We start from the raw sequence: 57671 nt of genomic DNA, 5'->3' as shown, positions 1-57671 counted from the left end.
TCCTCCGGCCAGCGGCTACTGATCGACGCCCGGCTGGCCGGCGTCGCGGTGGCGGTGATCGCCGCCTGGCGCCGGGCCCCGTTCCTGCTGATCCTGGTGCTGGCCGCCGTGACCACCGCACTGGTCCGCTGGTGGATCCCGGGCAGCTGATCGGTACCTCAGCTGGTGAGCAGGAACCGGTACAGCACCCGGGTCCCGAAGGTCAGGGCATCCACCGGCACCCGCTCGTCGACCCCGTGGAACAGGGCGGCGAAGTCCAGGTCCGCCGGCAGCTTGAGCGGCGAGAATCCGTACCCCTTGATCCCCAGCCGGGCGAAGGCCTTGTTGTCGGTACCGCCGCTGAGCATGTACGGCACCGGGTGCGCGTGCGGGTCCTCGGCCACCAGCGCTGCGGACATCGCGTCGACAAGAGCGCCCTCGAACGGGAACTCCAGCGGCGGCTGCCACACCCAGTCGATCTCGATGTCCGGGCCGACGATCTCCGCGACCTGCTGCCGGAAGGTGTCCTCCGAGCCCGGCAGCACCCGGCAGTCGACGGTCGCCTCGGCGGTGGACGGGATCACGTTCGCCTTGTAACCGGCCTTGAGCATCGTCGGGTTGGCGGTGTTGCGCAGGGTGGCGTTGACGATCCGGGAGATGTTGCCCAGCTTGGCGATGTGCCCCTCGAGGTCGTCCTCCGGGAACTCCATCCCGGTGAGCCCGGCGACCTTGTCCAGGAACGACCGCACGGTCGCGGTCATCGTCAGCGGGAAGTCGTAGGAGCCCAGCCGGGTCACCGCGGCGGCGATCTTCGTCACCGCGTTGTCGTCGTTGGTGAACGAGCCGTGGCCGGCCCGGCCGGTGGCCCGCAGCGTCGCCCAGGCCACCCCCTTCTCGGCCGCGGCCACCAGGTAGGCCCGGCGCAGGTCGTCGATCGCCACCGAGAAGCCGCCGACCTCCGACACCGCCTCGGTGGCGTCCGCGAAGAGCTCCGGGTGCTCGGTGACCAGCCACTGCGAACCCCAGGCGCCGCCGGCCTCCTCGTCGGACATGAACGCCCAGATGATGTCCCGCGGCGGCACCGTGCCCTCGGCCTTCAGCTGCCGGGCGACCGCGACCATCATCGCGACCATGTCCTTCATGTCGACGGCACCGCGGCCCCAGACGAAGCCGTCCTGCACCGCACCGGAGAACGGGTGGACCGTCCATTCCGAGGGATCGGCCGGCACCACGTCGACGTGGCCGTGCACCAGCAGCGCGCCCCGGGACGGATCCGATCCCTTGAGCCGGGCGAACACATTGCCGCGACCCGGGACGGCCTCGAGGTAGGTGGTCTCGTAGCCCACCTCCTCCAGCTTCTGCTGGATGTACCGGGCGGCCTGGGCCTCGCCGTCGCCGATGGTGTCCGGGTCACCGGTGTTGACCGACTCGAAGCGGATCAGCTCGCTGCAGAGCGTCACCACCTCGCTCTCGGCCTGGCTGGGACCCTGGACGGCGGAGGACGACTGGTCGGACATGGCGTCTTTCCTACCACCCGCGGGTCCGTCCGCCGGCCTTCCGTTCGGTGGTCGGTAGCACCGGCCCGGACCGGGTAAGCTGAGCCGTCGCAGCGCCAGGACGGGCTGCGGACCCGGGTCCGGGTGGCGGAATGGCAGACGCGCTAGCTTGAGGTGCTAGTGCCCGCAAGGGCGTGGGGGTTCAAGTCCCCCCTCGGACACTCTGGTTGAGACAGACGGCGTAACCCCTGCCAGCGGAAACGCTGCGCAGGGGCTTTGTCGTTCTGGCCTGTGATCATCCGCCACCCGGATCACCCTCCGTGGACCAATCGACCGAGCGCAGGCGCCGCCTCGCGCTCCATGGTCGGCAGGGCGTGAGAGTAGGTGTCCAGCGAGATACTGAGGGTCTGGTGCCCGAGTCGCTCCCGCACGATCTTCGGGTGCAGCCCGGCGGCGAGCCGCAGGGACTGCGCTGGTGTGCCGCAGTGAGCGTAGGTAAGTCGGCGGCAGGGCCGCTGTCCGTCGGTGGCACAGCGGTATCCCAGGTGAGCTTGTGATCTCGGGTGAATCGATAATCAGGCCGTAGCCCGGATCGTCCTGTAGAGCAGGCAGGGCTGAGCCAGCTGATGCGCGGGTGCTTCTTAGCGATGCGGCATATCCCAGGGCGCTTGGGTGCCATGCTCACATCGGGCCTTCTAGGGCTTGCTGATCACGGGTGGAGGTGACAGGTGGCCGCTCTGCGGCTGCTGTTTACGCGGCTGATTGTGCCGGTCGCTTCTCGTTGAGTAGTTGCCGGGGGGTGCGGCCGGCCATGTAGGCGCCGTTGTTCGGGCGGTGGTGGTTGTAGTCGGTGATCGCGGCGGCCAGGCCGGTCTGCAGATCGGCGATTCGGTCGATGCGGGCGCGGTGGAAGAACGGCCGGTAGAACTCGTGCAGCAGGGTGCCCTGGAACCGCTCGCAGACCGCGTTGTGGTTCGGGCTGCGCGGCGGGATCCGGTGATGCAGGATGCCGAGATCACCGAGGTGGCTTGTGAAGTCGCGTCCGACGAACTCCGGCCCGTTGTCGGTAAGGACCCCGGTGACCGGGACACCGAGCCGGCCGAACTCGGCCCGGACGTGATCCAGGAACCGGGCCGCGCCGGCGGCGGTCTTGTCCCCGACGATCAACGACACGATCGCCCATCGGGTCGCCACGTCGACCGCGGTGAACTGCCAGATCGTGCCCACGCCTTTGAGCTTGCCGACGTAGAAGGTGTCCATCGACACGTTCTGCCCGGCTACCGACGCGGCCTGGCAGAACCCGAACGGCCCCGCCATCGCGGCGTCGGTGAGCTGGCCGGTGTCGGCGGCGGTGAGCGAGGCCAACGCGGCCAGCCGCTGCGCACGGCGGCCCAGCTGGTGTCGCACCAACACCTTCTGCACCCCCGACGCGGACCGGTGAACATCATGCTTGGCCAAGTGGCGCAACAACTGTCGCGCACCAAGCGTCGGGTGGGCGACCGCGACGGCCAGGATCGCCGACACCTCCTGCGCGCTCATCGCGGTGGGCATCGCCGGTGGCCGGCGCCGCTTGGGCACCAGCGCCGCCGACCCGTACCGGGCCGCGGCCTTGACCCACCGGTAGTAGGCCGTGCGGGACACCCCGGCCGCCCGGCAGGCCGCCGACACACCCACCTTCGCGGCCTGGGAGATGACGTGCGCACGCCGATGCGCGATGATCTGATCTGGGGTCACGGGTGGTCTCCTTCTGGTCACCGAAGCAACCGAAGGCTCCCACCCGTGACCCCACCCAACTCAGCGAGGTGTCACCTCGACCCGTGATCAGCAAGTTCTAGGGACGTCGTCCCGAGACTGTTCGGCGAAGAATCTGGCGTCCTCCCGGACGCCAGATGACTACCACAGGTCGGTCCTCAACGTTCCAGCGGCTGGTGCTCTTCGAGGTACTGCTGCACGCTCTCACGCAGGTAGAAGCCACTCGGGCCAACGTCAGATTCCGGCCAGTAGGCATCGCTGGCCACGGCCTGTCCGGAGTGGACAAGCTCTGCGATCATTTCGGTGGGAACGGGATCGTTCGGGTGAGCCAGCAGGTGAGCCCTGGTGGCCGACGAGAGATCCTTCAGCCACAGGAACAGCTCGATGGAGTCCTTCGTGGCGTGCCAGTACTCGCCGTCCTCCTCGACCTGCGACGTGCCGGTAAACGCGTACGCCTGGCTGTCCAGTTCGAAGGTCTCACCGGGCGCCGGCGCGGCAGCTTCGAACGAGCGGTCCATCAGTAGGCCCTCCGACGTGCCTCGGTGCGGGCCGTCCACGAGCATGATCCGAATCGTCATAGAACAACCATCGCACGCCGTGTCACGTGGCTGGCAGCACGATGCTTCTCTTGCTGGACCAGAGGAGCAGCGGCTGGAGGATGGCTTGGAAGGCGCGGCCCGGGCAGATCAATCTTTCCCATAGTCTGTCGCCGACCAGGAAGGCATCCAGTTCGGTCAGCAGAACCCGATCGTAGGAGTCCACAGCGGGCGTGCGTCGGTAGGTTCTGTCTTCAGAAGCCTAGGACTGCTGATCACGGGTCGAGGTGTCGCCTCGACCCGTGATCAGCAAGGTCTAGAGGAGGGGGCGCTGAACATGCTCATCGGGTCGATGTCTCACCGTCTCGGGATCCTGGCTGAGCGGCTCAGTGCATCGCCCATGCGCACGGAATCGCAACCAACGACCTGTTCAGCGATGGAACCCACTGCACTGGCAGCGATCAGCGCAGTAGTGGCCGGCATCGAGTCCCTCGGACGCAGCGGACCGCTCTGTCCACCAAGTCGTTCTCGAACTTTCACGACGCTGCCATCAGACAGACAGCTTGCCAAGCAGACCGTCAAGGGGACTCATGACGATCCAGTGCGCACTGGACCCTAGAGATGTCACCACGGACCTCCCGATGCGGTTGAATGGTCTGATGACCGAGCTAACTCCAGATGCCCTCATGAAGGTGGTGTCGGACCGGTATCTACAGTCGGGCGACTTCAACGGACTCCACCTGCACACAAATGTCCAGACCTCCGTGGTGGACGTTGCGAAGGGCCTGGTGGCCGACGGCAAACTCCAAGTGATGGTGGCGGAAGTCGACTATCCGAACCCACACATCCGGCCGTGGCCCTCACGGCGGACGATCGAGTCACAGCTCGAGTCACTCGATGAGTTGGCGAAGCCTGGCTATGGCGTGGTGCTGTACCCGACTCCGCTCGCCATGAGGGGTGTGCGTGTTCCGGCGCGCTTGAAGGGGAGTCCGTTCGGCGCGGCGATGGCGAAGGGTCGGGGCAGTCTAGAGCTCGCCTATTTCAGTTTCGATGTACTTGAGCCCTATCGAAACGACCCGCGTTACCACTTTCGCTACTGGGACTTCGGTGTTGACATGAGTATCGGCGACGCGGCCTACATAGACGAAGCCGAGCCCGAGCGCGATAAGGTTTCATTGAGTCATGTTGGGTTCGCCTACGACCTTTCGGGCTACGATCGCGGCGATAGAATGACGCCGATTATCCGCCGAGTCGCAGCATTCTACGGTGATCTCGCCAAACTCACGCCTGAGCACCAGCAACGCTGGCAGTCGTATCAGGTGAACGACACGGACCTAGAGCCGCACCCTGCATGGTGGATGACCCAAATGGGCCACTGGGCGGATGGCATTGGGCCGTTCGACCACCTCTTCGTCGAGCTTGAAAACCTCAACTCTCTTTGGACGGGAGCCTTTGGCGTATCACTCTTCAATCTCACCGATCGACCACAGGAATTCGGATGGATTCTCCGTCCGTCGCAGCGTGAATGGGATGAATTCATCGTACAGCTCGACAAGATTCTATCAGACAACATTCGCCATGACGGCCTGGACGCAGCGGGAGTACCCCGCAAGGACAAAAATGATCAGAGCCTAGGCACACTCACGCGCCTCGCTGTCTTCCTCGAGGGCAGAGGCATTGCCCCGGCGGTGGCGAAGGACATACTGCAACCGCTGCGTGAAGTACGCCAGGCCCGGCAGAAGCCTGCCCATACGTTGCGCACGAACATCACGGATAGAACGTTTGTGCATCGCCAGATTGCGCTTCTCGAGGACCTTAACGATGTACTTATGGAACTTGCACGGTGGATGGCCACGCATCCAAAGAATCGAACATGGAAGGCCGAACTTGATCCCGGCGCGTATTACCGCATGTAGAGATTTTGATGCGGAAAGTCGGATCTGCCAAGTAGGAAAATGACATCTCCGATGCCTTCAGTCACCGTTCCCTGAGCATCTCGCTTGCGCCTAGTGGTCGGGCAAGAGTAGCCAGATGAAAGCACGGCGCTCCTGATGAGTCTGCGCTCGGAGCCACTCTTATGGTCACCGGCCGAAAAGTCAGCTTCGTGGAAATTCCTGCTGACCCGACGGTGCCGGCGCCTAAAGGCAAACTCCATCGCGTCAGGATCATTCCATCGAAAACCCACCCAATGTGTTGCTGCCGCCCTACCTACCCTCATGGAGTCTAAGAAGTGAAACGTCAAGTGCCTACGAGGTCCACTGCAGTGGAGCGTGATCTGCAGACCGTACATCGATTCGCCAAGGCGCTGCTATCTCAGCATGGTTTGCATGGATGGTCCGTCTTCTGGGCGCACTCCATCGAATCCACCGATCTTGGCGGCGTCACTCTCGCTCATATCGATCGAATAGTCTTCAGCGCAACTCACATGGCTATGATGACTCCCGCCGAGCGCCGCGGCGCGGTTCGTCACGAAGTGGCGCATGCGATCGCAGGAGTTGCTGCAGAACACTCCGATGGCTGGAAAGAAGTGGTTGTTGGGCTAGGCGGCAGCGCCGAAGACTCGAAGCTCGTGAACCCCCTACTCTACCCCTGGTTTGGATTGTGTCCCGACGATCACGGGTTCGTCTCCGTTCGTCCACCCGGCCCTAATGGCTTCCTATGCGAAGACGAGAGCCACGACGCACCGGTTCCTCTAAAAGTGTGGAGACGAAATCCAAAATCTCGCGCTTTTGACCCCGGCGTAGCAAGAATTACAGATTCTTACCCTGAGCCCAAGTCGATACCCACTTTTGAAGTGGGTGCTCGCGTAAAGGTGATTCCGTTCGGCTCTGTCAAGTACGACAACGTCTCTTTGACGATCACCGGCATTACTGAACGTGATTACCTGGCTCGGCATGATCAAACTGACGAAACGATCGTCATCCACTTCGACGGAGTGACGAACGCGGAAGATCCGGCGTAGAATCGAAGGCCAATCTGGCGGATGCAAACAGTGTGCGCAGATTGTTGGTCGGATTTGGCTATTCATCCCTAACTTCGTCTAGAAGTCCCGCAGCCGGAGAGTTTTCAATCCCGAACTCTTGCGAGGAGCAGGCCGAGAAATTTCCGATTCGTCATGCCGATCAGCCTTACGACCAGGTCAATATGGGACGACTGTCGCTTGGCGGTCGTTAAGGAAGCGTGGAATCTATCGATTGCGCAATCGATTGCGCTCAAGTGCCTGACCGTCTATCGTTGTACGGGAGGAGGCTGAATATGGCGCCAAACCTCACGGTGCACCAAAGAATCCCCACGGTCGGCCCCAGTCGATTATTCGATGCTGGCAACCCAGTGGGATTCCATCTGGGTGCTGACTAGCTTAGAGGGTCTGTTGACATTCCTATTCGTCGAAATCCAACAGGGTCGCTTCAATTTTCCCAGCTCCAGTCGGAGGGTCAGGCAGTCGTACCCGTTCTACGAGTTTCTTACAAGCGTTCACGAGCATGACAACATTTTGGCAGATTGTGCCACCCTGCCCCTCGGGAGTGGAACGCCTGCTGTCCTCGATGGTTTGCAATAGATGACATCATCGGACACATCGCTCCGTGTGTCCGCTATGCGGAAAGAATGCGCGCAGTGGACTACGTAGCCGTCATGTAGGTGCGGGCCGCACCGCACTGTAACCCCACCTGCGCCAGTTGGTAAAGGCAGGCAGCGGCTCGACCTTGAGATTCCGACCTTGCAGATCCATCGAGAAACGATAGATACTCATCGCGAATCGATGGGAGGCAGGTCATGGCCAGGTGGGTGGTGAACGCGCTGCGCGCGGTGCTCGCAGTGATGTTCCTCGGCACGGTCGGTATGCAGGTGGGCATGCTCTGGCTGCTGATCAGCGGGAACGATCCTGAGGACGGGACACTCCCGCTGACCGCGTTCCGCATCTGCGCGATCGTCGGGTTGCTCGCGGTCCAGGTGGCTCTCGTCTGCGTGTGGCGGCTGGTGTCGATGGTCCGCCGCGGGACGGTCTTCTCCCCCGCGGCGTTCCGGTTCGTCGACGGAGTGATCGGCGCGGTGGTGGCGGTCGCGATCGTCTGGTTTGTGGTCACGGCGATCAATGCTCCCGGTCAGCGGGAGGACCCCGGCGTCACGCTGATCATGGCCGGGATCGGTGTGGCCGTCCTGGGTGTCGCGCTCGTGATCTACGTCCTGCGGCTGCTGCTGGCCCAGGCCGTCGCCCGTGATGCCGAGGCGAGCCGGATGCAGGCCGAGTTGGACGAGGTCATCTGATGCCGATCGCCGTCGACATCGACGTGATGCTGGCGAAACGGAAGATGCCGGTCGGCGAACTGGCCGAACGAGTGGGAATCACGCCGGCCAACCTGGCGGTGCTGAAGAACGGGCGCGCGAAGGCCGTCCGGTTCGCCACGCTGGCCGCGCTCTGCGAGGCCCTCGACTGCCAGCCGGGCGACATCCTGCACTGGGAGTCCGATCCGGAGTAGACAGCCTGGATCAACGCCCGCTCCGGCTCCCCCGCACCAGCCCGCCCGCGGTCGCCACCGCCACGGCCTCGAGTTTCGAACGCACACCCAGCTTCTCGAGCAGGTGGGCGACGTGGTTGCGGACGGTATTGATGCTCAGACCGAGAGCTGCGGCGATCTCCTTGTTGGCCCGGCCCTCGCAGACCAGCTCCAGCACCTCCAGCTCCCGCGGGGTCAGCAGATCGGTGCCCTCCGCCGCAGGCCCGGCGCCCGCAGCGAGGTCGGTGCGGATCGGCGACTCGCCCCGGGCGACGGCGGCCACCGCTGCCAGCACGTCGGTCATCCCGCGGGACTTGGTGACGAACCCGTCGCAGCCGGCACCGACGGCGCTCATCAGGGTCTGCGGGTCGGCCTGCGAGGTCAGCATCAGCACCCGCACCCCCGGCGCGACGGACCGCAACCGGCCGACCACCCCGGAGCCGGAACCGTCCGGCAGGTGCTGGTCCAGCACCACCACGTCCGGCCGATGGGTGCCGACCTGCTCCACAGCCTCGGCCAGCGAGAAGGTCACCGCGCACACCTCGTAGCCGGCGGTCCCCAGCGCGTGGGCGAACAGCTCGGCGAACACCCGGTGGTCGTCGACCACCACCACCCGCACCACAGCCGCCGGTGTTACCGTCGGTCGCACCGGCGGCGACGGGGCCGTCGCCCCCGGGACCGGAGGGTCCCCGGGCAGCGTCCTGGAGTGGACCATGCAGCAGCTCCCTCTCGACGAGGACGTGGCCGCCGATCACCCCTGCCGGGTGGTGCCCGCCGACCAGGTCGCACAGCTCCGTGCCACCGATCCCGATACTGCCATCGTGGCGCTGGTCCGGTCGATCGATCCGGATGCAGCCGTTCGCGCGCGGCTGGCCGGGGCCGATGTGGTGCTGCCGTATGACGAGCAGCCGTCGGAGGTCACTCTGCGCACGGCCCGCCGGGCCGCCCGCACCCTCCGCCACCACGAGGTCGAGGCCCGGCGCAGCCGGGAGTTCGCGCTGCACGATCTGCGCACCGGGGTGCAGTCCACGGTCATGCTGGCCGACCTGATCCAGAACGAGCCGGGCGCCACCGACCGCGCGGTCCGGCTGCTCCGCGCGCTGGCGGATCGCAATGCCGACTCGATCGCCGACCTCGCACGGTCCGAGACCCTGGTCGCCGCAGGGGGTCCGGTGATCGCCGAGGTCGCCGAAGAGGGACCGGAGTTCCCGGCTCTCGCCCAGGCGGAGATCCTGGAGGGCATCGCGCGCCGTGTCCCGCTGAGCCAGAGCCTGCAGGGCGTGGTCGCGGCGATGGAGGCACAGCTGCCCGGATCGATCTGCTCGATCCTGCTCAGCGGACCCGACCCCACCACTCTGGTGCATGGCGCCGGACCGCACCTGCCGGAGCCGTTCCGCCGGTACATCGACGGCGTGCAGATCGGTCCTGCGGTCGGTTCGTGCGGCTCGGCGGCGTACCTGAAGATCCCGATCGTCGCCGCCGACATCGCCACCGACCCGCGCTGGACCGCCTTCCGGGACATGGCGATGCAGCACGGGCTCAGGTCCTGCTGGTCCACGCCGATCCTGGACGCCGACCGGCACGAGGTGCTGGGCACCTTCGCCGTCTACCACGACCGTCCCTGGGAGCCGGATGCCTCCGACGTCGAACTGGTCGGCCGGTTCACCCACACCGCCGCGATCGCGATCGGCACCCATGCCCTGTTCTCCCGGCTGGCGGAGAGCGAGTCACGGTTCCGCAGTGCCTTCGAGGGTGCGGAGGTCGGGATGGCCCTGGTCTCCCCGGAGGGTGACCTGCTCCAGGCGAATCCGGCGCTGAGCCGGATGCTCGGCGGCGCGGCAACCGGTGACAGGTTGCCTGACAATGTGCACCCGGACGATCTCGACGACTTCACGAGCGCCCTGCGCAGGTGCGCCGCGGACGGCACGCCGGTCCGGCTCCCGGAGGTGCGGTGGGTCGGCGACAGCTGGGCGCAGCCGCTCTGGACCACCCTCGGCGTCTCCCTGGTCACCGGACCGGACGGCGACGCCAGATACCTGGTGGTGGAGCTGTTCGACCTCACCGAACGCCGCCGTGTCGCCCAGGCCCGTCGTGAGCAGGCGGTGGCCGAGGCGGCGAACCAGGCGAAGACCGAGCAGCTGGCGCTGGTCAGCCACGAGCTCCGCACCCCGTTGACCGCGGTGATCGGTTTCGCCCAGGCCATGCAGATGGTGCAACTGGACCCGGAACGCCGGGAGGGCGCAATCGAGCGCATCCTCACCGCCGGGCGGCACCTGCTGCAGGTGATCAACGACCTGTCCGACCTCACCGGGGCGGAGACCGGTCGACTGCTCCCGGACCGCCGGCCGTTCGATCCCGCCGACACCATCAGGGAGACAGTGGATCTGATGGCCGAGCTGGCCGTCCAGGGCGGTATCAGCCTGACGGCGGAACTGCCCGCGCGCCCGGTCCGGGTCAGTGGCGACCCGCGACGGCTGCGTCAGGTGTTGATCAACCTGGTCGGCAACGCGGTGAAGTTCACCCAGGAGGGCGGGTCGGTGGTGGTCTCCTGGGACGGTGCGGCGCTCCGGGTCAGCGATGACGGGCCGGGCATCCCTGACGCCGAGATCCCGCTGCTGTTCACACCTTTCCACCGGTCCGGCACCCGCAAAGGTGAGGGAACCGGGCTCGGCCTCGCGCTGTCCGAGCGGCTCACCCGGGCGATGGGCGGCCGGCTGCGCCGGGTTCCCGGGTCCGTCGGCACCACTTTCGAGGTGCGGATGCCGGCAGTCGGATCAGTGGCCCGGTCGGCCACCGACCGGTCGACCACCGACCGGGCCACCACCGACCGATCGACCACGGACCGGACCACCACTGACCGGCCGACTGAGGACCGGCCGACTTCGGCCGGCACCGGCGATCATCCCCGCGCGCCGAGACGCTCGACGACCTCGACCAGTTCCGGGATGTCGAACGGCTTGGCCAGCGCCACGTCCGCCCCGGTCACCGCGACCACCCCGGCCGCGTCCACCTGACCGGTCAGCACCACGACGACAACGCCTGCGAGCACGGGATCCTCGCGCAGCCGGCGAACCAGTTCCCGACCGTCGACGTCGCCGGGCAACCGCAGATCGGTGATCACCCCGTCCGGTCGCCGCTCCCGGGCCGATCGCAGCGCCGCGGTCCCGTCGGTTGCCGCCCGCACCGAATGTCCCCGCGACGAGAGCACCAGTTCCAGCAGCTCCCGGGCAATCGGATCGTCCTCGACCACGAGCAGTTCCACGGCGTGAGGGTAGCCGCATGGTGCGAACGCACCATGCGGGATCGCGCCGAATCTGGTCCCCCTGCACCTTCCACGATGACGATCATCGGCCTAGCGTCGGTTGTGACCCGCAACACAACGGGACTCCACTGACGAACGGAGAAACATCGTGGGACGCGTGGAGGGCAAAGTCGCCCTCATCACCGGAGGCGCACGGGGACTCGGCGAGGCCATGAGCAGGCTGTTCGCGAAGGAGGGGGCGACCGTCGTCCTGACCGACGTACTGGACAGCGACGGCGAGACCGTCGCCGCCGAGATCGTCGCCGCGGGCGGCAGGGCGAGCTACCACAACCAGGACGTCACCTCCGAGTCGCGCTGGCGCGAGGTGACCGATGCGGTCATCGCCGAGCACGGCCGGATCGACATCGTGGTCAACAACGCCGGCATCGTGCACGACGCCACGGTCGAGGACACGACCCTGGACGCCTGGCGCCGGGTGAACTCGATCAACAGCGAGGCGGTGTTCCTCGGCACCCGCGAGGCGATCCGCGTGATGAAGGGCCAGGATCCGACAGGTGGTTCCATCGTCAACATCTCGTCGGTGGCGGGCCTGGTCGGCGTGAACAACCTGGCCGCCTACAACGCCTCCAAGGGTGCGGTGCGACTGTTCACCAAGTCCGCCGCGCTGCACGTCGCCAAGGACGGCATCCGGGTCAACTCGGTCCATCCCGGCTACACCTGGACGCCGATGGTGCAGTTCCTCGGCGACAACACCGGCAACCGGGATGCGTTCTACGACGCCCTGTGCGCCATCCACCCGCTCGGCCGCCCCGGCGATCCGATGGACATCGCCTACGGCGTGCTGTATCTCGCCTCCGACGAGGCGTCCTGGTCCACCGGTTCCGAGCTCGTCATCGACGGCGGGTACACCGCGGGCTGATCCCCGGCGTTCCCGCCCCGCTCCCCGATCACCGGTCGGGGGTGGCCGATCCGGCCACCTCCGACCGGCCTCCAGCGACACCGCCACCACGGCGCCGCACCGGCGGGGACAACGATGACGAGGTACCGACGCGGAGGAACAGATGACCCGAGATCCCTGTCCGGAGTGGCGATGACACCCGGCGAGCTCACCCTGTACGGGCTGTTCGGCCCGTCCCTGGACCGGTTCGGCGACCGCCCGGCGATCACCGCCAACGGCGCGACCCTGAGCTACCGGCAGCTGGTCGGGCAGGCCGACCAGTTGGCCGCCTTCCTGCACGACAACGGTGTCGGCCCAGGTGTTCCGGTGGCGTTGATGATGACCAACTGCGCCGAGTACGTGGTGGCCGATCATGCGGTGGTGCGTCTCGGCGCGGCGAAGGTCCCGCTCAACGACATGCTGGGCGCCAAGGACGCGGCCTACATCCTGCGGGACAGCGGCGCCGTCGTCGCGATCGCCACCCCGTCCCAGCTCGGGAACGCGCTCACCGGGCTGCAGGACCCGGACACCCCGCTGCATCTCGTCGTCGTGGTGGGCGAGCAGCCCGGGGACACCGGAGGCACAGTGTCCTGGGCCGACGCCGTCGGTGACGGCACCCGGCCGCGCCCGGACGTGACCGTCGCGCCCGGCGACATCGGCATGATCGTCTACACCGGCGGCACCACCGGGAACCCCAAGGGCGTCGTGCACTGCCAGAGCGGTTTGGCCCTGGACGTTCTCGCCCACACCATCGAGATCGGCTTCGGTGACGACGAGGTGCTGCTGCTGACCTCGGCGCTGCCCCACTCCGCCGGGTTCCACCTGCAGGCGGGCATGCTCAAGGGCGCGCACGCGTTCGTCGAAGCCGGCTTCTCACCGGAGCTGGTGCTCCAGCGCATCGAGCAGGACCGGGCGACCTTCCTGTTCATGGTGCCGACGATGATCTACCGGCTGCTGGATCACACCGCGGCGGTCGCACGGACCCGCACACCGGACCTGTCCTCGTTGCGCACGATCCTCTACGGCGCGGCGCCGATCACCCAGGACCGGCTGATCCAGGGACTGGAGACGTTCGGGCCGGTCTTCATGCAGCTGTACGGGCAGACCGAGGCGCCGAACTTCATCACCCGGCTGACCCGGCAGGACCACGACCCGGCCGATCCGGAACGACTCACCAGCTGTGGCCGGCCCACGGCCCTGACCCGGGTGCGCATCGTCGACGACGATGGCGACGAATGCCCGGTCGGCGAGGTGGGCGAGGTGACCGCGCTGACCCCGTACACCATGCTGCGCTACCACGGCCTGCCGGAGAAGACCGCCGAGACGTTGCGCGACGGTTGGCTGCACACCGGTGATCTCGGGCGGGTGGACGCCGACGGCTACCTGTACCTGGTCGACCGGAAGAACGACATGATCATCTCCGGCGGCTTCAACGTCTACCCCAGCGAGGTGGAGACCGTCATCGCCGCGATGGACGGGGTGGCCCAGGTCGCCGTGGTCGGCATGCCGCACCCCGACTGGGGCGAGGCGGTGGTCGCGTTCGTGGTCGGGACCCCCGGTGTCGCACCGGATCCCGACGCGGTGATCGCGCACTGCCGCACCCAGCTCAACCGCTACAAGGTCCCGAAGGAGGTGCGGATCGTGGAGCAGCTCCCGCTCACCGTGCTCGGCAAGCTCGACCGCAAGGTGCTCCGTGCCGCCGGCCCACCGTGACCCACCCGGCGGTGTCGGTCACCGCCCTCGGCACAGCAGCACAGCGGCATCGCAGTACTGATGCAACAGTCCCACCCCCGCAACGGCGAGGAGGCCGTCCGTCATGAAGCTCGCTCTCTACCTGCCCAACTTCCGGGACAAGGTCACGGTCAAGGAACTCGAGGACCTGACCGCCCTGGCCGAGGACCTCGACTTCGACTCCGTGTGGACCCTGGATCGGATCGTCGTCCCCGAGGTGTCCGACGAGGGCAATCTGCAGTACCCGTTCGGGATGATGCAGGAGTTCCCCAAGCAGCTGCCGGTCAGCGCGAGAGGTGAGTTCCTGCAGGGCATGCCACTCATCCCGTGGTTGGCGGCGAAGACGTCGAAGGTGCGCATCGGGATGAGCATCATCGACACCCCGTTCCGCTCCCCGGGTGTGCTGGCCGCGGAACTGGCCACCACCGACCATCTCTCGGGTGGCCGGTTGAACGTCGGTGTGGGATCGGGCTGGATGCCGGAGGAGTTCGCCGCGGCCAGCGCCGCGCACATCTTCCCGAAGCGGCACAAGCACGTCCGCGAGACGATCGAGATCATGCAGGGCATCTGGTCCAATGATCTGTTCGAGTACCACGGCGAGTTCGCCGATTTCGAGCGCTGCGGCTTCGGTGCCAAGCCGCTGCAGAAGCCCGGGCCGCCGATCTACTTCAGCGGCCTGAAGGACCCGAAGCGGTCGGCGATGCGGATCGCCAAGTACGACCTGTCGGGCTGGATCGGCATCCAGGACTCCCCGGACGACATGGCGATGTGGCGCAGCTCCATCCAGCGGGAGTTGGAGGAGCTGGGCAGTGGCAAGTCGGTGGACGACCTCGACATGTGCAGCATGATCTGGTTCGTCATCACCGATGTCGACCTGGACCAGACGCCCGCCGGCAAGGGTTCGAACCTGCTGGCCGGCAGCGCGCGGCAGATCACCGACATGCTCAAGCGGTACAAGGAGGCAGGGATGACGATGCCGCTCCTCTGGCCGCCGTTCGCGGACGTCCCGGTCGCCAAGACACTCGACGACCTGAAGCGCCTCAAGGAGGAGATCATGCCGGAGGTCGAGGCGGCCTGACCTGGGTCACGGAGTCGGCCGGGCACCGCCGTCGGACGGGGGACGGCGGTCAGGCGGACAGATCGGCGGCGGCGCGGGCGAAAGCGGCCCGCGCCGCCGCGATCACCGGGGCGTCCGCACTGCCCCGCCGCACGGCGGTGACGATCTTCCGGTGCGGCCGTGGACGACCGGACAGTGGCACCCGGACCACGGGATGACCACCGGGCAACGGCACCAACCGCGGCAGCAGCGAGCAACCGAGCCCGGCGCCGATCATCGCCGCCCCGGTGTTCCATTCCGCGGCGTGGTGCGCCACTCGGGGTTCGAAGCCGGCCTCGACGCAGGCGGCCAGGAACAGCGAGTGGTAGGCGGTGCCCGGGCGGTCGACGATCCACCGCTGCCCGGCCAGCTCCGCGAAGCCCACCGATCTCCGGCCGGCCAGCGGGTGGTCCGCCGGCAGCATCACGTCGAGCACGTCGTCCAGCAGGTCGTGCTGCTCGAACCTCGGGTGATCGGTCGGCGGGATCCCCGGGGTGCGCACCACCACCGCGATGTCCGCCTCGTCGGTCAGCAGCATGTCGAAGCACTCCAGCGGCCCGGCCTCGACCAGGCTCACCCGGACCGCCGGGAGTGCCTGCGCGACCGCCACCGCAGCGGGCGGCAGCAGCGCGGCGGCGGCGCTGGAGAACCCGCACATCCGCAGGTGGCCGGTGGGTTCGTCCGCCGCTGCCAGGACGTCCGCCTGCACCCGCTCCCAGTGCTCGAAGAGTTCGTCGGTGTGCGCCACCAGCGATCTCCCGGCCGCGGTCAGCTTGAGCCGCCGCCCGTCCGGCACCAGCAGGACGACGCCGAGCTGCTCCGCCAACGACCGCAACTGGGCGGACACGGCCGACGGCGTGTACTGCAGGGCCGTGGCCGCGCCGGTCACCGTTCCGGTGTGGTCCACCATTCGCAACACCTGCAGCCGGCGATCGATCATGCGCTGCTGTCTACCAGATCGTGCAGCCCAGTTGCACGATCACATGCAGTTCCTTGCGCTGGTGGTGGATCGTTTGCGGCTCTACGGTGAGCACCGGCCGTCCTTCCGCCGGGGGCGTCCGGAGAGGAACGTCGTGGGACTCGCCGACTTCGACCCGCTGCTGCAGCCGTTCAAGATCAAGGATCTCGAGCTGCGCAACCGGGTGGTGAGCACCTCGCACGAACCGGCGTACGGCGATGCCGGGATGCCCGCCGATCGTTACCGCGCCTACCACGTCGAGAAGGCACGCGGCGGCGTCGGTCTCACCATGATCGGCGGTTCCGCCGTGGTGTCCCCGGACAGCCCGCCGGCCTTCGGCAACCTGCTGCTGCACCGGGACGAGATCGTCGGGCATCTGCGGCGACTGGCCGACGAGGTGCACGAGGCCGGTGCCGCGGTCATGTGCCAGGTCACCCACCTCGGCCGCCGGGGCAGCAACTACACCGCGGACTGGCTGCCGCTGGTCTACTCCTCCGCCCTGCGCGAGCCGGCCCATCGGTCGATGCCGAAGGTCGCCGAGAAGTGGGACCTGGACCGGATCACCGACGACTACGCGACCGCGGCGCTGCGCTGCCGCGAGGCGGGACTGGACGGGATCGAGCTCGAGGCCTACGGCCACCTGCTCGACGGGTTCCTCTCCCCCGCCACCAACTTCCGGGACGACGAGTTCGGCGGCGATCTCGAGCAGCGGATGGCGTTCCCGCGGCAGGTGATCACCGCGATCCGCAAGGCGGTCGGCCCGGAGTTCGTGGTGGGCATCCGGATGTCGCTGGACGAGGGCAACGACGGCGGACTCGGCTACGACGAGGCGATGACCGCGCTGCGCCGCTACGCCGACGACGGCATCGATTTCGTCAGCGTGATCAAGGGGACCATCGACCGGGATGCGACGCTGGCCAGGGTGATCCCGTCGATGGGCATGCCGAGCGCACCGTTCTTGGAGTTCGCCGGCCGGATCCGGTCGGAGATCGACATCCCGGTGATGCACGCCGCCCGGATCAGCGACGTGGCGACCGCCCGCTACGCGATCCGCGAGGGCCTGGTCGACCTGGTGGGGATGACCCGTCCGCAGATGGCCGACCCGCACCTGGTGGCCAAGGTGGCCCGGGGCGAGGAGGACCGGATCCGGCCGTGCGTCGGTGCCAACTACTGCCTGGACGCGATCTACCAGGCCGGTGACGCGAAGTGCATCCACAACCCGGCGACCGGCCGGGAACTGTCGATGCCGCAACTGGTCCCGCTGCGGACCGGGCGCCGGCGCTCCGCCGTGGTGATCGGCGCCGGACCGGCCGGACTGGAGGCGGCCCGGGTGCTGGGCGAGCGCGGTCACCGGGTGGTGCTGCTCGAGGCCGACGAGCAGCCCGGCGGGCAGGTGCGGTTGGCCGGTCGCGCCCATCGACGCCGGGACCTGCTCGGCATCGTCGACTGGCGGGTCTCCGAGGCCGCTCGGGCCGGGGTGGACCTGCGTTTCGGCGTGTACGCGGAGGCGGCGGAGGTGCTGGCCGAGGACCCGGACCTGGTCGTGGTGGCGACCGGTGGGATCCCGGACACCGACGTGGTTCCGGTCGGCGGCGACCTGGTCCGGGACAGCTGGGACGTCCTCGCCGGCACCCTGCGCGCGGCCGGCGACGTGCTGGTCTACGACGTGTCCGGCGCCGAACCGGGGATGGATGCCGCGGAGGTGCTGGCGCTGGGCGGTGCGCGGGTCGAGATCGTCACTCCGGAGAGGACTCTCGCGCCGGAGATCGGGTCGATGAACTCGCCGGCGTACCTGAGCGCCTTCGCCGACCACGACGTGCGGATCACCCTGGCGCGACGGCTGAGCGAGGTGCACCGGGCCCCGGGCGGGAAGCTGCGCGCGGTGCTCGGCAGCGACTACAGCGGGACCGCCGTGGAGCGGATCGTGGACCACGTGGTGGTGGAGAACGGCACCACACCGAACGCCGACCTCTACCACGAGCTGCTCCCGGGATCCTCGAACCTCGGCGAGGTCGACCACGGTGCCCTGCTCCGCATGGTCGCGCAGACCACGGTGCGCAACACCGACGGCCGCTACCAGCTGTTCCGCATCGGCGATGCGGTGACCAGCCGGAACATCCACGCGGCCATCTACGACGCCGGGAGACTCTGTCTGCCGCTGTGATCCCTGCCCGCTCCGCGGACGTTCCCTGCTCGGCGCCCGCACCATCTGCACCTGTGGCGCAGGTGCGAGATGTGGTCGTCGGACCTCCCCTTGTCCACAGGTGGCGGCGGCGCCCGTTCCGGAACGCCCTCGACTGTTAGCCTTTGTCGATCGTTTGACAATCAGCAGGTCACCGGAGGTGGGGCATGTCCGCAGCCGACAGCGGCACCGGCGGCCTGGATCCGGTGGCGTCGGTGTCCCGGCGGGACGGGGCGATCAGCACCATCCGGCGGGCGATCGTCCTCGGCACCTTGCAGCCCGGCGAGAAGCTGACCGAGAACGGGCTCGCCGCGTCGCTCAACGTCAGCCGACCGACCATGCGGGAGGCGGTCGCCCAGCTGGCCCAGGAGGGCCTGCTGGTCCAGGAGCCCTACCGGGGGTTGCGCGTCGCCGATCTCGATGTGAAGGCGGTCGCCGACACCGCCACGACCAGGGTCGCGCTGGACACCCTTGCGGTGCAGGAGATCCTGGACGATCCGACCGGCCGGCGGCTCGACCGGGTGCGGCAGGCCTGGAAGGCGTACGACCGGCTGCCGGTGGATGCGGACCCGGTGGCCGCGCACGAGGCGCACATCGCGTTCCACCGGGAGATCTGGGCGGCCTCGGAGAACTCGATGCTGATCCGGCTGTGGCCGGTGACCGAGGCGCACATCACCATCATGTTGGCCTACGACCAGGCGACCCGTGGCGATGCGCGGCGCGCGCACGACGTGCACCACGACATGGTGTCGGCGATCCTGGCCCGCGACGAGGCCCGGGTGGCCGATGCGTTGCGGATCCACACGCTGGGCAGCGCATCGGATCTCATCTCGATCCTGGAACGGCGGGCCGTGGCGGGTCAGCTGCCTGCCGGGGCCCAGAGGTCGCCGACGGTGTAGCCCGTCGGGAACAGGTCGGTCGGGTCGAGTTCCCAGGTGGACCGGCCGGTGACCCACCCTCGTCCGGTGATCGTCGGCAGCACCGCGGGGCGGTCGCCCACCGTGGTGGTTCCGGTCAGGCGGCCGGTGAACCGGCTGCCGATGATGCTGTGGTGGACGAACTCCTCGCCGACCGCGAGCCGGCCGCGGGCGTGCAGCGCGGCCATCCGGCCACAGGTCCCGGTGCCGCACGGGGAGCGGTCCAACGCCCCGGTCCAGGTCGACGGGTCGTCCCGGCGCAACGGCCCGTTGTCCAGCACCACGGTGTTGCGGTCGGGCACGCCCGGCGTGCGGTCACCGGTGTGCAGCATGACCAGATTGATCGTCCCTGCTCCCGGCGACTCCGGATGTGACACCGGGAACTGTTCCAGCGCCGCCAGTTTCAGCATCGCGCCGGCGCGGGCGAGCTGCCGCCCGTGATCGGGGTCGAGTGCCAGTCCGAGGTTCCGGACGTCGGTCTGCACGAAGAACTGCCCGCCGAAGACGACATCGACCGGCACGGTGCCGAACTCCGGCACCTCCAGCGGGAGATCGAGTCCGACGACGAACGCGGGCACGTTCACCACCGTCACCGACAGCACCTTCGCGCCGAGGGTCCGGGCGCGTGCCGTGACGGTGCCGACCGCCGTGTCGATCACCACGTCGGTCGTGGTGACGCCGTCGGCACCGACCGGGCCGGACGGTACCGGGACCAGGCCGCGCTCGAGCACGGCGGTCACGGTGCAGATCGTGTTGCTCCCGGACATCGGGGTGAAGCCGCCCTGTTCCACCACCACGATGCCGAAGTGCGACCCCGGACGGACCGGCGGCAGCAGCAGGACGGCACACAGCCCGGGGTAGCCCCGCGGCTCGTGCAGCATGAGCAGGCGCAGCGGGTCGAGGTGCTCCCGGCACCAGGCGAGCCGCTCCGCCATCGTGTCGCCCCGCACGAGATCCGCGACGGTGGTGAGGATCCGGCCCGGCTCACCCTCGGCGTGCACCTCGATCGCGTCGAAGGAGCGCCCGGCGAGGGCCACCTCCCCGGCGGTTGTACCTCCGGCCGTTGCGGTCGTGGCCCCGGCCGCCGTTCCGCCGACCGTCACGCCCCCACCACGGGCACGCCGGCGGCGGCGAGCAGTCCGGCCAGCCGGGTCCGCTGCGCTCCGTCGAGCGGCCGGACGGGCAGCCGTGGCGGACCGGCCGGGTGCCCGATGAGCTCCAACCCGGCCTTGATCCCGGCGACGTAGTTCACGGACTCCAGGAAGTCGCTGATCGCCCAGAGCGGCCGCCACAGCTCCCGTGCCCGGGCGAGATCGCCCTTCTCGGCCAGGGTCTCCCAGAGTTCCACTGCCAGGTCCGGCACCAGGCCTGCCGCGCCCCAGACCGACGCCTCCGCGCCGCTCGCGATCCCGATGAAGGTCAACGTGTCCCAGCCGTTGAACGCCTTGATGTCCGGCCCGCGAGAGGCAAGCAGGTCGGCCAGCGCGACCGCGTCACCGGAGGTGTCCTTCAGATAGTCCACCCGCTCGATCGCGCCGAGACCGGCCAGTTCCGCGGCGGTCAGTCGCACCCCGGTCGCGCCCGGCACGTTGTAGTAGACGATCGGCAGGGAGACGGCGGCCGACACCGCGGTGAGGAAGGCGGTGACCGCCGGCAGGTCGAGCGGGTCGTAGAACGGCGGCACGACCATCAGTGCGTCCGCACCGAGCGCCTCGAGATCGACGGCCAGCGCGACGGCGTCGGCGGTGGTCAGCGCACCGACCCCGGCCACCACCGGTACCCGGCCGGCAGCTGCCTGTACGTAGAGCTCGATCACCCGGCGGTACTCGACCGGGGTCAGCGCGGTGAACTCCCCGGTGGTGCCGGTCGGCACCAGGCCGTGGATGCCGGCGGCGACCAGCCGGTCCACCTGGGACCGGATCACCGGTTCGTCGACGGCGCTGCCGTCCGCGGTGAACGGGGTGGTCACGGCGGCCAGGATGCCTCTGAGGGCGGGAGCGGTCATGCGGGTTCCTTCCGGAGCCGGTTCGTCGGGGTGCGGCCGCCCCGCCGGAAGCGGGTCGGCGAGAACGGTTGCAGTTGCTCGGGTGTGATGTCGTGGAGGACCAGGTCGGCGAGGGCGAGCGCGGTGCCGGGAGCAAGGGTGACCCCGAGCATGCCGTGACCGCTGCTCACGAAGGCGTTGCCGGTGCCCGGCAGCCTGCCGATCACCGGCAGGCCGTCCGGGGTCATCGGCCGGCAGCCGGCCCGGGCCACCGGGGTTTCCGACGGCGGTGACCAGTCCCGGAAGTACCGACCGGGCGCCCGCAGGATCGCGTCGACCCGCACCTGGTTGACCCTCTCGTCGAGGCCACCGAACTCCATCGTCCCGGCCAGCCGCAGCCGGTCGTCCAACGGCGTCACCGCCACCTTCGAGTCGGAGAGGTTGACCGGCCCGCGCAGCCCGAACGGCGCCAGGTCGACGCTGTAGCCCTTGCCCGGGCGGATCGGCAGCGGGGCGCCGAACAGCCGGGACACCGGCCCGGTCCAGGCGCCGGCGGCCAGCACGAACCGGTCCGCGGGGAACCGCCGGTCGCCGCTGCGCACCGCGGTGATCCGGTGGCCGTCGCGCACGACGCCGTCGACCTTGGCGTGCTCGACGACCCGGGCACCCATGGTGGCCAGTCGACCGGCGAGCGCCCGGACCAACGCCTCCGGGTCGACGTGACGCTCCAGCGGGAACCGGATGCCGCCGCGGACCGCGTCGGACAGGTGCGGTTCGTACCCCCGGACGTCGTCGTCCATCAGCACCTGCGGATCCAGCCCGTACCGCCGCACCAGGTCCAGGTTGTCCAGGTGGTGGTGGAGGTTGGCCGGGTCGGTGAAGGCCATCAGCAGACCGGCGTTGTGCATCTCGAAGTCCATGCCGTCCGCGCGGTACTCGTCGAAGACCTCGACGGTGGCCTGCGCCAGCCGCAGGTGCCCCTCGAAGCCGGCCCGCTGGTCCCGGGCGTTGGAGTGCCGCCACATCCCGGTCATGAACCGCAGGAACGACGGGTGCAGCGAGGGCCGGATGTACAACGGGCTGTCGCGGTGCAGCATCCATTTCATCGACTGCAGCACCATGCCGGGACCGGGGACCGGGGTGGCCTCCGCCGGGACCACCCATCCTGCATTGACCTCGCTCGCACCTCGGCCGGCGGCACGAGCATCGAGCACGGTGACCTGCTCACCCTCCCGGGCGAGGTGGTAGGCGGTCGTCAGACCGATGACACCGCCGCCGACGACAACTATGTGCACTCGCGGGACCTCACGGATCTCCGGTCTTCGGCCGACCGGGAACGGACACAACGACGACGGCAACTGGACTACATCCGGCCGCGACCGACGCGTCCGGGCCAGACTGTCAGATTGTCAGACACTCGCCGCCGGGGCAAGTGCTGGCGCGCGGCGCGGTACACCACCAGTGCCCACCACCACCGAGCCGGGGCAGGTGCACACCACCACGGCCACCGGCCGATGTCCGCACTACTGCTGTCATGCCAGGAGCGCGCGCGACTGCGGCCATCGGTGTGACGGCGCCAGTCCAGCCCGCCGCGGCCCGGAATGCTGTGGCGTGAACGTTCCGCCGGAGCGACCGAGTCGGGCCCCTTTTCTTTCCCATCGCTGTGGAACAAGGGGAAGATCGGGGCGTCGGCGCAGTGGCGCAGTGCTGCCGACCGGTGACGGACCGTTGATCCCTTCTGCGTGAGGGGAGTGGAGATCCGATGACCCATGCTGCTCACGTGCTGGACGAGTTCCAGATCCTCGACACCCCGCCGGAGCCCGAGTTCGAGGCGCTGGTCGAGATGGTGGTCGCCTTGTTCGGCACATCGCACGCCGAGCTGAGCCTGGTCACCCCGGACCGGGTGTGGTTGAAGGCAGCGATCCCCCGGTCCGGGATCAGCCACGACAACTCGGAGACGCTCTGCGACAAGGTCGCGTCCGGCGGCCAGGCACTGGTGATCAGCGACGCCGAGGCCGACCCGTCGCTGGCCGGGCACCCGCGGGTCGGCGTTCCGGGTGGTGTGCGTTTCTATGCCGGTGTCCCGCTGATCACCTCGCGCGGGGAGGCGCTGGGCGCCCTGTGCGCCTGGGACGAGCAGCCCCGGGAGCCCACTGCGGAGCAGATGGACCGGCTCGGTCAGCTGGGGATGATGGCGGTGTCGCTGCTGGAGCTGCGCCGGAGCCGGCTGGCACTGCTGGACCGAGATGCCGTCCTCAACGCATCGACCGCCGTGCTCGACCTGATCGTCCGTGGCGTGGACCTGCTGACCATCCTGGACACCTTGGCGAAGGCTGTCGAGGCAGCCTTCCCGGCCACCCTGTGCTCGATCCAGATCCTCGACGGGGACCAGCTCCGGTTCGGTGCCGGCCCCCGTCTGCCCGCTGCCTACAACCAGGCGATCGACGGCATCCACGTCGGACCGGAGGTCGGTTCGTGCGGCACCGCCGTGCACCGCCGGGACACGGTGATCGTCACCGACATCGCCACCGACCCGCTCTGGTCCAAGTGGAAGGTCGTGGCCCTGGAACACGGCCTGGGCGCCTGCTGGTCCATCCCGATCATCAGCAGTGCCGGCATCGTGCTCGGCACGTTCGCCCAGTACTACCGGGACACCCGGGCCCCGACCGCCGAGGACCTCGTCCAGATGCGGCGCTGGGTCAACCTGGCCGAGGTGGCGATGACCCGGGCCGCCGACCTGGCGGCACTGCGGGACGCGGCGACCTACGACAACCTGACCGGCCTGATGAACCGGGCCGCCGTGCTCAACCTGTTGCAGCAGAGCATCGACCAGCGGGATCCGGGCATGGCGTTGCTGTTCGTCGATCTCGATCAGTTCAAGTTCATCAACGACACCTTCGGCCACGCGGTCGGCGACCAGTTCCTGGAGGCCGTCGCCGCGCGGTTGGTGGCGATCGCCGACCCTGCGGAGACGGTCGCCCGCTTCGGCGGCGACGAGTTCCTGGTGGTCTGTCCCGGGGTGGTGGACCGGGCCGAGGCCGACCGGCGCGGCCAGCGGATCGTCACGGCGTTGCGGCAGCCGATCACCCATGCCGGACGCACCATCTCGCTGTCCGTGAGTGTCGGCGTCGCGATGCACGCCCCGGGCTCGGACGGCCGGGCGGCGGATCTGGTGGGCGATGCCGATCTGGCCATGTACGCCGCGAAGCGGTCCGGCCGGAACTCGGTCGCCGCGTTCAGCGACGACCTCAGGGAGCAGGCCGCTGGGCGGCTGAGCATGGAGGGTGAGCTCGACAAGGCGCTCGAGAACGGCGATCTCACCTGTGACTACCAGCCGATCGTCGAGATCCGGACGGGGCGGGTGATCGCACTCGAAGCGCTGATGCGGTGGCGCACGCCGGGACGTCCGGAGGTACCGCCCGGCCGGTTCATCCCGACCGCCGAGGAGAGCGGTCAGATCTTCGCGCTGGGTGAGCTCGCGCTCCGGCGCGCCTGTACGCAGATGATGCTCTGGCGGTCGGCCGCGAGCCACTGGCGTGACGTCACGCTCTGGATCAACGTCTCGCCGCGGCAGTTGCGGGATCCGTCCTTCCCGGACCTGGTCGACTCCGTGCTGGTCGATACCGGTTTCCCCGCGAAGTCTCTCGGGCTGGAGGTGAGCGAGACCAGTTTCGTCTACGACTCGCCGGTGGCCAAGCAGTCGCTGAAGTACCTGCGCGGCAAGGGCATCAAGGTGGCGATCGACGACTTCGGCACCGGTTACTCGTCTCTGGCCCAGCTGCGCGAACTCCCGGTCGATGTGCTCAAGATCGACCGGCAGTTCGTCACCGATCTCGGCAGCCAGGACTCAGGCCCCGGGATCATCGAGGCGATCGTCGCCCTCGGCCGGGTGCTGAAACTCGAGGTCGTCGCCGAGGGCGTGGAGACCGAGGCCGAGCGGGAGCGGCTGCTGGCCACCGGCTGCACGGTCGGCCAGGGCTTCCTGTGGTCCCGTCCCGTCCGGCCGGAGAAGGCCAGGATCGAGACCGAGTTCCTGCGCCCCCGCGAGTTCGCCCAGTTCGCCCAGGTCTGATTCCGAACCGGCGGCACGGCAGACCGCCCGCCGGGCAACCGGACCCGGTCGCCGACCGTCAGCCGGCCGGCACCAGATCGACCGCCAGGATGCGGTCGTCGCCGTCCCGCGGGTCACCGCGACCGTCGGTGTTGCTGGTGGTGAACCACAGCGTGCCGTCGGGTGCTGCGGTGATGCCGCGCAGCCGGCCGTACTCCCCGGTGAACAGGTCGGTGCCGGCACCGGGGTCGGCCGCCTGTACCAACCGCAGCCGTTCGCCCTTGAGATTGGCCACGAACAAGGTGTCGCCGACCGCGGCCATCCCGCTCGGGCTGGCGTCGTCCGGGTTCCACTGCTGCACCGGATCGACGTACTGCGCGTCGCCGCCGATGCCCTCGACCACCGGCCAGCCGTAGTTGGCACCCGGTTCGATCCGGTTCAGCTCGTCCCAGGTGTCCTGGCCGAACTCGCTCGCCCACATCGTCCCGTCGGCGGTCCATGCCAGGCCCTGCACGTTGCGGTGGCCGAGCGAGTACACCGGCGAGCCGGGGAACGGGTTGTCGGCCGGGATCGTGCCGTCGGTGTTCAGCCGGAGGATCTTGCCGCCGAGATACGCGACGTCCTGGGCGGACTCGCGCTCCCCCGCGTCGCCCGTCCCCGCGTACAGCAGTCCGTCCGGTCCGATCGCGATCCGGCCGCCGTTGTGCGTGGACGCCGACGGCAGCCCGTCGATGACCGTCGTCGGATCCCCCATCGCGAACGAGCCCGGGTCGCCGGTGAGGTCGTACCGCTGGATGCGGTTGCCGTCGTCGCCGGTCGAGTACACGAACAGGCTGCGCCCCTCGGCGGCCAGGCCCAGCAGACCGCCCTCGCCGCCCTGGTCGATCCCCTGCACCACCCCGATCTCGCGGGCCGCGCCGTCGGTGCCGATCTCCACGATCCGTCCGGTGTTCCGCTCGCTCACCACCGGGGTGTCCGCCACGAACACCACCGACCACGGCGTGTCCAGCCCGGTCGCGATGTCCCGCGGGGTACCGGATGCGGTCACCTGCCCGGTGACTGCGGAGTCCGTCCCGGCCGTCGACGGTGCACTGCTCGTCGCCCCGTCGGTCGGGGCCGGTGAGCTGCCGGTCGACGGGCTGTCGGTCGCCGAGGTCACGGTCGAGGAGGTCCCGGGCGAAAAGGTGCGGATCGAAGAGGAACTGGTCACCGGGGGCGCCGTCGTCGCCGTGCTGCTCGCCGGCGCAGAACTGCCCGTCGGCCCGGCATCCGGCTCCGCCGACGAACACCCGGCGAGCACAGTGCCCAGGGCAGCGGCGGCGGTCAGCGAGCGCAAGCGGCGGATCACGGTGACTCCTGTCCGGCCCGCGCGGTCGCCGGCCTCCCCCTTCGATCATGCCCATCGATCCGTCGGGTCGTCGTCAGCCGACGTGGTGGAGAGTTCCAATGCTGTCCGGCGCCGTCCGCGCCGGCCGCGAACCGACCGCGCACACTCGCTGCATGGCAGTGCACCCGGAACCGCTCCCGGACGACGACCTGGCCGCGGTGCGGCTGGCGCTGGTGGTCGCCCGGATCGGCGCCCGGACCTCGGTGGGCACCGGCAGCTGGATCGACCCGGACCCGGCGCTACGGGTGGACCCGGAACAGGCCGGTCCGCGGTGGCGGAGCACCGTCAGGTGGGACTGATCCAGTGCAGCTTCGGCGGTGACAGGTCCTGCCGCCGCCCGCTGTGCACCCGGAGCATCCGGATGAGGATCGATCGGGTGTCGGCAGGATCCACCACGTCGTCGACGCCGAACCCGGACGCCGCCCGCAGCGGCGTGGACCGGGCGTAGAAGCCGTCGATCATCTCCGCCCGCCGCGCGGCCGGGTCGGCCGCGCCGGCCACCTCCCGGCCGAAGATCACGTCGACCGCTCCCTCGATCCCCATCGGCGCCATCACCGCGGTCGGCCAGATCAACGCACCGTCGACATTGGTCCGGCCACCGCCCATGGCGATGAAGCCGGCGCCGAACGCCTTGCGCAGGGTCACGGTGAACACCGGCACCGTGGCATGTGCGAGGGCCATCAGCGGTTTGGCCGCATGCCGCAGCAGCTTCTGCTCCTCGGCCACCGATCCGATCAGCACCCCGGGCACGTCGATGAAGGACAGCAGCGGCAGGCCGAAGGCGTTGCACAGTTCGACGAACCGGGCCGCCTTCTCCGCCGCCGGGGCGTCGATGATCCCGGCCATGTGCGACGGCTGGTTGCCGATCACCCCGACCGGATGACCGGCCATACGGGCGAACCCGGTCACCAGGTTCGGCGCGTACGCCTCCCCCAGCTCGAGGAACTGCCCGTGGTCGACCACCGGGCCGATCACGTCCCGCACGTCGTAGGGCAGGCTGCGGTCGGCGGGCACCACGTCGCGCAGCTCCGGGGCCCGGCGGTCGGCGGGATCGGTCTCCGGCAGCACCGGCACGTCGCTGCGGCTGTTCGACGGCAGGAAGCTCAGGAACCGTTTGACCGCGACGATGCACGATGCGTCGTCCGGCACCTCGAGATCGGCAGCACCGTAGCCGGTCTGCACGTCGGCGCCGCCGAGGTCCTGCACACCGATGTCCTCACCGGTGCCGGCCCGGACCAGCTTCGGGCCGGCGATCCCCATCGACGAGGTGCCGTGCACCATCGGGACGAAGTCGGCGAAGGAGGCGAACAGCGCGGCGCCGGCGAAGGCCGGGCCCATGATCGCCGCCACCTGCGGGGCCCACCCGGACAGCCGGGCCTGCCGCAGGAACGGCCCGGTGTCGTTCCCGAAGGCGTACGGCCGGGCGTCGATCTCCTGGATCCGGTGCCCGCCGCCGTCCACCAGCATGATCAGCGGGATGCCGCGGCGCAGCGAGATGTCGGCCATCGCCTGGATCTTGCGCATCCCGACATCACCGAGACTGCCGCCGTGCACCGAGAAGTCGGTGGCGTAGACGGTCACCGGACGGCCGTCCACCAAGCCGGTGGCGGCCACCACGCCGTCGCCCGGTGCGTCCAGGATGGTGCCGTCCGGCCGGTCCTCCGGCGTCACCAACGCACCGACCTCGACCTCGCTGCCCTCGTCCAGCAGCAGCGAGATCCGCTCGCGGGCGGTCAGTTTGCCCAGCGCGTGCTGGCGGGCCACGGCGTGCGGGCGGGCCGCGTCGAGCACCGCCTCGTGGGCGCGCCGGACGTCCTCCAGGTCGGTCACGGTGCGCCGGCGGCGGCCCGGTCGGATCCGGTCGACGGTGGGAAGACCGACCCGAAGGTGCTGCGCAGCTCGTGCTTCAGGGTCTTCCCGACGCTGCTCTTCGGCAGTCGCTCCGTGAAGTGGATCTCCTTCGGCACGTTGTACCCGGCCGCCTCCCGGCGGACGTAGTCCTGCAGTGCGCGGGCCTGCGAGTCGCCGCCGTCGAACCCGGCGCGCAGCACCACCACGGCGACGACCTTCTCCTCGTACTTGTCGTCGGGGACGCCGATCACCGCGCAGTCCTCCACGGACTCGTGCAGCAGCAGGACGTTCTCGACCTCCTTCGAGTACACGTTGTGCCCGCCGGACCTGATCGTGTCCTTCAGCCGGTCGACGATCCGCAGGTACCCGTCGGGGTCGGCCACCGCGACGTCGCCGGTGTGCAGCCAGCCGCCGGCCAGCGCCGCGGCGGACTCCTCCGGCTTGTTCCAGTAGCCGGTCATGTGCGGTCCCCGGATGCAGATCTCGCCCGCGGACCCGGCCGGCACCGGAGCCAGATCGGGCCCCAGCAGCGCGATCTCCACACCGGGCATGGCACGGCCGATGGACCCGAAATGGTCGAACAGCTCGTGCGGGTGGCAGATGGCGACGAACGGACCGGCCTCGGTCAGCCCGTACGTGTGGTACATCAGCACCCGGCCCTCCTGCGCCCCGAACTCCTCCGCCACCCGCATCATCAGGCCGCTCGGGTCGTAGGCACCGTAGTAGAGCACCCGGACAGAGGACCTGTCGGTCGTCGCGAACGTGCTGTGCCCCAACAGGTCGTGCCACATCGCGGGCACGGCCAGCAGCACGGTGATCCGCTTCTCCTCGATGGTCCGCAGCACGTCGCCGGCGTCGAAGGCCGGGATCAGCACCATCCGGGCCCCGGCCAGGTGGTAGAGCTTCATGTGGTCCCAGTTCCCGACGTGGAACGGCGGGAAGAAGTTGAGGAAGGCGTCCGACGGGCGGATCCCGAGCGCGGCCACCATCGCCATCGCGTCGTCCGCGGTGCGCCGGTGGGACAGCAGCGCGCCCTTCGGGCGGCCGGTGGTACCGGAGGTGTACAGGATCATGTGCGGGTCGGACTCCTGCACCTCGGCGTCCGGCTCCGGCACACCCGGCCCGGCCGGTGCCGGCGCGAGGAACTCCGTCCAGGCCGCGTCGTCGTCCGGCTCCGGGAACGCCACGGTCGGCAGTCCGGTGTCGTCCAGGATCGCGGCGACCACGGGGCGGAACTCGTTCGCCACGAACAGCAGTGAGGGTGTCGAGTCGCCCAGGGTGTACCGGTGTTCCGTCTCCCGGTGCCAGTAGTTCAGCGGCACCAGCAGCGCGCCGACCTTCGCGGTCGCGTAGTACAGCAGGATGTACTCGGCCCGGTTGCGGGCGAGTGCGGCGACGCGATCGCCCCGACCGATCCCCCGGGCCAGCAGGCCCGCTGCCACCCTGTTGATGTCGTCGTTGAGCTCGGCGTAGGACCAGGCGCGGTCCGGGGTGGACAGTGCCTCGTCACCACCCCGGGCGAGCGCGTTGAGCCTGATGAAGTCCCCGACCAGCACGGTCAGACCATCTCCTCGGGAGTTGTTGCGGTGGCTGTGGTGTCATCGCTCCTGGATGTTCGCGAGCGCATCCAGGCCCGCCACCAGCCGTGCACGGTCGGCACGATGCCCTTCGGCAGCAGGACGATGACGGCCAGCAGGACCAGGCCGTAGGCGATGACCTTGTCGTGCGCCTCGAGTTCGATCAGCTCGGGGATGCCGGTCAGGAACGCAGCGCCGACGATCGGTCCCCACAGCGATCCGGCACCGCCGACCACGACCAGCACCACGACCTGGAAGGACAGCGCGAAGAAGGTGAACGGCGGCGGCGACACGTACCGGATGAACCAGGCGTACAGCACACCGGCGAACGCGGCCACCCCCGCACTGGCGGCGAAGGCCAGCACCCGGTAGCCCAGCGCGCGGAAACCCAGGGAGGCCGCGAGCATCTCGTCGTCGCGCGCGGCGATCAGCACCCGGGCCACCGACGAGCGATGGAAGGCCAGGGCACCGAGGGCGACCAGCACCAGCAGGACCACCATCATCAGCAGGAACTGGCTGTCCTGCGTCGGGTCGAACCGGAAGCCGCCGAGCGAGAAGCCGGCCGGCCGTTCGATGCCCGCGATACCGAGCGGGCCACCGGTGACGCCGACCCAGTTCTCGGTCACGTCGCTGACGATGATGCCCAGACCCAGGGTGGCGACGGCGAAGTGCAGGCCCCGGGTCCGCAGCAGCGCGGGCCCGAGCAGCGCACCGAGCAGAGCGCCGGCGATCGGCATGACGATCAGCGCCAGCCACGGCGGCCAGCCCCAGCGGATCGTGGCGATCGCCGCACCGTAGGCACCCAGCGCGTAGAAGGCGCCGAGGCCCAGGTTGATCAACCCGGTGTAGCCCATCAGCAGGTTCAGGCCCAGCGCCAGGATCGACCAGATCGAGGTCACGATGCCGACGGTCACCAGGTAGGCGTTGCCGGTGGACAGGCCGACCCCGACGACCACCAGCAGGATCCACGGGACGAGCAACAGCAGCCGGCGCGGCAGGCCCGGGCGGGGCCTGGCCGGTGCGGAAGTGCCGGGGCGGGTGCGGGTCTCAGTCACGGGCCCTCGCCAGGGTGAACAGTCCCTGTGGCCGCACCAGCAGCACCGCCAGCAGGAAGACGAACGAGTAGGTGTCGATCCAGGCCGAGGACAGGAAGCTGCCGCCGAACGCCTCGACCAGGCCGAGCAGCACGCCGCCGACCCAGGCGCCGCCGATCGACCCCATGCCGGCGAAGATGATGATGATGAACGACTTCAGCACCAGGGTCGCGCCCATGTCGACCTGCACCGGCTGGATGGTGCCCAGCAGCGCGCCGCCCAGGCCGGCCAGTGCCGAGCCGATGGCGAAGGCCAGGATCGAGTAGCGCAGGGTCGGGATGCCCATCAGCCGGGCCGCGTACTGGTTGAGCGCCATCGCCTTCATCGCCCGGCCCCAGCGGGTCCGGCCGACGAACCACATGAGCGCCAGGGTCAGCAGCAGGGTGACCCCGACGATGACCAGCTTCATCGTGGTGGCCCGGGCGCCGAGGATCTCCACCACCCGGTCGCCGTCCACCGGGATGATCCGCGGCGCATCGCCCCAGATCTTGAAGGAGATCGCCGGCACGATCAGCACCACGGCGAGAGCGCAGATGAGTAGGTTGGTCTCGTCCCGGCGGCGCAGCGGGTGGTAGAGGATCACCTGGATCAGGCAGCCGAAGGCGATGGCCGCGACCACACCGACCGCGATGCCGACCAGCAGCGCACCACCCCAGCTGGTGACCACCGTCAGCGCCACCATGCCGCCCAGCATCACCGACTCGCCGTGGGCGAAGTGCGGTACCCGCACCACGCCGAAGATCAGCGACAGACCGATCGCGGCCAGCGCGAAGACCGATCCCTGGATCAGTCCGTTCATCAGTTCCTGCACCGCGTCCCACCTCCTTCCGCCGCCGTCACCTCCACTGCTCCCTTCGACACCGCCCGCCCCCGTCCGGGAGCACCGGACGGGGTGTCGGGATCAGGTGCCGGCGACGAAGCTCACCGCGTGGAAGTTCTGGTCGGCGGGATCGTAGGCACGGACGACCATCTCGTACGCGGCCTGATGGTTGGTGAAGATCTTGCCCTCGGCGTTCGGCTTCACCGAGTCGACCAGCCCGGTCACGTCCGCCGGGGTGAGAGCGTCCAGCGCCTCGCGCACCTTCGGCACATCCGTGACGGTGCCGGCCTTCTGCATCGCGGCGACGAGGATCTTGACCCCGCTGTAGGCGCTGGCCGAGGTGAAGCCCGGCTCCTCCTTGAACTTCGCCTCGTAGGCGGTGTTGAACGCCTCGGCGGCCGCCTTGTAGGTGTCGTTCTGCACCAGGTCCAGCGAGGTGGGGGCCACGATGTCGACGACGTCGGTCATCGAGTCGCCGGCCTGGGCGTCGGTCACCTCGGTCTTCGACAGGCCGGCGTTGGTGACGATCGGTCCGTCGTAGCCGAGTTCCCTGGCCTGCTTGACGATCCGGGCGGTGTCCGGCGCGTACCCGCGCAGGCTCAGCACCTCCGGATCGGTGCGCAGCATCGCAGTGAGCTGGGCGGCGAAGTCGGTGTCGCCGAGCTTGTAGCTCTCCTGGGCCAGCACCTCGATGCCGGCGGCTTCCAGACCCGCCAGATAGGTGGGGGTCTCGGCGACGTAGCCGGCGTGCTGGGAGTCGCTGAGCAGCGCCAGCTTCGTGAGTTTCTTCTCCTGCAGGTACTGCAGGGTGGCGGCCGTGTACTGGGTCAGGGTGACCCGCGGGCGGTAGATCGACACGTTGTCGGTCGCCCCGACGAGCGCGGCTCCGACCACCAGCGAGATGAAGTTCTGGTCGTCCTTGACGATCGGCAGGTAGGCGCCCAGGACCGCGCTGGACCCGGTCCCGACCAGGTACTTCGCCCCGTCGCTGCGGATCTTCTGCAGTGCGGTGACACCGGCCGTGGCATCGGACTTGTTGTCCTGGGTGTCCAGCTCGATCGTGTGCTTGGTGCCGCCCACGTCGAAGCCGCCCGCGGCGTTGATCTCGTCGACCGCGAGCTGGATGCCGTTGGCCTGCGGCAGACCGAACGAGGCTGCCCCACCGGTCAACTCGGCGAGCTGACCGATCCGGACGGTGTTCCCGCCGGAGCCCGAGCCGGAGTCGGAGGACCCGCAGCCGGCGAGCAATGAGGCCGTCAGGGCGGCGACCCCGATCAGGGAGAGGGAGCGGCGGTGCATGTGCGTCAGTCCTTTCGGTCGGCACCGGAGCCGGTGTACATCGACATGAGGGCGGCGTCGTCGCCGACCACATCCGCGGACACACCGGTGACCGAGCCATCGGTCAACACGTAGAAGCGGTGGCACAGACCACCGGCCAGGTAGGAGTTCTGCTCCGCGACGAGCACGGACACACCGAAGGTCTCGCAGATCTGCCGCAGCCGGGCGAGCACCTCGTCGACCAGGATCGGGGCCAGCCCAAGGGTCGGTTCGTCGAGCAGCAGCAACGCCGGCTCGGCCATCAGCCCGCGCCCGATGGCCAGCATCTGCTGCTCGCCACCGGACAGCGTCTGGGCATCCTGTCCGATCCGCTCGGCCAGCCTGGGGAACAGGTCCAGCACCGCGGCGAGCCGGCTGCCGCCGCGGTCCGGCCGGGCGAACGCGCCGAGCAGCAGGTTCTCTTTCACCGTCATCTGCGGGAACACCTGCCGGCCCTCCGGCACGTGCACGATGCCGGCCCGGACCAGCCGGTGCGGTGGCAGCCCGGTGACATCGGTGTCGCCCAGCCGCCATGTCCCGGCCCTTGGCCGCACGATGCCGGACAGCACGTTCATCAGCGTCGACTTCCCGGCCCCGTTCGGCCCGAGGATCGCCACCGCCTCCCGGTCGCCGACCTCCAGGTCGATGCCGTGCAGCACCTCGGCGGCGCCGTACCCGGCCACCAGGCCGGTCACCGTCAGGCTGCTCACGCCGCACCGCCCCGTGCCGCCGAGGCACCGAGGTAAGCCTCGCGGACCACCGGGCTGACCTCTGCCTCGGTCGGTGTGCCCCGGAAGATGAGGCGGCCGGAATCCAGCACCACCACGTCGTCGGCGATGCGCATCAGCGCGGCGATGTTGTGCTCGACCACCCCGACCGCGACGCCGGCCGTCCGGAAGTCGTCGATGACCGCGGACAGCCGCTCCACCCCGTCGGCGTGCACCCCGGCGAAGGGTTCGTCGAGCAGCAGCACCCGCGGCCGGGACGCGGCCACCATGGCCAGGTTCAGGATCTTCTGGATGCCGTACGGGAGATCCTTGACGGGCCGGTCGAGCAGGGCCTCCAGCCCGAAATCCGCCGCCAGGGAACCGACGTCGTGACGGCCGGCCCGGGCGCGCGGTGCCTCCAGCCCGATCGCCAGGCAGGCGCCCACGGTCAGCGTGCCGAAGATCCGGTTGCCTTGGAAGGTCCGCATCAGGCCGGCGCGCGTGCGGTCGGCCATGGAGGTGCGCCGCAGGTCGGTGCCGTCCAGTGTGACGGTGCCGCTGCTCGGTGCGTACAGACCGGTGAGAACGTTGATCAGCGAGGACTTCCCGGCACCGTTGGGCCCGATGATGGCCAGCGTGCGGCCGGGATCCAGTTCCAGATCGACACCACGCAGCGCGTGCACACCGCCGAAGGACCGGGACAGCCCGGTGCAGGCCAGCACCGCGGGGCCGTCCGGCAGCACGCCGGTGTCACGGCGTCCGAGCACGCCCGCGCCGAAACGCCCCACTGGACCACCACCTCGTCACGTCCGTGTGCCGATGCCGGTGACGGCACGCAGTCCCCGGCCGTCCGGAACGACGTTATCGGCGGGACAACGGGACGCGACCCTTGTCGTCGGCAGGGTTGTGAGGCAGGCCAGCAGCCGCTGCGCGGTGTGATTGCCGACCGCGACGGAACGTGTTACACGCGCGAGGACCCCGTCCGGGTCGGACGGGGCCCTCGTCGGAAGGTGACGTGCCGGCCGTTTCAGCCCGCCGCGAAGGCGCTGTCGAAGGCCGCCTCCGGCTTGTCGAACGCGAGCCGCCGGACGAACTCGAGTGCCTCCGGCGCGCCGATGAGCCGGTCCATCCCGGCGTCCTCCCACTCGACGCTGATCGGACCGGTGTAGCCGATGGTGTTGAGCATCCGGAAGCAGGCCTCCCACGGCACGTCGCCGTGACCGGTGGACACGAAGTCCCAGCCCCGCCGCGGATCCGCCCACGGCAGGTGGGAGCCCAACCGGCCGTTCCGCCCGTTGCCCACCTGACGTTTCGCGTCCTTGCAGTCGACGTGGTAGATCCGGTCCCGGAAGTCCCACATGAACCCGACGGGATCCAGGTCCTGCCAGACGAAGTGGCTCGGGTCCCAGTTGAGCCCGAAGGCCTCGCGGTGACCGATCGCCTCCAGGGCCGCCACGGTCGTCCAGTAGTCGTAGGCGATCTCGCTCGGGTGCACCTCGTGCGCGAACCGCACCCCCACCTCGTCGAAGACGTCCAGGATCGGGTTCCACCGATCCGCGAAGTCCCGGTAGCCGGCATCCACCATCTCCTGCGAGGCCGGCGGGAACATCGCCACGTACTTCCAGATCGACGAACCGGTGAACCCGACGACGGTGTCGACGCCGAGCGCCGCGGCGGCCCGGGCCGTCAGCTTCATCTCCTCCGCCGCCCGCTGCCGCACTCCCTCCGGATCACCGTCGCCCCAGACCTGCGCGGGCAGGATGGCCGCGTGCCGGGCATCGATCGGGTCGTCGCAGACGGCCTGGCCCTTGAGGTGGTTGGAGATCGTCCAGACCTTCAGCCCGTACCGGTCCAGTATCTCCCGGCGGCTGTCCAGGTAGGCCGGGTCCTCGGCCGCCTTCCAGACGTCCAGATGATCTCCCCAGCAGGCGATCTCGAGGCCGTCGTAGCCCCAGCCGGCGGCCAGTTCGGCCACCTTCTCGAAGGGCAGGTCGGCCCACTGGCCGGTGAACAGGGTGATCGGTCGTGCCATCTGACTCGCAGCCTCCTCTGGTGCGGGAACCCCGGTGCCGGGAAGGATCTCCATCCCGGCACCGGGCCTGACAGGTACTGCTCTGCACTTCAACTGCTGACATGCCACTGCTGTCCTGCAACTGCTGTGTCCTGCAACTGCTGTGTCGTGCGATCGGTGCTGTGCGACTACTTCGTGATGGTGATCGGCACGGTGCTGCTGGTGGAGCCCTTCACGGTGGCCGGGGAGGCCGGCAGGAAGGTGGCGGTCACCGTGTGCTTCCCGGCCTTGGTGGTGCCGGGCAACGTGTACTTCGCGCTGCCCTTGGCCACGGTGACGGTCGCCGCGACCTTGCCGTCGACGGTGAACCGCACCTTCCCGTTCGCCGCCTGCTTCGTGTCCAGCACCACGGTCGCGGTGAGAACGACCGGCTTGCCCTGCTTCTGGGACGTCCGATCGGCCTTCAGCGTGGTGGTGGACACCGCCTTCACCACGGTGACCACCGTCGCCGTGGACTTCGCACCGGCGTTACCGGCCGTGTCGGCGGGCAGGAACTCGGCGGTGAAGGAATGCCTGCCCACCGAGAGTGTCTGCGATAGCTTCAGTGTCGCCTTCCCGCCGACCACCGGGACGGTGACCAGCACCTTCGTGCCGTCCCGGAAGCGGACCTGGCCGGCGGCCGCCGCCTTCGAGTCAAGCGCCACTGTCGCCGTCAGCTTCACCGGCGAGGACGTGCCGTACGACTGGGTGATCGCCGAGGCCTTCAGCGTCACCGAGCTCTTCGCCTTGTCCACCGTCACCGTCCGGACCGGCGAGACCGACTCCGCCACAGTGGCGTTGCCGGCGAAGCGCGCGGTGAGCCGGTGCGTGCCGACGGTGAGTTCGTCCAGCTTCACGGTGGCCCGGCCGTTCTTCAGGATGCCGGCCCCGATCAGTTCGGTCCCGTCGTACAGCGAGACCAGCTCGCCACCGATGGTGCCGGTGGAAGTCACCTGGATGCTCGCGGTGACCACGGTGCCGAACGGTGCCCGGGCCGGACTGACGGTGTGCGCGGTGACCGACGGCTTCAACACCACAGGCGCTGCCGGCACGGCCACCGATCGGACCGGTGAGGTGTTGCCGGCCTTGTCGACGGCCTTGAACTCGACCTTCTGCACCGCTGCGGTCCGGGTGACGGTGAACGGCGTCGTGTAGGCCGTCCAGGTGCCCGCGCCGATGCGGTAGGAGACCGCGCCGATGCCCGAGGTGGCGTCCGCTGCGATCAGCGAGACGGTGACCGGGTTGTCGCCGTCGAGGTTGGCCGCGACATCGGGAGCCGTGGCGTCCACCTTGACCTCGACCGACTTGGTGGCCTCGATGTTGCCGGCCACGTCGGTGGAACGGAACTGCACCGCCTGGGCACCGTCGACGTCCACCGGCACCGGGCCGGTCCAGTCGTGCCAGACGCCGTCGGCGAGTGCGTACTGGGTCACTGCGACCCCGCTGCCGCCCGGCTCGTCAATGGCCGTCAGGGTGAGTGTGACCCCGGACGTCCACCAGCCGTTGGTGCCGGACGGAGTGGCCGGCGCGACCGTCGCGGTGGTGACCGGTGCGGTGGTGTCACCGGCCGCCTTGGGCACCACGACGGACTTCGTCGCCTCGACGTTGCCCGCGACGTCGGTGGAGCGGAACTCCACCGACTGGTCGACGGCGGTGCGCGGGATCGAGACCGGGGCGGTGTAGGCCGTCCAGGTCTGGGTGCCGTTGCGGTACTCGGTCGTGGCCACCCCGGACCCGCCCGCCTCGTCGGCGGCGGTCAGGGTGAGCACGGCCGGGTCCGTGTCGGACACCGTCGCGGTGGTCACCGGTGCCGTGGTGTCCGGCGCCGGCTCGTCGCCGACCACGTGGAAGAAGTCGACCAGCGCGGTGCCGGAGGACGCCTGGTTGACGCCCGCGGCGTAGACGCCGACCTTCCCGTCCGAGGCGACCGGGATGTTGGCCACGGTCTCGGCGAACTTCGTCCAGTTCACGCCGTCCGCCGAGTAGTACCCGGCGAAGTTGTTGTCCTGGCGCTCCAGGCGCAGCGACACCACGTCACCGCTGATGTCGCCGTTCTGCTGCGGGTTCACGAACGTCCCGGCGACGTTGGAACGGAGCTCGATCCGGCGCGCGGTGGCGTTGTCCCGGATGAAGTTCAACTTCACGAAGTTGTCGCCGTCGACGTACGCGATCAGTCCGGTCTGCTGGTAGCCACCGGTGAAATCGCTGCCGTCCACCCTGGTCTCGATCGTCCAGTGGTTACCGCCCGGCTGCGGCTGCAGCAGGACGTTGGTCGCCACCCCGGGCTCGCCCGGTGCGGTGTCCAGCTCCAGGAACCCACCGGCGACCCGGGCCGCCGCGGCGTCCGGCCGCAGGATCTCCCACCGGCAGCCGACGATCGCGGTGCCGTCGAACTCGTCGTCCGGCCCGGTCGAGGCGGTGGTGTCCGGCGTCAGGTGGAAGAAGTCGAAGTCGGCGTTCACCGCCTGCCCGGAGTTGGCCAGCGACAACAGGCCCACCTTCGGGTCGTCGAAGGTGCCGATCGACTTGCGCACCGTGTCCCAGCCGCTCCAGGCCTGCGACGGCAGGACCCAGTCGATGCCGTGGGCGGAGTAGGACGGCGTGAGGTTGGTGCCGTCATAGGCCAGCCGCAGCCAGACCGTGTCCGGGAAGTCGGCCCCCAGACCGGCGGTGTTGGCCTCCTGGGCCGAGGCGTTCAGCTCGTGGGTGAACTGAATGATGCGGTCGGCCTTGTTGCCCGAGGACGAGCGACCGGAGAAGACCAGCTTCACGTAGTTGTCGTCGTTGCCGTACACCACCAGACCGGCCTGCTGGTAGGAGGTGTACATCGCGCCGGTCACCTTGGTGGTGATCTCCCAGGAGCCGGCGGGCATCGGCTGCAGCACCACGTTCGGCGCCGTGTTCGTGCCCTGGTAGAGATCCGCCGGCGCGGTCGGGATGCGCAGGTTCCCGTCGGCGACCGAGAGGTTGCCGTCCGGTCGGACGACCTGCCAGCGGTCGGTGTCCAGTGCGGTTCCGGCGAACTCGTCGGACCGCTCACCCAGGCAGGTCGGCGCGGGTGGCGAGACCTTCACGGTGAAGGTGCGGGTGCTGTAGCCACCGTCGGCATCGGTCACCGTGAGGGTGATCCGGTAGGTGCCGGCGACGGTGTAGGTGTAGGTCCCGGTCGGGCCTGCCACCTTCGCACCGTCGGTGGTGCCCATGTCCCACGAGTAGTTGAGGTCGGTCCCCTCCGGATCGGTGGCGGCGGCGGACAGCGCCACCTCGACGGGGACGATCCCACTGGTCGGCGTCGCCGTGGCGGCGGAGATCACCGGCCGCTCGTTGGACGTGGCGCCCTTCCCGATGAAGTCGACCCAGTTGACGTTCACCACCGAACCGGTCTGCCCGGCCTTTTTCGCGACGAAGTAGATGGTCCCGGTCTCGCCGGTCACCCCGGTGAGATCGACACGGCTGTCGGTGAAGTCCTGCCAGCCGGTGGTGGCCTTCGTCGGGACGGTGCCGAGCAGCGGCCCGTCCACGGGGTCGTTCCAGCGCACTTCGAAGTCCGCGCCGGTGGTTCCGGCCACCCGCATCGACACCGCGTCGATGTTCGTCAGGTTGACCTGGTCGAAGGAGAACCAGTCCCCCGGCTCGATGTAGCCGATGTTCTGGGTTCCGCCGGCCGGGTCGCTGGTGGTCTCGATCTGGACACCCGGGTCACCGGTGGAGTTCGTGCCCGGTATCCGTCCGCTGGCCGAGAAGTGCTCCGCCTGACGGTGCTTCATCTGCAGGATCACCGAGCTGGAGCCGGTGAGCGGCGGCAGGTCACCGTTGCCCTTGTCGGTGTAGGACACCTCGATGATCCAGAACAGGTGGACGTCGCCGCCGTGCCCGCCCTCGCCCAGCGTCTGGACGGTGGCGGTGCAGCCGGTGGTCTCGTCCATCGGATGGGCGTGCGAGGAGCCGCCGGACCAGTGGCCCAGCTGGCTGGACTCCTTGACCAGGTCGCAGGAGATGGTGCCGGCCTCGGTCGAACCGTCCTCGGCGTCGGTGACCGAGGCGGTGTAGGTGATCTGGTCGCCGAACTCGAAGAACGAGCCGTCCTTCGGCGCCGTGATGGTGACCACCGGACGCGTGTTGCCGGAGACGATCTCGACGTTCGAGACGCCGGTCCGGCCGTCGGAATCGGTGACGGTCAGCTGCACCTCGTACACGCCGCGGGCGAAGGTGTGTGCCGGGTTCGCCTCGGTGGAGGTCTGCCCGTCACCGAAGTTCCAGGCGTAGCTGAGGGTGTCGCCGTCCGGGTCGACCGAGCCGGCCAAGGAGAACTGCACGTCCAGCGGTGCAGGGCCGGCCGTCACGTCCGCGGAGGCCTTCGCGATCGGCGAGCGGTTCCCGTACACGTAGTCGATCCGGTAGATCCCGGCATCGGAGTTGTCCGACCAGCCGGCACCCCAGTCGATGATGTACAGGCTGCCGTCCGGCCCGAAGTGCGCGTCCATCATCTTGATGGACCGGGTGGCCGGGGCGGGCAGCTGGTGCAGGGTCAGCGGGGTGATCTTCTGCACCGCGGTGAAGGCGTCGTCGGTGAGCACCGAGAACATCGTGTTCTTGTTCCACTCCGCGAAGAGTGCCTTGCCGTCCCAGTAGGCCGGCCACTTGCTCTCCGAGGTGTTGGCCGGGTCGAACCGGTAGACCGGTCCGGCCATCGGTGCGCCACCGCCGCCGATCTCCGGGTACTGGCCGACGGACGGGTCGTAGCCGTACCAGACGGTCGCCGGGATCGCGGCGGGCAGTGTCGCGAGACCGGTGTTGTTCGGGGAGTCGTTGTTCACCCCGGCAGCGCACTCGTACGCGGTGCCGGCGGTGTTGTTGGCGAAGTTCCACCGCTTGTAGGCGTTGTTCGCGCCGGTGCAGAACGGCCAGCCGTAGTTGCCGGGCTTGTCGACGATGTTCCACTCGACGGTGTTGCCCGGGCCCCGGTTGGGATCCGCACCGCCGGCATCGGGTCCGTAGTCGGCGACGGCGACGTGCCCGGACTCCGGGTCGATGTTGATCCGGAAGGGGTTGCGGAAGCCCATGCCGTAGATCTCGGCCCTGGTCTTCGCGGTGCCCGGGGCGAACAGGTTCCCGGACGGCACGGTGTAGCTGCCGTCGTCCTCCGGGTGGATCCTGATCAGCTTGCCGGACAGCGAGTTCGTGTTGCCCGAGGTGCGGGAGGCGTCCCAGCTCGCCCGGCCGGACCGGTAGTCGGTCGGCGAGTAGCCGTCGGAGGCGAACGGGTTGGTGTTGTCGCCGGTCGCCAGGTACAGATCACCGGTGGACCTGTCGAAGACCAGGGAACCGCCGTGGTGGCAGCATTCGGCGCGCTGCACCGGGACGTCCAGAACGACCTTCTCCGACCCGGCGACGATCGACTTCCCGTCGGCGGCGAGGGTGAAACGGCTGAGCCGGTCGACGTTCTCGCCCACCGGCGAGTGATACAGATAGACGAACCGGTTCGTGGCGAAGTCCGGGTCCAGGGCCATGCCGAGCAGACCGGACTCGTTCGCGGTGAACACCGGCAGCGTGGCCACGACGGTGGTCTGCTGGGTGACCGGGTCGATCATCTTGAGGGCGCCGCCGAGTTCGATGAAGTAGACCCGCTTGTCGGCAGCGATGTCGAGCATCATCGGGTTGCTGGTGTTGTCGTCCAGCGACACCACCTCGTAGTTGCCCGGGACGGAGGCGCCGCAGTCGGCGGCCTCCACACCCGCGGTGGTCTCGATGCCACCGAGCACCATCTGCTGGAACCAGGCCGTCGACCAGTTGGTCGCGTCGTGACCGAGGGCGGTGTAGGCCGACCGTCCGCCGTCGTAGTCCTGGCACCAGGAGATCGGGTGGTCCGGTCCCATGGTCGACCCGGTGTAGGAACGGGTGTCCACCGAGGAGAGCACGTGGACCTTGTTGCGCGGGTTTGCCTGGAAGTCGTACCACTCCTCGGTGAAGGAGATCTTCTCACCGAGGCCGGCGTTCGACGGGTGCACCCGGTCCTCCAGCAGCAGGGTCGCCTGCTGCGGAGCCGGATGGCCCTTGAAGTACCCGCCGACGAGATCGCCGTACCAGGGCCAGTCGTAATTGGCGTCGCTGGCGGCGTGGATCCCGAAGAAGCCGCCGCCGCCCTCGATGTAGGACTCGAAGGCCTGCCGCTGCGGTGCCGTCATCAGCGCGTCGGCCGTCGGCGAGGTGGTCGACAGGAAGATGACCGTGCTGTACTGCTCGAGGTTCTCGGAGGTGAAGACCGCCGAGTCCTCGGTGGCGTCGACGGTGAAGTGGTTCGCCGCGCCGAGCGCCTGGATCGCCGAGGTGCCGGCGGCGATGCCGTCGGTGTGCCGGAACCCGGCGGTCTTGCTGAACAGCAGGACCTTGTAGTTGTCCTCCTCGTGGCCCGGGTGCATCAGCACGGGTCCGGACCCGGCCGCCTGTACCTGGGCCGGCGGGGCGGCAGCGGCAACGGCCGGCACCAGCACGGCGGAGCCGGCGGTCAGGGTGAGTGCTGCGGTGGCGGCGCCGATCAGACGGCGCCGCAGGGAGTGTCGGATCGCTCCGGGGTGGAGCGGACGGGAGGCTGCGTCAGCCCGTCCGCTCCACCGCTGGGCGGTCGCCTTCGTGCCTCCGGCGGACCGGGTCCGGCCCCGGGAGCGGGTGCTCCCGGGTGGACGGTCGGCGCGGGGTTCGACGGGACCGGGCATGGTGGTGGTCCTTTCGTGGGGTCGATCAGGGCGTGGGGAATCGACCGGGCGCGCGCAGCCGCGTCCGGTCGGGGTGTTGCTGTGGATCAGGCCGGCCCGGGGGCCGGTCGGGGTCGGTGGGCCGGGGTCAGGCCCCGACCACCTTCTGCCAGGCGGCCGTGGCCGCACTGGTCCCGACGGCCTCCAGCACCTGCTGGACCTGGAGTCCGTCGGCGAAGCCGGGACTCGCCGGCGTGCCGGCGGCCACGGCCTCCACGAGATCGCGGATCTCGTGGACGAAGGAGTGCTCGTACCCGAGCCCGTGGCCCGGTGGCCACCAGCCGTCCAGGTACGGGTGGTCCGGCTCGGTGACGAGGATCCGGCGGAAACCCTCGCCGGAGGCCGGCCGCCGGCCGTCGTAGAACCAGAGCTCGTTGAGCGCCTCGACATCGAAGGCGAGACTTCCGTCCGAACCGTTGATCTCGATCCGCAGGGCGTTCTTCCGCCCGGTGGCGAACCGGGTGGCCTCGAACGTGCCGACAGCTCCGCCGGCGAACCGCGCCAGGAACAGGGCGGCGTCGTCGACGGTGACCTCGCCACGACCGCTGCCCGACGAGGACGCCAGTCCGGCCGAACCCGCGTCACCGGGCAGCGGCCGGTCCCTGACGAACGTCTCGGTGAGCGCCGTGACCGACTCGATCGTCTCGCCCAGCAGGTACTGGGTGAGATCGACGATGTGCGCTCCGATGTCACCGAGCGCGCCGGACCCGGCCTTGTCCTTGCGCAGCCGCCAGACCAGGGGGAACTCCGGATCGACGATCCAGTCCTGCAGGTAGACCGCACGGACGTGCCGGACCGTGCCGACCTCGCCCGCGGCGATCATCCGCCGGGCCAGCGCCATCGCCGGCAGCCGGCGGTAGTTGAACCCGACCATCGCGACGCGATCCGGTGCCGCGTCCGCCGCGGCGACCATCGCCCGCGCCTCGTCCACGGTGTTGGCCAGCGGCTTCTCGCACAGCACGTGCTTGCCGGCGGCCAGCGCGGCGATGGCGATCTCGGCGTGCGAGTCGCCCGGCGTGCAGATGTCGACCAGGTCGATGTCCGGCCGGGTCAGCACCTCCCGCCAGTCGGTGGCCGTCTCCTGCCAGCCCAGCCGTTCGGCGGCGGTGCCCACCGCGGCCGGGTCCCGCCCGACCAGCAGCCGCATCTCCGGTGCCAGCGGGACGTCGAACGCACGGTGCACCGACCGCCAGCCGACGGAGTGCGCGGCGCCCATGAAGGCGTAGCCGATCATGGCCACGCCCAGCGGCTCCCGGGTCGGCATCAGGATTCGAAGGCCGACGGCAGGTAGCTGTCGACGTTCTCCTTGGTGACGACCGCGGAGAACAGCGTGATGCTCTTCGGCACCTCCAGCTCCTCGAGGTCGGACATGCCCTTCTCCAGCACCAGCAGCCGGGCCAGCTCGACACCGGACGCCGCCTGGGTGGACGGGTAGATGACCGTCGCCTTGAGCACCGTGTTGTCGTCCTTGATCGCGCGCATGACGTTCGCCGATCCGGCGCCGCCGACCATGAAGAACTCGCTGCGGCCGGCGGTCTCGATGGCGGCCAGCACCCCGACACCCTGGTCGTCGTCGTGGTTCCAGATGGCATCGATCCTGGGCGCGGCCTGCAGCAGGTTCGCCGTGACCTCCTCCCCGGAGTCGGCGGTGAACTCGGCCGAGACCTGGTTGGTCACCGAGAAGCCGAAGGTGTTCAGCGCGTCGGCGAAACCCTTCGACCGGTCGACGGTCAGCGGCAGGCTGGCGATGCCCTGGATCTCGGCGATCACCGGGTCGGTGACGCCGTTGTCCTTGAGTTGCTGACCGATGAAGGTGCCGGCGGAGACCCCCATGCCGTAGTTGTCGCCTCCGATGTAGGTGCGGTAGCTGAACGGTGAGGAGAACACCCGGTCGACGTTGACCACCTCGATCCCCGCATCCATCGCCTTGCGGGCCACCTCGGTCATCTGCGCGCCGTCGAAGGGCAGCAGCACGATCGCGTCCACCCCGGCGTTGATCAGCGTCTCCACCTGCGAGATCTGCTGGTTCACATCGTTGGTGCCTTCGACGAAGTTCGCCTCGATGTCGGTCATCGAGTCGGCGAACTTGCGCGCCTGATCGGTGATCGACGCCATCCAGCCGTGGTCGGCCGCCGGTGCCGAGAAGCCGATCTTGACCATCTTTCCTCCAGGGTTGTCCGTGACTGCCGCACTGCTGCTGGTGACCGCGCCGGTGCCGGATGCCGTGCCCGCGCTCGTCGTGGGGCCGGCGGTCGTGCCCGCCGTGGTGGTGTCGCCGCCGACGCTGTTGCTCGTGCAGGCGGCCAGGAAGGCGGTGGAGCCGAAGGCCAGGCCGCCGAACAGGAACGTCCGGCGGCTGGTGCCGCGGGTGGGGCCGGGACCGGGGGCCCCTGTGGGTGCACCGCGCGGCGCCGGGTCCGGACCCGGGGCAGCATCGTTGCTGGGCATGCGTTCTCCTTCTGGTGTGCGGGATCGCGCCGGGTCCCGGTCGGGTCGGCGTGGTGCTGTTTCGGGTACTGCTGCTGGTCCTGGTGCAGGTGTTCGGCGTGCGCTGGCTACCGGCCCTGCTCGGGAGCCGTTGTCAGGCGCGGAGTTCGGTCCTGGCCAGCCGCTGCTGCAGCAGGACGGCGATCACGATGATCGCGCCCTTGGCGACCGCCTGGGTCGAGGTGTCCAGGTTGTTGAGGGTGAAGACGTTGTTGAGCGTGGTGAAGATCAGCACGCCGATGACGGTGCCGACGATGGTGCCCCGGCCGCCGGTGAGCAGGGTGCCGCCGATGACCACCGCGGCGATGGCGTCCAGCTCGTAGCCGATGCCGAGGTTCGAGGAACCGGAGTTGGTGCGCGCGGAGATCAGGATCGCGGCGATCCCGCAGCACAGGCCCATCAGCGCGTAGAGCGCCACGGTGTGGGTCTTCACGTTGATGCCGGCCAGCCGTGCCGCCTCCGGGTTGCCGCCGATCGCGTAGGTGCGGCGGCCGAAGGTCGTGCGGTTCAACACGATCCAGCCGATCACGCCCACCACGGCGAACACGATGACCTGCACCGGGATGCCGATCACCGACCCGTTGAAGAAGTCCTTGAACGAACTCTCCCGGATCACCTGCGTCTTCTTCGCCGAGATCACCTCGGCCAGTCCCTTCGCCGCCGCCATCGTGGCCAGCGTCATGATGAACGGCACGATGGGGCCGTAGGCGACGAAGATCCCGTTCACCAGGCCGCAGACCGTGCCGACGATCAGCGCGACCATCGCGATGGCCCACCAGCCCTGCCCGGACATCGTCTGGGTGGCCACGGTTGTCGACCAGACCGAGGCCAGCGCCACCAGGGACCCGACGGACAGGTCGATGCCACCGCCGATGATCACGAAGGTCATCCCGACGCTCAGCACCCCGATCACGACGGCGAGCGTCAGGATGGTCCGGATGTTCGACCCGGTGCCGAACCGGTCGGCCGCGGTGATCATACCGATCACGCACAGCGCGACCAGCGCGGCGACCAGGCCGAGGTGCCGTCCGGCCGGGCCCGACAGGAAGGAGGACCGGCGTCGCGGCCCGGTCGGTGGCACCGGCAGTTCGGTGCCGATGCCGCGTGGCTCCTCGGCCACGACAGGCGGTGAAGTGCTCATGCGGCATGCCCTTTCATCACCAGGTCGAGGACCCGGTGCTCGTCGATCTCCTGTGCCGGGCCGGAGTGCACCACCGCGCCGTCGGCCATCACCAGAACCCGGTCGGCGAGCCCGAGGACCTCCTCGACCTCGCTCGACACCACCACCACCGCCACTCCGGAATCGGCGAGCCGGCGGATCACCGCGTAGATCTCGGATCTCGCGCCGACGTCGACCCCGCGGGTCGGCTCGTCCAGCAGCAGCACCCGGCAGCCGCGGACCAGCCAACGGCCGAGCACCGCCTTCTGCTGGTTGCCGCCGGACAGCGTGCGGATCACCCGGCGCGGGTCGTCCGGCCGTATCTGCAGGTCGTCGATCTGCGTCCGGGCGTCCCGCAACTCGGCGCCGCGGTCGAGGAAACCCGCGGTGGCGTAGCGCTTCATGGAGGCCGCACCGATGTTCACCGCGACGGACTCGCCGAGCAGCAGGCCCTGGGCCTTGCGCTCCTCCGGGCAGAGCCCCATCCCGGCGGCCACCGCGGCCGGCACGGACCCGCGGCGGATCCGACGACCGTCGACCGCGACCGTCCCCCGGTCGGCCCGCCGGGCGCCGTAGACGGTCTCCACCACCTCGCTGCGGCCGGCGCCGACCAGCCCGGCGAAGCCGACGATCTCGCCGGCCCGCACGGTGAAGGAGACGTCCCGGAACTCGCCCCGCCGGCCGAGGCCCTCGACCAGCAGCACCTCCGCCGCGTCCGCGGCCACTCCTGGCCGCGGCGGGAAGACGTACTCGATGGACCGGCCGGTCATCAGCCTGATCAGGTCGGCGGTCTTCGTGGTCCTCGCCGGCAGGTTCACCCCGACGGTACGGCCGTCCTTGAGCACCGTCATGCGGTCCCCGATCCGGCGGATCTCCTCCAGCCGGTGCGAGATGTAGACGACCGCGACGCCGTCCCGGCGCAGATCCTCGACGAGCCGGAACAGGCTCTCCACCTCCTCGGGGTCGAGCACCGCGGACGGTTCGTCCATCACGATCAGCCGGACGTCGTGGCTCAGTGCCCGGGCCATCGAGACGATCTGCCGCTGCGCCATCGACAGCGTGCGCACCTCGGCGCGCGGGTCGATCTCCGGATGACCCAGCCGGATCAGGAGGGAGCGGACCTTCTCCACGGTGGCGCCGCGCCGGGTGAACCCGCCACGCCCGAGTTCATGTCCCAGGTAGACGTTCTCGGCCACGCTCAGCCCGTCGACCAGGTCCAGCTCCTGGTAGATGGTGGCGATCCCGTGCCGCACCGCGGCCGCCGGGCCGGAAAAGGTGACCGGCTCCCCGTCCCAGACGATCTCGCCGCCGTCCGGCCGGTGCACGCCCGCCATCACCTTGATCAGCGTGGACTTGCCCGCACCGTTCTGGCCGAGCAGGCAGTGCACCTCTCCCGGCAGCACCTCCAGGTCCACCCCGTCCAGCGCCTTCACGCCCGCGAAGTGTTTGGTGATGCCGGTCATCCGCAGCAGCGGTCCGGGGCCGGTCATGCGATTGCCTTCCTGGTCGGCAGTTCCTCGGTGCTGTTCGGGAGTTCCGGCGATATCGAGTCCTCACGGGCGCCGGGCTGGACGGGCAGGTGCACGGGCACCAGCGTCGGATCGGCCTTGACCAGCTCGATGCCGGCGTGGGCGCCGCCGAGGGCGGCGGCCTCGAAGCCGTGCACCGACCAGCGGACCGCACACGGGCCCTCGGGCTGCACGACACGGGCGGCGAGCTCGAGGGCGACGGCCGGGGCCAGCAGATCGGCCAGTGCGGCGATGTACCCGCCGAAGACGACCACCGAGGGGTTGAAGATGTTGACCAGGGCCGCCGAACCGCGCCCGAGATGCCGGCCCACCGTGTCCAGTGCCGCCAGCACCGCCGGCTGACCGGACTCCGCGCGCCGCCTGATCTCCTCGAGCCGGGTGTCCAGCGGAACCGCCGGGTCGACCAGCGGATCGCCGGGGCCGACCATGGCCCGGACCAGCGCCTGCAGGCCGATCTCCGTCTCCCAGCAACCGAGACGACCACAACCGCAACGGGTGCCGACATCGGTGACGGCCATGTGGCCGATCTCGCCGAAGTACCCGCTGGCCCCGCGCAGCAACTGCCCGCCGGCGATCACGCCGCCGCCGATGCCGGTCTCGCCGGTGACGAAGAGCAGGTCGTCGGTACCGGCCGCCGGACCCACCGCCCATTCCGCGAGGGCGGCCAGATTGGCGTCGTTGTCGATACCGATGTGCCGGGTGTCCAGTCCCAGGTGTCCGGCCAGCACCCCGACCACGTCGATGTCCACCCAGTGCAGGTTGGGGGCGTGCGCCAGGACCCCGCGGCCGGTGTCCACCAGACCGGGCAGCGCCACGTGCAGCCGGCTGATCAGCCGGCCTTCCTCCGCCGCGGCGTCGAGCAGGGCGGCGACCAGGTCGGCCGCCCGCGCCAGGGTGGTCACCGGCCCGAGAGTCGCTGCGTCCCAGCCGATACGGCGCCGGGTGACCGGGCGCCCGGCGATGTCCAGCACCACAGCGGCCAGGTAGCCGAGGTTGATCTCCAGCCCGACGAAGCACACCGTGCCGCGGTCGGCCTCGATCACCCGGGTGGGCCGGCCGATGGCGCCTCGCAGGACCGGTCCCTCGCGGAGCAGACCCCGGGACACCAGCTCCCCGACGAGGCTGGACACGGTGTTCTTCCGCAGGCCGGTGGTCTCGGCGAGGGCCGATCTGCTGGTGGTGCCGGCCGCGAGCACGGCGCGCAGGACCAGGGCGAGGTTGAGTCGCCGCACGGTGGCCTGATCGGCAGGACTGGCGTCCTGACGTTCGGGCGGTGGCTTCATCGTCACCTCGTTTCGTCCGTTGAACGAACAAAATATGGCGTCGCCACGGCTCCGGCGTCAATCCCGATGTGCGAAAAATTTCGCGATCACCCGGTCGGTCCAGTGAACCCGACATCGAGGGTCAACGGGGTGACAGTACGGTCAGGATGCGTCAGAAGTGTTGTCCGGCAGCACTGATCAGCGACGGATGTGCGGTCGGGGCGCTGCCCCGGGAGTCCGGGAGGGGCTGCCGTGCAGGTTCCGAAACTTTCGGTCGCGGGACGGTGTGTTCAGTCGACCGGGTCGGCGGTGTCCGGCCCGCGCGGCGGGGCCGTGCTGGCGCGCTCGACCAGCACCGTGGACAGCTCGAGCCGGTCGGTGCCGGCCCGCTGACCTTCGGTGAGACGCAACAGGATCCGGGCGGCACTGGAGCCCATCTCGCGCACCGGTTGCCGGACGGTGGTGAGCGAAGGGGTGATCCACCGGGCCTCGGGCAGGTCGTCGAAGCCGACCACCGACAGGTCCTCCGGGATCCGCAACCCGCGCGCCGCCGCGGCCTCGTAGACGCCGAGCGCCATCCGGTCGGAACAGGCGAAGATCGCCGTCGGCGGGCGTTTGGAGGTCAGCAGCCTGGTCGCGGCCAGTACCGCGCCACCTCTGGTCCAGTCGCCGTGCCGCACCAGTTCGGGCGAGAAACGTTCCCCCGCAGCAACCATCGCCGACCGGTGCCCGTCGATCCGGGCCTGGCCGTACCGGTGACTGGCGAGCCCGCCGACCACCCCGATCCGTCGGTGCCCCAGCGCCAGCAGGAACTCGGTGGCGGCGTACCCGCCCGCCCAGTTCGTCGCGCCCACGGTGGGCACCCCGGGCGTGGGTTCGGCGCCGGGATCGAGCAGCACCACCGAGATCCCGGCCGCGGACAGCCGGGCGATCTCCTCCGGGCTCGGGGTGACCAGGGCCAGCACCGCTCCCCTGCTGCCACGGGCGATCAGCCGGTCCACCCAGTCGGCGGTGCCGGGTCGCTGGTGTGCGACCGTGACCACGACGTCCTTGCCGGCCTCGGAGACGACCTCCTCGACGCCGGCCAGCATGAAGGTCGCCCAGGACCCTTCGATGCCCGGCACGACCAGGTCCACCAGTCCTGCCGGTGGCGCACCGCGGTGGGGATCGGGCTCCGGGAAGGGGTACCCCGCGCGCAGCAGGAGGTCCGTGACCCGCTGCCGGGTGGCGTCCGAGACGTCACTGCGACCGTTGAGCACCTTCGACACAGTGGGCACGGCCACGCCGGCGGCCTCGGCGATGGCAGCCAGCGTCGGTGCCCCCGCGGGGCGTCGACGGATCTGGCTGGACACCCCCGCATGATGTCCCGTCGTCGCGAGTTGCGCAAACATTGTTGCGCAAACGTGGTGGTCCGCTAGGGTCCGGATCGGACCGTTGCTGCGACGGTTGCGCAAGCGCTCCCGGCCGGTGCGGTTCGGGCTGCACAGGGAGGACCGAGGATGCCGCCGGTCGGACGTCGGGCGCTGGTCGTGCGCGGGGGCTGGCCCGGGCACAGCCCGGTCGAGGCCACCGAGGTGATGGTGCCGTTCCTGCGCGCGGAGGGGTTCGACGTGACCGTACGGGACGACCTGGACTGCTACACCGAACCCGGGGTGATGGACGGACTCTCGCTGGTCGTGCAGTGCTGGACCATGGGACGGATCTCCGAGGAACAGGCGTCGGGTCTGATCCGCGCGGTCGCCGGCGGCACCGGGTTCGCCGGCTGGCACGGCGGCATCGCGGACTCCTTCCGGTCCCGTACCGAGTACCTGCAGCTCGTCGGTGGGCAGTTCGTCGCACATCCCGGCGGCTTCGTCGACCACACCATCGAGGTGGTGCCGGAGCGTGCGGACCACCCGGTGGTGGCCGGCCTGCCGAGCCCGTTCGCACTGCACACCGAGCAGTACTGGGTCCTCACCGACGATCTGGTCGATGTGCTCGCCACCACCACAATCCCGCCGGGCGAGTTCTGGGACCGGCCGGTCACCTGTCCGGCCGTCTGGACCCGGAACTGGGGCGCCGGCCGGGTGTTCGTGTGCACCGTCGGGCACCACCCTGCCGACCTGCTGGTCCCGGAGATCCGCGGGCTGCTCGAGCGCGGCCTGCTCTGGGCGGCCCGGTGAGGGTCGGCGTCGTCGGGGCCGGGCACGTGAGCGCCCAGTACCGCGAGACACTCGCCGGGCGCGCGGATCTCGACGTGGTCATGGTCGCCGACCGTCACGCCGAACGGGCCGGGCAGTTGGCGGGTGCGTTCCCCGGGGCGCAGGTCTGCGACACCGACGACCTGCTCGCCGACCCGGCTGTCGACGTCGTCCTCAACCTCACCACCCCCGCCTTCCACGCCGCGATCACCCGTGCCGCGCTGGCCGCCGGGCACCACGTCTACAGCGAGAAGCCCGTCGCCGTCGACCGTTCCGGGCTGGAGTCGCTCGCCGTGACGGCCGGCTCCGGTCCGTTCCTGGCCTGCGCTCCGGACACGGTGCTCGGCACCGGGCTGCAGACCGCGCGGCGGGTGGTCGATTCCGGCCGCATCGGCACACCGTTCGCCGCGCACGCGGTCATGGTCACGCCCGGGCACGAACGCTGGCATCCCGACCCCGAGTTCCACTACCGGGCCGGCGGCGGACCGCTCTTCGACATGGGTCCGTACTACCTGACCGCGCTGGTGCACCTGCTCGGACCGGTGGCCACGGTCACCGGGCGCAGCAGCCGGCCCCGACCGGTGCGGACCATCGACCGCGGCCCGCGCGCCGGCTGCGACTTCCCGACCGAGATCGACACCCATGAGGTGGCGGTGCTGGAGCATGCCGGCGGTGCGCTGAGCACGGTGGTGATGAGCTTCGACGCCACCGCGACCACTGCGGACCCGATCGAGATCCACGGCACCGCAGGCTCGATGACCGTCCCGGACCCGAACCACTTCGAGGGTGCGGTGTCGGTGCGCGAACGTGGCCGCCGGACCTTCGAGCCGGTCCCGGTGAGCGCCGGATACGTCGGCGGCGGTCGTGGGCTCGGCCTGGTCGACCTGGCGTCCCGGCTCGCCGACGGTGCACCGCCCCGGGCGTCCGGCGCGGTCGCCCTGCACGTGCTGGAGACGATGCTCGCCGCGCGGGACTCCGCCCGCCGCGGCGGCGCCCCGGTCCGGGTGCTCTCCATGCCGCCGGTGCCCGATCCGGTGCCGCTACGCGACCAGTGGTGACACCGCCGTCCGGTCGGCGTCCAGGAACTCGTCCATCATCGGCACCAGCCACGCCGCCCGCTGCGGCATCGAGGTGTGGGTGGAGCCGGGCAGCACGGCGAGCCGGCTCTCCGGTAGCCCGACCAGGTCACCCGGCACTCCCCCGCCCAGCCAGCGGAACATCGCCACCGAGTGTTCCGGCCGGATGATGTCGGAGTCCGCGAGCACCAGCATGGTCGGCGCGGCGAGCCCACGGATCCGCTCCTCGGACCACTGCGGAAGGTGCGCGTCCAGCACCTTCATCCGGCGGACCAGTCCGGCCCAGCCGGACGGGTCGGGCGCCGTGCGCAGGTAGTCCTCGTGGAACTCCGAGCCGTGCAGGTGTTCCGGCTCCAGCTGTGCGATCCCGTCGAGCAGGCCCGGGTACAGCCCCGAGTCGTCGGCGCTGACCGAGGCGAGCACCAGGCGGCCGACCCGCTCCGGGTGCTCCGTGCCCAGGTGCAGGGCCACTGCGGCACCCATGCTCCAGCCGAACATGTCGGCCGCCTCCACGCCCAGCAGGTCCAGCACGCCGAGCACGTCGCCGGCGAAGTCGGCGACCGTGAACGGCCGGTCGATGTCCGGGGTGTGGCAGTGCCCTTGGAACTCGACGGCGATCACCCGCCGCCGGCGCGCGAGCAGGGGCAGGTAGTCCCCGAAGGAACTGCGGATCCCGGACAGTGCGCCGTGCAGCAGCACCAGCGGCCGGACCCCGGGGATCTCGGGGCCGAACTCCTCGTGATGGATGTCCATGCCTCTACTGTCGGCCGCGTCGCTTACGGTTTCCTTCAGGACGACTTCCAGGGGGTGCCGCCGGATGCGGTTCGGTGTGCTCGGCACGGTCACGGCGACGACCGACGACGGGGCGGTCGTGCCGATCCCGGGTGCGAAGGTCCGCCAGTTGCTCGCGGTGCTCCTGGTGCACCGCAACCGGGTGGTGTCGGCGGACCGGCTGATCGACGAGCTCTGGGGCGAGGCGGCTCCGGTGAATCCGGCCGGGGCGCTGCAGGTCCGGGTGTCCCAGCTGCGCAAGGCGTTGCAGGATGCGGAGTCCGGGGCGCGGGATCTGGTGGTGTCCCAACCGCCCGGGTACCTGCTGCGGGCCACGGAGGTGGACGCCGACGAGTTCGCCGCGTTCGGAGCGGCCGGGGACATGACGTCGCTGGTTCGCGCGCTCGGGCTGTGGCGCGGCCCGGCGTTCGCCGACATGGCCGACGCCGGGTTCGCCGACACCGAGATCACCCGGCTGCAGGAGCACCGTCTGGTGCTCCGCGAGCGGCTCGCCGACCTCCGGCTGACCGCCGGCGACCACGACCTGCTGGTCGGCGAGCTGGCCGGGTGGGCCGACGAGGACCCGCTGCGGGAGAGCGTGCGCGGCCTGCAGATGCGGGCGCTGTACGCGGCGGGTCGGCAGAAGGAGGCGCTCGAGGTCTACGCCGATGTCCGGGAGCGGCTGGCCGACGAGCTGGGGTTGGATCCCGGGCCGGAGCTGACCGCACTGCAGGCCCGGATCCTCGACCAGGACGCCGGTCTCGCCCCGGCGCCGCGGGCCGCACTGGTCCGCAACAGCGTGCCCGCCGGGGTCGACGAGCTGATCGGCCGCGGTGCGGCGCTCGCCGCGCTGCGCGCGGCACTGGACGCGCACCGGCTGGTGACCCTGATCGGCCCCGGCGGGGTCGGCAAGACCCGACTGGCGACCGAGACCGCCCGGGATGCCCCGCGTCCCGACGGCAACTGGTTCGTCGAACTCGCTGCCCTGCCCGCCGGGTCACCCGACGTCGCGAGCCGGGTGGCCCTCGCCCTCGGACTGCACGAGTCGGCCGGCGACGCGACGCCCCCGGACCGACGGCTGGTCGCGGCGCTCGACGGCCGGGACGCGCTGCTCGTGCTGGACAACGCCGAGCACGTGATCGAGCCGGTGGCCGAGCTGGCTGCGACCCTGCTGGCCGCCCTGCCCGGCCTCCGACTCCTGGTGACCAGTCGGGAGTCGCTCCGGATCGGCGGCGAGTTCCTCTACGACGTCGCGCCTCTCGCTCTGCCGGACGCCGACGACACGGACACCGTGCGCCGGTCGGCCGCGGCCCGGCTCTTCACCGCACGGGCCGCTGCGCACCGCCGCGACATCCGCATCGACGACCGCACGGCCGCGCCGATCGCCCGGCTCTGCCGCCGGCTGGACGGACTGCCGCTGGCACTGGAGCTGGCCGCGGCCCGGGTGCGGACACTCGGCATCCAGGGCGTGCTCGACCGGCTGGACGACCGGTTCGCGCTGCTGGACTCGGGGCGACGGGACCAGCCGGCGCGGCAGCGCACGCTGGCCGCCGTCATCGGCTGGAGCTGGGACCTGCTCGACCCATCGGACCGGGACGCGCTGGCCCGGCTGTCGGTGTTCTCGGGCGGCTGGACCGGCGCAGCGGCCGCGGTGGTCTGCGATGCCGACACGGATCTGCTGGAACGACTCGTCGACCGCTCCCTGGTGGTGGTCGACGAGGTGGTGGTCGACGGGGTGGTGGTCGACGAGGTCGTCGACGGCGCTGCCGGTGCGGATCCGCAGGACGGCGGAGCCGGACCGCGGTACCACCTCCTGGAGTCGGTCCGGGAGTACGCGGCCGCCCGGGTGACCGAACCCGATGCCCTCCGCGACCGGCACCTGCAGTGGTGCGTCGCCGTCGCCACATCCGCCGATGCGCGACTGCGCGGCCCGGAACAGGCTGCGGCGCTGCCCATCCTGGACGCGGAGAGTGGGAACCTCGCCGCCGCCGAGGCCGCGGGAGGTGGCCTGCGGCTCGCGACGGTGTTGCTCTGGTACCGGTTCCTCCGTGGCCGGTTGACCGAGGCGCTGTCCGCGCTGTCGGTGACGGGGAGCCCCGCGGCGTCCGATGCGGCCGCGCCGTGGCGGCTGGGGCTGTCGATCCTGCTGGGTGGGCCGATCGAGATCGACGAGGTCGCCGGTGTCCTGGCGGCCGCCGCAACGCCGATGCGGGCGCGGTGGTTCCTCGCGCATGCGCTGATCGAGCGCAGCGAACTCGAACCCGGAGCGGCTGCACTGCCGGTGGGCACACCCGATGCCGACGGTGGCGGCGCCGACGGCGATGGTGACGACACTCTCTGGGTCACGGCGGCGGTGGCCGTGGACCGGGCCCGGTTGGCGCATGTGATCGGTGATCTCGACGCGTTGGCGAGGGAGAGTTCTCGTGGCGCAGAGCTCTTCGCGGTGATCGGTGATCCCTGGGGACAACTGCAGGCCGCGGACTGGCAGGCGGGCCTGGCCGAGATGGAGGGCCGGTTGGACGACGCGGCTGCCCTGCTGTCGACGGGCCTGCACCAGGCGGAAGAGCTGCAGCTCTGGCCCGATGTGGTGGGCAAGCTGTCCTGGCTGGCGTGGATCCGGTTGCAGGCAGGCGACGTCGCGGCCGGGCGGGAACTCGCCGAGCGGGCCCGTCGGGTGGCCGCGGACCAGGGGTCCTCTGCGGGGACCGTGCTCGCCGACATCTGCCTGGCGACGGCCCTCCGCCGCCTTGGCGAGACTGGAACGGCTGCAGGCCTTCTCGACTCCATGATCGCAGCCGCTCGGGCGGAGTGCTCGCCGCCCGTGCATCTTCCGATGATCCTGCTCGAGCTGGCGTCGATCCACTCGGAGCAGGATCTCCCGGGTCCGGCTGCCGCGCTCTGCGCCGAGGCGTTCACGGCGTCGATGGCGATGGGTTCCCCGCGCGATGCGGCCGGGGCACTGGAGTCGTTGGCCGCGCTGGCCGTCGATCCCACCGACGGCGCCCGCCTGCTGGGGGCGGCCGGAGCCTCGCACTCCGCCGATCCCCCGTTGCCCACGGCGGAGACGGAGACGGTCGGCGCGCTTGCGGGGCGTCTCCGGGAGGTCCTCGGGGCCGGACCCTTCGGCCTTGCCGAGGCCGAAGGCGCCGCTCTGGACGTTGCCGACCTCCAGGCGCTGGTGGGCCGAACGGCCGACCTCGCCGGCGCGCCCGGGAGACCGGACGGGCGCACCGGCGACGGCGCCGCCGATCAGCCGGCGGTCTTCGGGCGGTAGGTCGCGACGATCACGCCGTTGCCGAAGACCTTGGTGCCGATCAGCTCGAACGTGGCCGCGGCGTCCTGCAGCGGCGAGGTCAGCGAGGGGCCGCCGACCAGGACCGGGTGGATCCAGAAGATCACCTCGTCCACCAGACCGGCCTTGACCAGCTGGTCGGTGACCGAGCCGTAGCCGTACTGGATGATGTCCTTGCCCTCGGTGGCCTTCAGTGCGGTGACCGCTTCGACCAGGTCGCCCTGCAGCACCTCGGTGTTCTTCCAGGTGGGATCGGTCAGCGTGGTGGAGGCGACGTACTTCTTGACGTTGTTGAAGTAGGCGGCGCCGGTGGACGGGTCGTTCTCGTCCCGGTTCGGCCAGGCCTGCGACATCCCGTCGTACGTGGCCCGCCCCATCAGCATCGCGTCGGCGGCCTCGGTGATGGCACCGGCGACGGCGCCGGCCTCCTCGTCGAAGTAGTCCATCGTGAACATAGGGTTCTCGATGTGGCCGTCGAGGGTGATGTAGGTCGAGTTGATCAGCTTGCGCATGTCGGGCTCCTTGGGTTCTGGTCCGGCTCTTCGTCCGGGCCGTTCGTGTTCTCCTGACACCGAGAACACTGCCGGGCCGACCTTACGGTTCCCTTCAGGTCCGGTTCCGGTGCGGTCCTGACGCGGCGTGATCGGTGACGTCAGGCCTTGTCAGGCGCGTCAGTCACTGAGCCGGACCCAGAGGAACAGCGCGAACAGCAGGGTGATGAAGGCGGTGCCCGCGATCATCCAGAGCCAGTCGATCGGGGTACCGGCGAGGGCGTTGCCGACGAGCGAGCCACCGACCACGAGCACGACGAACACCGCGGCGAGCACGATGGTGAGGCGCCGTTGCGCGGGCGGGATGGACCCGGAGTGCGACATCAGCTCTCTCCTGCCCGATCCGTGGCGGCGGCCGCCATCAGCCGGTGCAGGTCGTCCCGTAGCCGCTCGAGTTGGTCGAGCGGCATCCCGAGCCGCTGGACGATTGCC

Annotated in this window: 45 protein-coding genes and 1 tRNA gene (2 of these 46 running past the window's edge); 17 read left to right on the top strand and 29 right to left on the bottom strand. The window is 69.8% G+C overall.

Going from position 1 to position 57671, the window contains the following annotated elements:
• On the top strand, positions 1-150 hold the end of the coding sequence (locus tag GIS00_RS08240; protein ID WP_230312931.1) for an AzlD domain-containing protein. 162 nt of this gene lie to the left of the window's left edge; the window shows 150 of its 312 coding nt (coding positions 163-312); its start codon lies off the left edge, out of view; its stop codon occupies positions 148-150.
• Positions 151-158: 8 nt separating this feature from the next.
• On the opposite strand, the gene GIS00_RS08235 is transcribed toward GIS00_RS08240, so the two are convergent.
• Positions 159-1496 carry a M20/M25/M40 family metallo-hydrolase gene (locus GIS00_RS08235; protein ID WP_154767670.1) on the bottom strand — a complete coding sequence of 446 codons (1338 nt, stop codon included), beginning with the start codon at positions 1494-1496 and terminating at the stop codon, positions 159-161.
• A 117-nt stretch (positions 1497-1613) separates the two neighbouring features.
• Between GIS00_RS08235 and GIS00_RS08230 the strand changes: the two genes are divergently transcribed.
• Positions 1614-1696 (top strand) — tRNA-Leu (locus GIS00_RS08230).
• Positions 1697-2225: 529 nt separating this feature from the next.
• Here GIS00_RS08230 and GIS00_RS28880 read toward each other — a convergent pair.
• Both GIS00_RS28880 and GIS00_RS08220 read right to left on the bottom strand, forming a co-directional pair.
• Positions 2226-3209, bottom strand: coding sequence for a DDE-type integrase/transposase/recombinase (locus GIS00_RS28880; protein WP_154767669.1), 984 nt, complete (start codon positions 3207-3209; stop codon positions 2226-2228).
• A gap of 176 nt (positions 3210-3385) precedes the next feature.
• Positions 3386-3805: a hypothetical protein gene (locus GIS00_RS08220; RefSeq protein WP_154767668.1), complete on the bottom strand. Its 420-nt coding sequence runs from the start codon at positions 3803-3805 to the stop codon at positions 3386-3388.
• A 617-nt stretch (positions 3806-4422) separates the two neighbouring features.
• Between GIS00_RS08220 and GIS00_RS08215 the strand changes: the two genes are divergently transcribed.
• The 4 genes from GIS00_RS08215 (at position 4423) to GIS00_RS08200 (ending at position 8241) form a co-directional block, all read left to right on the top strand.
• On the top strand, positions 4423-5679 hold the full coding sequence (locus GIS00_RS08215) for a hypothetical protein (RefSeq protein WP_230312930.1): 1257 nt from the start codon (positions 4423-4425) through the stop codon (positions 5677-5679).
• A 347-nt stretch (positions 5680-6026) separates the two neighbouring features.
• Positions 6027-6725, top strand: a complete 699-nt coding sequence (locus tag GIS00_RS08210; RefSeq protein WP_154767667.1) for a hypothetical protein — start codon at positions 6027-6029, stop codon at positions 6723-6725.
• Positions 6726-7537: 812 nt separating this feature from the next.
• Positions 7538-8029, top strand: coding sequence for a DUF2975 domain-containing protein (locus GIS00_RS08205; protein WP_154767666.1), 492 nt, complete (start codon positions 7538-7540; stop codon positions 8027-8029).
• Positions 8029-8241: a helix-turn-helix domain-containing protein gene (locus GIS00_RS08200; protein WP_154767665.1), complete on the top strand. Its 213-nt coding sequence runs from the start codon at positions 8029-8031 to the stop codon at positions 8239-8241. Before GIS00_RS08205 ends, GIS00_RS08200 begins: the two co-directional genes overlap by 1 nt.
• A 10-nt stretch (positions 8242-8251) precedes the next feature.
• On the opposite strand, the gene GIS00_RS08195 is transcribed toward GIS00_RS08200, so the two are convergent.
• On the bottom strand, positions 8252-8974 hold the full coding sequence (locus GIS00_RS08195; protein ID WP_154767664.1) for a response regulator transcription factor: 723 nt from the start codon (positions 8972-8974) through the stop codon (positions 8252-8254).
• Between GIS00_RS08195 and GIS00_RS08190 the strand changes: the two genes are divergently transcribed.
• Positions 8973-11273 (top strand): GAF domain-containing sensor histidine kinase, encoded by a 2301-nt coding sequence (locus GIS00_RS08190; protein ID WP_154767663.1) that lies wholly within the window; start codon positions 8973-8975, stop codon positions 11271-11273. The two genes, GIS00_RS08195 and GIS00_RS08190, sit on opposite strands and share 2 nt — an antisense overlap.
• Here the strand turns inward: GIS00_RS08190 and GIS00_RS08185 are convergent.
• Positions 11159-11521, bottom strand: coding sequence for a response regulator transcription factor (locus tag GIS00_RS08185; RefSeq protein WP_154767662.1), 363 nt, complete (start codon positions 11519-11521; stop codon positions 11159-11161). The two genes, GIS00_RS08190 and GIS00_RS08185, sit on opposite strands and share 115 nt — an antisense overlap.
• 148 nt (positions 11522-11669) lie before the next feature.
• Here GIS00_RS08185 and GIS00_RS08180 point away from each other — a divergent pair, with 148 nt between their 5' ends.
• The 3 genes from GIS00_RS08180 to GIS00_RS08170 all read left to right on the top strand — a co-directional run bounded on the left by GIS00_RS08180 (position 11670) and on the right by GIS00_RS08170 (position 15267).
• Positions 11670-12440 (top strand): glucose 1-dehydrogenase, encoded by a 771-nt coding sequence (locus GIS00_RS08180; RefSeq protein ID WP_322097690.1) that lies wholly within the window; start codon positions 11670-11672, stop codon positions 12438-12440.
• A 171-nt stretch (positions 12441-12611) separates the two neighbouring features.
• The gene (locus GIS00_RS08175) at positions 12612-14171 is read left to right on the top strand and encodes an AMP-binding protein (protein ID WP_154767661.1); all 1560 of its coding nucleotides are present in this window, start codon (positions 12612-12614) and stop codon (positions 14169-14171) included.
• A gap of 103 nt (positions 14172-14274) precedes the next feature.
• A complete protein-coding gene (locus tag GIS00_RS08170) occupies positions 14275-15267 on the top strand; it encodes an LLM class flavin-dependent oxidoreductase (RefSeq protein ID WP_154767660.1) in 993 nt (330 codons plus the stop codon).
• Positions 15268-15316: 49 nt separating this feature from the next.
• Here the strand turns inward: GIS00_RS08170 and GIS00_RS08165 are convergent, their stop codons facing one another.
• Complete coding sequence (locus GIS00_RS08165) at positions 15317-16225, bottom strand: LysR family transcriptional regulator (RefSeq protein ID WP_154767659.1); 909 nt, start codon at positions 16223-16225, stop codon at positions 15317-15319.
• Positions 16226-16268: 43 nt separating this feature from the next.
• Here GIS00_RS08165 and GIS00_RS08160 point away from each other — a divergent pair, with 43 nt between their 5' ends.
• Positions 16269-18407: an NADH:flavin oxidoreductase gene (locus tag GIS00_RS08160; RefSeq protein WP_154767658.1), complete on the top strand. Its 2139-nt coding sequence runs from the start codon at positions 16269-16271 to the stop codon at positions 18405-18407.
• 185 nt (positions 18408-18592) lie between these two features.
• Positions 18593-19324: a GntR family transcriptional regulator gene (locus GIS00_RS08155; protein WP_154767657.1), complete on the top strand. Its 732-nt coding sequence runs from the start codon at positions 18593-18595 to the stop codon at positions 19322-19324.
• On the opposite strand, the gene GIS00_RS08150 is transcribed toward GIS00_RS08155, so the two are convergent.
• From GIS00_RS08150 to GIS00_RS08140, 3 genes are read right to left on the bottom strand one after another with little or no spacing between them, the layout of a single operon-like run.
• Positions 19285-20445, bottom strand: coding sequence for a proline racemase family protein (locus GIS00_RS08150; RefSeq protein WP_322097689.1), 1161 nt, complete (start codon positions 20443-20445; stop codon positions 19285-19287). The genes GIS00_RS08155 and GIS00_RS08150 overlap by 40 nt on opposite strands.
• Positions 20442-21347: a dihydrodipicolinate synthase family protein gene (locus GIS00_RS08145; protein ID WP_154767656.1), complete on the bottom strand. Its 906-nt coding sequence runs from the start codon at positions 21345-21347 to the stop codon at positions 20442-20444. The genes GIS00_RS08150 and GIS00_RS08145 overlap by 4 nt, the downstream gene beginning before the upstream one ends.
• Entirely contained in the window at positions 21344-22621 is a 1278-nt protein-coding gene (locus tag GIS00_RS08140) for an NAD(P)/FAD-dependent oxidoreductase (RefSeq protein WP_322097688.1), read from the bottom strand. The genes GIS00_RS08145 and GIS00_RS08140 overlap by 4 nt, the downstream gene beginning before the upstream one ends.
• A gap of 467 nt (positions 22622-23088) precedes the next feature.
• On the opposite strand from GIS00_RS08140, the gene GIS00_RS08135 reads away from it, so the two are divergent.
• Entirely contained in the window at positions 23089-25398 is a 2310-nt protein-coding gene (locus GIS00_RS08135; RefSeq protein WP_154767655.1) for a putative bifunctional diguanylate cyclase/phosphodiesterase, read from the top strand.
• A gap of 58 nt (positions 25399-25456) precedes the next feature.
• On the opposite strand, the gene GIS00_RS08130 is transcribed toward GIS00_RS08135, so the two are convergent.
• Positions 25457-26725 (bottom strand): PQQ-dependent sugar dehydrogenase, encoded by a 1269-nt coding sequence (locus tag GIS00_RS08130; RefSeq protein ID WP_322097687.1) that lies wholly within the window; start codon positions 26723-26725, stop codon positions 25457-25459.
• A gap of 152 nt (positions 26726-26877) precedes the next feature.
• Here GIS00_RS08130 and GIS00_RS08125 point away from each other — a divergent pair, with 152 nt between their 5' ends.
• A complete protein-coding gene (locus GIS00_RS08125) occupies positions 26878-27063 on the top strand; it encodes a hypothetical protein (RefSeq protein ID WP_154767654.1) in 186 nt (61 codons plus the stop codon).
• Here the strand turns inward: GIS00_RS08125 and GIS00_RS08120 are convergent.
• The 15 genes from GIS00_RS08120 to GIS00_RS08050 all read right to left on the bottom strand — a co-directional run bounded on the left by GIS00_RS08120 (position 27050) and on the right by GIS00_RS08050 (position 50721).
• Positions 27050-28594: an acyl-CoA carboxylase subunit beta gene (locus GIS00_RS08120; protein WP_154767653.1), complete on the bottom strand. Its 1545-nt coding sequence runs from the start codon at positions 28592-28594 to the stop codon at positions 27050-27052. The genes GIS00_RS08125 and GIS00_RS08120 overlap by 14 nt on opposite strands.
• Entirely contained in the window at positions 28591-30171 is a 1581-nt protein-coding gene (locus GIS00_RS08115; protein WP_154767652.1) for a class I adenylate-forming enzyme family protein, read from the bottom strand. Before GIS00_RS08115 ends, GIS00_RS08120 begins: the two co-directional genes overlap by 4 nt.
• A 2-nt stretch (positions 30172-30173) precedes the next feature.
• A complete protein-coding gene (locus tag GIS00_RS08110; protein ID WP_154767651.1) occupies positions 30174-31247 on the bottom strand; it encodes a branched-chain amino acid ABC transporter permease in 1074 nt (357 codons plus the stop codon).
• Positions 31240-32097 carry a branched-chain amino acid ABC transporter permease gene (locus GIS00_RS08105; protein WP_154767650.1) on the bottom strand — a complete coding sequence of 286 codons (858 nt, stop codon included), beginning with the start codon at positions 32095-32097 and terminating at the stop codon, positions 31240-31242. Before GIS00_RS08105 ends, GIS00_RS08110 begins: the two co-directional genes overlap by 8 nt.
• Positions 32098-32187: 90 nt before the next feature.
• Positions 32188-33405 carry an ABC transporter substrate-binding protein gene (locus GIS00_RS08100; protein WP_154767649.1) on the bottom strand — a complete coding sequence of 406 codons (1218 nt, stop codon included), beginning with the start codon at positions 33403-33405 and terminating at the stop codon, positions 32188-32190.
• 5 nt (positions 33406-33410) lie between these two features.
• The gene (locus GIS00_RS08095; protein ID WP_322097685.1) at positions 33411-34133 is read right to left on the bottom strand and encodes an ABC transporter ATP-binding protein; all 723 of its coding nucleotides are present in this window, start codon (positions 34131-34133) and stop codon (positions 33411-33413) included.
• Positions 34130-34918, bottom strand: coding sequence for an ABC transporter ATP-binding protein (locus GIS00_RS08090; RefSeq protein ID WP_154767648.1), 789 nt, complete (start codon positions 34916-34918; stop codon positions 34130-34132). Before GIS00_RS08090 ends, GIS00_RS08095 begins: the two co-directional genes overlap by 4 nt.
• Before the next feature lie 239 nt (positions 34919-35157).
• Positions 35158-36162: a sugar phosphate isomerase/epimerase family protein gene (locus tag GIS00_RS08085; RefSeq protein WP_154767647.1), complete on the bottom strand. Its 1005-nt coding sequence runs from the start codon at positions 36160-36162 to the stop codon at positions 35158-35160.
• A 167-nt stretch (positions 36163-36329) separates the two neighbouring features.
• Positions 36330-42893 carry a ThuA domain-containing protein gene (locus tag GIS00_RS08080; protein WP_154767646.1) on the bottom strand — a complete coding sequence of 2188 codons (6564 nt, stop codon included), beginning with the start codon at positions 42891-42893 and terminating at the stop codon, positions 36330-36332.
• A 127-nt stretch (positions 42894-43020) separates the two neighbouring features.
• Entirely contained in the window at positions 43021-44196 is a 1176-nt protein-coding gene (locus GIS00_RS08075; RefSeq protein WP_230312928.1) for a Gfo/Idh/MocA family protein, read from the bottom strand.
• Positions 44196-45380, bottom strand: coding sequence for a substrate-binding domain-containing protein (locus GIS00_RS08070; RefSeq protein ID WP_154767645.1), 1185 nt, complete (start codon positions 45378-45380; stop codon positions 44196-44198). The genes GIS00_RS08075 and GIS00_RS08070 overlap by 1 nt, the downstream gene beginning before the upstream one ends.
• 133 nt (positions 45381-45513) lie before the next feature.
• Positions 45514-46560, bottom strand: coding sequence for an ABC transporter permease (locus GIS00_RS08065; protein WP_154767644.1), 1047 nt, complete (start codon positions 46558-46560; stop codon positions 45514-45516).
• Entirely contained in the window at positions 46557-48041 is a 1485-nt protein-coding gene (locus GIS00_RS08060) for a sugar ABC transporter ATP-binding protein (protein ID WP_154768038.1), read from the bottom strand. Before GIS00_RS08060 ends, GIS00_RS08065 begins: the two co-directional genes overlap by 4 nt.
• A gap of 23 nt (positions 48042-48064) precedes the next feature.
• Complete coding sequence (locus GIS00_RS08055; RefSeq protein WP_154767643.1) at positions 48065-49390, bottom strand: ROK family transcriptional regulator; 1326 nt, start codon at positions 49388-49390, stop codon at positions 48065-48067.
• Positions 49391-49659: 269 nt separating this feature from the next.
• The gene (locus tag GIS00_RS08050; RefSeq protein ID WP_322097682.1) at positions 49660-50721 is read right to left on the bottom strand and encodes a substrate-binding domain-containing protein; all 1062 of its coding nucleotides are present in this window, start codon (positions 50719-50721) and stop codon (positions 49660-49662) included.
• Between the two features lie 147 nt (positions 50722-50868).
• On the opposite strand from GIS00_RS08050, the gene GIS00_RS08045 reads away from it, so the two are divergent.
• Positions 50869-51531, top strand: coding sequence for a ThuA domain-containing protein (locus GIS00_RS08045; RefSeq protein WP_154767641.1), 663 nt, complete (start codon positions 50869-50871; stop codon positions 51529-51531).
• A complete protein-coding gene (locus GIS00_RS08040; protein ID WP_407666767.1) occupies positions 51528-52607 on the top strand; it encodes a Gfo/Idh/MocA family protein in 1080 nt (359 codons plus the stop codon). Before GIS00_RS08045 ends, GIS00_RS08040 begins: the two co-directional genes overlap by 4 nt.
• On the opposite strand, the gene GIS00_RS08035 is transcribed toward GIS00_RS08040, so the two are convergent.
• Positions 52590-53378 (bottom strand): alpha/beta fold hydrolase, encoded by a 789-nt coding sequence (locus GIS00_RS08035; RefSeq protein ID WP_154767640.1) that lies wholly within the window; start codon positions 53376-53378, stop codon positions 52590-52592. The two genes, GIS00_RS08040 and GIS00_RS08035, sit on opposite strands and share 18 nt — an antisense overlap.
• A 64-nt stretch (positions 53379-53442) precedes the next feature.
• On the opposite strand from GIS00_RS08035, the gene GIS00_RS08030 reads away from it, so the two are divergent.
• Positions 53443-56670, top strand: coding sequence for a BTAD domain-containing putative transcriptional regulator (locus GIS00_RS08030; protein ID WP_196073169.1), 3228 nt, complete (start codon positions 53443-53445; stop codon positions 56668-56670).
• Here the strand turns inward: GIS00_RS08030 and GIS00_RS08025 are convergent.
• From GIS00_RS08025 to GIS00_RS08015, 3 genes are all read right to left on the bottom strand, one after another.
• On the bottom strand, positions 56646-57200 hold the full coding sequence (locus tag GIS00_RS08025) for a dihydrofolate reductase family protein (protein ID WP_154767638.1): 555 nt from the start codon (positions 57198-57200) through the stop codon (positions 56646-56648). The two genes, GIS00_RS08030 and GIS00_RS08025, sit on opposite strands and share 25 nt — an antisense overlap.
• 159 nt (positions 57201-57359) lie before the next feature.
• Positions 57360-57563: a hypothetical protein gene (locus tag GIS00_RS08020; RefSeq protein ID WP_154767637.1), complete on the bottom strand. Its 204-nt coding sequence runs from the start codon at positions 57561-57563 to the stop codon at positions 57360-57362.
• Positions 57563-57671 carry the end of a MarR family winged helix-turn-helix transcriptional regulator gene (locus GIS00_RS08015; RefSeq protein ID WP_322097680.1) on the bottom strand. Its footprint extends 368 nt past the window's final position, so the window shows 109 of its 477 coding nt (coding positions 369-477); the start codon falls outside the window, past its right edge; its stop codon occupies positions 57563-57565. Before GIS00_RS08015 ends, GIS00_RS08020 begins: the two co-directional genes overlap by 1 nt.

Origin of the sequence: Nakamurella alba, assembly GCF_009707545.1 — a bacterium.
Taxonomy (GTDB): Bacteria; Actinomycetota; Actinomycetes; order Mycobacteriales; family Nakamurellaceae; genus Nakamurella; species Nakamurella alba.
This window is presented reverse-complemented; position numbering and strand designations above follow the sequence as displayed.

What these genes read in the sequence shown, in the direction of transcription:
- GIS00_RS08030 (WP_196073169.1), top strand. Translation starts at nt 53,443, where the DNA reads ATGCGGTTCGGTGTGCTCGGCACGGTCACGGCGACGACCGACGACGGG.
- GIS00_RS08235 (WP_154767670.1), bottom strand. Translation starts at nt 1,496, where the DNA reads ATGTCCGACCAGTCGTCCTCCGCCGTCCAGGGTCCCAGCCAGGCCGAG.
- GIS00_RS08060 (WP_154768038.1), bottom strand. Translation starts at nt 48,041, where the DNA reads ATGACCGGCATCACCAAACACTTCGCGGGCGTGAAGGCGCTGGACGGG.
- GIS00_RS08025 (WP_154767638.1), bottom strand. Translation starts at nt 57,200, where the DNA reads ATGCGCAAGCTGATCAACTCGACCTACATCACCCTCGACGGCCACATC.
- GIS00_RS08055 (WP_154767643.1), bottom strand. Translation starts at nt 49,390, where the DNA reads ATGAAGCCACCGCCCGAACGTCAGGACGCCAGTCCTGCCGATCAGGCC.
- GIS00_RS08035 (WP_154767640.1), bottom strand. Translation starts at nt 53,378, where the DNA reads ATGGACATCCATCACGAGGAGTTCGGCCCCGAGATCCCCGGGGTCCGG.
- GIS00_RS08215 (WP_230312930.1), top strand. Translation starts at nt 4,423, where the DNA reads ATGACCGAGCTAACTCCAGATGCCCTCATGAAGGTGGTGTCGGACCGG.
- GIS00_RS08125 (WP_154767654.1), top strand. Translation starts at nt 26,878, where the DNA reads ATGGCAGTGCACCCGGAACCGCTCCCGGACGACGACCTGGCCGCGGTG.
- GIS00_RS08065 (WP_154767644.1), bottom strand. Translation starts at nt 46,560, where the DNA reads ATGAGCACTTCACCGCCTGTCGTGGCCGAGGAGCCACGCGGCATCGGC.
- GIS00_RS08135 (WP_154767655.1), top strand. Translation starts at nt 23,089, where the DNA reads ATGACCCATGCTGCTCACGTGCTGGACGAGTTCCAGATCCTCGACACC.
- GIS00_RS08165 (WP_154767659.1), bottom strand. Translation starts at nt 16,225, where the DNA reads ATGATCGATCGCCGGCTGCAGGTGTTGCGAATGGTGGACCACACCGGA.
- GIS00_RS08195 (WP_154767664.1), bottom strand. Translation starts at nt 8,974, where the DNA reads ATGGTCCACTCCAGGACGCTGCCCGGGGACCCTCCGGTCCCGGGGGCG.
- GIS00_RS08205 (WP_154767666.1), top strand. Translation starts at nt 7,538, where the DNA reads ATGGCCAGGTGGGTGGTGAACGCGCTGCGCGCGGTGCTCGCAGTGATG.
- GIS00_RS08160 (WP_154767658.1), top strand. Translation starts at nt 16,269, where the DNA reads ATGCAGTTCCTTGCGCTGGTGGTGGATCGTTTGCGGCTCTACGGTGAG.
- GIS00_RS08085 (WP_154767647.1), bottom strand. Translation starts at nt 36,162, where the DNA reads ATGGCACGACCGATCACCCTGTTCACCGGCCAGTGGGCCGACCTGCCC.
- GIS00_RS08020 (WP_154767637.1), bottom strand. Translation starts at nt 57,563, where the DNA reads ATGTCGCACTCCGGGTCCATCCCGCCCGCGCAACGGCGCCTCACCATC.
- GIS00_RS08220 (WP_154767668.1), bottom strand. Translation starts at nt 3,805, where the DNA reads ATGACGATTCGGATCATGCTCGTGGACGGCCCGCACCGAGGCACGTCG.
- GIS00_RS08070 (WP_154767645.1), bottom strand. Translation starts at nt 45,380, where the DNA reads ATGCCCAGCAACGATGCTGCCCCGGGTCCGGACCCGGCGCCGCGCGGT.
- GIS00_RS08190 (WP_154767663.1), top strand. Translation starts at nt 8,973, where the DNA reads ATGCAGCAGCTCCCTCTCGACGAGGACGTGGCCGCCGATCACCCCTGC.
- GIS00_RS08100 (WP_154767649.1), bottom strand. Translation starts at nt 33,405, where the DNA reads ATGCACCGCCGCTCCCTCTCCCTGATCGGGGTCGCCGCCCTGACGGCC.
- GIS00_RS08155 (WP_154767657.1), top strand. Translation starts at nt 18,593, where the DNA reads ATGTCCGCAGCCGACAGCGGCACCGGCGGCCTGGATCCGGTGGCGTCG.
- GIS00_RS08175 (WP_154767661.1), top strand. Translation starts at nt 12,612, where the DNA reads ATGACACCCGGCGAGCTCACCCTGTACGGGCTGTTCGGCCCGTCCCTG.
- GIS00_RS08075 (WP_230312928.1), bottom strand. Translation starts at nt 44,196, where the DNA reads ATGCCGACCCGGGAGCCGCTGGGCGTGGCCATGATCGGCTACGCCTTC.
- GIS00_RS08045 (WP_154767641.1), top strand. Translation starts at nt 50,869, where the DNA reads ATGCCGCCGGTCGGACGTCGGGCGCTGGTCGTGCGCGGGGGCTGGCCC.
- GIS00_RS08080 (WP_154767646.1), bottom strand. Translation starts at nt 42,893, where the DNA reads ATGCCCGGTCCCGTCGAACCCCGCGCCGACCGTCCACCCGGGAGCACC.
- GIS00_RS08200 (WP_154767665.1), top strand. Translation starts at nt 8,029, where the DNA reads ATGCCGATCGCCGTCGACATCGACGTGATGCTGGCGAAACGGAAGATG.
- GIS00_RS08170 (WP_154767660.1), top strand. Translation starts at nt 14,275, where the DNA reads ATGAAGCTCGCTCTCTACCTGCCCAACTTCCGGGACAAGGTCACGGTC.
- GIS00_RS08145 (WP_154767656.1), bottom strand. Translation starts at nt 21,347, where the DNA reads ATGACCGCTCCCGCCCTCAGAGGCATCCTGGCCGCCGTGACCACCCCG.